This is a genomic window from Nonomuraea sp. NPDC049400 (genome assembly GCF_044466425.1).
GTDB lineage: Bacteria > Actinomycetota > Actinomycetes > Streptosporangiales > Streptosporangiaceae > Nonomuraea.
The window spans coordinates 1-56019 of sequence record NZ_JBITMP010000045.1; the positions used below are offsets into that span (position 1 = coordinate 1).

At 71.0% G+C, this 56019-nt stretch carries 55 protein-coding genes, 1 pseudogene and 1 riboswitch (1 of these 57 only partly in view); of the genes and pseudogenes, 27 read left to right on the plus strand and 29 right to left on the minus strand.

From position 1 onward, the window contains the following. The 5 genes from ACIBVN_RS45310 to ACIBVN_RS45330 all read left to right on the plus strand — a co-directional run. Positions 1-204 (plus strand): pyridoxamine 5'-phosphate oxidase family protein (locus tag ACIBVN_RS45310; RefSeq protein ID WP_397146490.1); only part of this gene is annotated, 204 nt, incomplete at its 5' end. Positions 205-335: 131 nt separating this feature from the next. Beyond that, positions 336-1175 carry a hypothetical protein gene (locus ACIBVN_RS45315; protein WP_397146491.1) on the plus strand — a complete coding sequence of 280 codons (840 nt, stop codon included), beginning with the start codon at positions 336-338 and terminating at the stop codon, positions 1173-1175. A 63-nt stretch (positions 1176-1238) separates the two neighbouring features. Continuing rightward, on the plus strand, positions 1239-1832 hold the full coding sequence (locus tag ACIBVN_RS45320; protein WP_397146492.1) for a TetR/AcrR family transcriptional regulator: 594 nt from the start codon (positions 1239-1241) through the stop codon (positions 1830-1832). Next, positions 1829-2722, plus strand: coding sequence for an ABC transporter permease (locus ACIBVN_RS45325; RefSeq protein WP_397146493.1), 894 nt, complete (start codon positions 1829-1831; stop codon positions 2720-2722). The genes ACIBVN_RS45320 and ACIBVN_RS45325 overlap by 4 nt, the downstream gene beginning before the upstream one ends. Before the next feature lie 103 nt (positions 2723-2825). Continuing rightward, complete coding sequence (locus tag ACIBVN_RS45330; RefSeq protein ID WP_397146494.1) at positions 2826-3302, plus strand: VOC family protein; 477 nt, start codon at positions 2826-2828, stop codon at positions 3300-3302. Between the two features lie 23 nt (positions 3303-3325). Here the strand turns inward: ACIBVN_RS45330 and ACIBVN_RS45335 are convergent, their stop codons facing one another. Further along, on the minus strand, positions 3326-4273 hold the full coding sequence (locus ACIBVN_RS45335) for a cupin domain-containing protein (protein ID WP_397146495.1): 948 nt from the start codon (positions 4271-4273) through the stop codon (positions 3326-3328). An 81-nt stretch (positions 4274-4354) separates the two neighbouring features. Between ACIBVN_RS45335 and ACIBVN_RS45340 the strand changes: the two genes are divergently transcribed. Further along, positions 4355-5245 carry an NAD(P)H-binding protein gene (locus ACIBVN_RS45340; RefSeq protein WP_397146496.1) on the plus strand — a complete coding sequence of 297 codons (891 nt, stop codon included), beginning with the start codon at positions 4355-4357 and terminating at the stop codon, positions 5243-5245. Between the two features lie 129 nt (positions 5246-5374). Here ACIBVN_RS45340 and ACIBVN_RS45345 read toward each other — a convergent pair whose 3' ends face one another. After that, positions 5375-5953: a helix-turn-helix domain-containing protein gene (locus ACIBVN_RS45345; RefSeq protein ID WP_397146497.1), complete on the minus strand. Its 579-nt coding sequence runs from the start codon at positions 5951-5953 to the stop codon at positions 5375-5377. Between the two features lie 94 nt (positions 5954-6047). Here ACIBVN_RS45345 and ACIBVN_RS45350 point away from each other — a divergent pair, with 94 nt between their 5' ends. Further along, on the plus strand, positions 6048-7646 hold the full coding sequence (locus ACIBVN_RS45350; RefSeq protein ID WP_397146498.1) for an FAD-dependent oxidoreductase: 1599 nt from the start codon (positions 6048-6050) through the stop codon (positions 7644-7646). A gap of 21 nt (positions 7647-7667) precedes the next feature. On the opposite strand, the gene ACIBVN_RS45355 is transcribed toward ACIBVN_RS45350, so the two are convergent. After that, entirely contained in the window at positions 7668-8294 is a 627-nt protein-coding gene (locus ACIBVN_RS45355) for a flavin reductase family protein (protein WP_397146499.1), read from the minus strand. Between the two features lie 55 nt (positions 8295-8349). After that, the gene (manA, locus tag ACIBVN_RS45360) at positions 8350-9522 is read right to left on the minus strand and encodes a mannose-6-phosphate isomerase, class I (protein WP_397146500.1); all 1173 of its coding nucleotides are present in this window, start codon (positions 9520-9522) and stop codon (positions 8350-8352) included. A gap of 224 nt (positions 9523-9746) precedes the next feature. On the opposite strand from manA, the gene ACIBVN_RS45365 reads away from it, so the two are divergent. The 3 genes and pseudogenes from ACIBVN_RS45365 to ACIBVN_RS45375 all read left to right on the plus strand — a co-directional run bounded on the left by ACIBVN_RS45365 (position 9747) and on the right by ACIBVN_RS45375 (position 11536). Next, positions 9747-10367: a TetR/AcrR family transcriptional regulator gene (locus ACIBVN_RS45365; protein WP_397146501.1), complete on the plus strand. Its 621-nt coding sequence runs from the start codon at positions 9747-9749 to the stop codon at positions 10365-10367. A 12-nt stretch (positions 10368-10379) separates the two neighbouring features. Further along, positions 10380-11259, plus strand: a pseudogene (locus ACIBVN_RS45370) (ATP-binding cassette domain-containing protein). 73 nt (positions 11260-11332) lie between these two features. Next, the gene (locus ACIBVN_RS45375) at positions 11333-11536 is read left to right on the plus strand and encodes a hypothetical protein (protein ID WP_397146502.1); all 204 of its coding nucleotides are present in this window, start codon (positions 11333-11335) and stop codon (positions 11534-11536) included. A 49-nt stretch (positions 11537-11585) separates the two neighbouring features. Here ACIBVN_RS45375 and ACIBVN_RS45380 read toward each other — a convergent pair whose 3' ends face one another. From ACIBVN_RS45380 to ACIBVN_RS45405, 6 genes are all read right to left on the minus strand, one after another. Further along, entirely contained in the window at positions 11586-11846 is a 261-nt protein-coding gene (locus ACIBVN_RS45380; protein WP_397146564.1) for a non-reducing end alpha-L-arabinofuranosidase family hydrolase, read from the minus strand. Next, positions 11732-12214, minus strand: a complete 483-nt coding sequence (locus ACIBVN_RS45385; protein ID WP_397146503.1) for a non-reducing end alpha-L-arabinofuranosidase family hydrolase — start codon at positions 12212-12214, stop codon at positions 11732-11734. The genes ACIBVN_RS45380 and ACIBVN_RS45385 overlap by 115 nt, the downstream gene beginning before the upstream one ends. 36 nt (positions 12215-12250) lie before the next feature. Continuing rightward, positions 12251-12481, minus strand: coding sequence for a cellulose binding domain-containing protein (locus ACIBVN_RS45390; protein ID WP_397146565.1), 231 nt, complete (start codon positions 12479-12481; stop codon positions 12251-12253). Next, positions 12463-12672 (minus strand): hypothetical protein, encoded by a 210-nt coding sequence (locus tag ACIBVN_RS45395; RefSeq protein ID WP_397146504.1) that lies wholly within the window; start codon positions 12670-12672, stop codon positions 12463-12465. Before ACIBVN_RS45395 ends, ACIBVN_RS45390 begins: the two co-directional genes overlap by 19 nt. A 32-nt stretch (positions 12673-12704) precedes the next feature. Next, positions 12705-13964, minus strand: coding sequence for an amidohydrolase (locus ACIBVN_RS45400; RefSeq protein WP_397146505.1), 1260 nt, complete (start codon positions 13962-13964; stop codon positions 12705-12707). A 71-nt stretch (positions 13965-14035) separates the two neighbouring features. Beyond that, positions 14036-14512: a MarR family winged helix-turn-helix transcriptional regulator gene (locus ACIBVN_RS45405; RefSeq protein ID WP_397146506.1), complete on the minus strand. Its 477-nt coding sequence runs from the start codon at positions 14510-14512 to the stop codon at positions 14036-14038. A gap of 137 nt (positions 14513-14649) precedes the next feature. Between ACIBVN_RS45405 and ACIBVN_RS45410 the strand changes: the two genes are divergently transcribed. After that, a complete protein-coding gene (locus tag ACIBVN_RS45410) occupies positions 14650-15897 on the plus strand; it encodes an MFS transporter (protein ID WP_397146507.1) in 1248 nt (415 codons plus the stop codon). Positions 15898-15948: 51 nt separating this feature from the next. After that, positions 15949-16044: riboswitch (TPP riboswitch) on the plus strand. Beyond that, positions 16036-16719: a thiaminase II gene (gene tenA, locus ACIBVN_RS45415; protein WP_397146508.1), complete on the plus strand. Its 684-nt coding sequence runs from the start codon at positions 16036-16038 to the stop codon at positions 16717-16719. Its footprint overlaps the riboswitch before it by 9 nt. Before the next feature lie 10 nt (positions 16720-16729). On the opposite strand, the gene ACIBVN_RS45420 is transcribed toward tenA, so the two are convergent. Then, entirely contained in the window at positions 16730-19585 is a 2856-nt protein-coding gene (locus ACIBVN_RS45420) for a BTAD domain-containing putative transcriptional regulator (RefSeq protein WP_397146509.1), read from the minus strand. A gap of 209 nt (positions 19586-19794) precedes the next feature. On the opposite strand from ACIBVN_RS45420, the gene ACIBVN_RS45425 reads away from it, so the two are divergent. Together ACIBVN_RS45425 and ACIBVN_RS45430 are read left to right on the plus strand one after the other, a co-directional pair. Beyond that, complete coding sequence (locus tag ACIBVN_RS45425; protein WP_397146510.1) at positions 19795-20790, plus strand: M23 family metallopeptidase; 996 nt, start codon at positions 19795-19797, stop codon at positions 20788-20790. Between the two features lie 6 nt (positions 20791-20796). Next, positions 20797-22224 (plus strand): N-acetylmuramoyl-L-alanine amidase, encoded by a 1428-nt coding sequence (locus tag ACIBVN_RS45430; RefSeq protein WP_397146511.1) that lies wholly within the window; start codon positions 20797-20799, stop codon positions 22222-22224. Positions 22225-22279: 55 nt separating this feature from the next. On the opposite strand, the gene ACIBVN_RS45435 is transcribed toward ACIBVN_RS45430, so the two are convergent. Next, entirely contained in the window at positions 22280-22642 is a 363-nt protein-coding gene (locus ACIBVN_RS45435) for a cupin domain-containing protein (RefSeq protein WP_397146512.1), read from the minus strand. A 179-nt stretch (positions 22643-22821) separates the two neighbouring features. On the opposite strand from ACIBVN_RS45435, the gene ACIBVN_RS45440 reads away from it, so the two are divergent. The 3 genes from ACIBVN_RS45440 (at position 22822) to ACIBVN_RS45450 (ending at position 29285) form a co-directional block, all read left to right on the plus strand. Then, positions 22822-26652, plus strand: a complete 3831-nt coding sequence (locus ACIBVN_RS45440; protein WP_397146513.1) for a S8 family serine peptidase — start codon at positions 22822-22824, stop codon at positions 26650-26652. 42 nt (positions 26653-26694) lie between these two features. Then, positions 26695-28014, plus strand: a complete 1320-nt coding sequence (locus tag ACIBVN_RS45445) for an FG-GAP repeat domain-containing protein (RefSeq protein ID WP_397146514.1) — start codon at positions 26695-26697, stop codon at positions 28012-28014. A 239-nt stretch (positions 28015-28253) separates the two neighbouring features. Further along, a complete protein-coding gene (locus ACIBVN_RS45450) occupies positions 28254-29285 on the plus strand; it encodes a hypothetical protein (RefSeq protein WP_397146515.1) in 1032 nt (343 codons plus the stop codon). Positions 29286-29418: 133 nt separating this feature from the next. On the opposite strand, the gene ACIBVN_RS45455 is transcribed toward ACIBVN_RS45450, so the two are convergent. Then, positions 29419-30777 carry an OFA family MFS transporter gene (locus ACIBVN_RS45455; RefSeq protein WP_397146516.1) on the minus strand — a complete coding sequence of 453 codons (1359 nt, stop codon included), beginning with the start codon at positions 30775-30777 and terminating at the stop codon, positions 29419-29421. A 189-nt stretch (positions 30778-30966) separates the two neighbouring features. On the opposite strand from ACIBVN_RS45455, the gene ACIBVN_RS45460 reads away from it, so the two are divergent. Further along, complete coding sequence (locus ACIBVN_RS45460; protein WP_397146517.1) at positions 30967-32151, plus strand: FAD-dependent monooxygenase; 1185 nt, start codon at positions 30967-30969, stop codon at positions 32149-32151. A gap of 11 nt (positions 32152-32162) precedes the next feature. Here ACIBVN_RS45460 and ACIBVN_RS45465 read toward each other — a convergent pair whose 3' ends face one another. Beyond that, complete coding sequence (locus ACIBVN_RS45465; protein ID WP_397146518.1) at positions 32163-32951, minus strand: SDR family NAD(P)-dependent oxidoreductase; 789 nt, start codon at positions 32949-32951, stop codon at positions 32163-32165. Between the two features lie 88 nt (positions 32952-33039). Between ACIBVN_RS45465 and ACIBVN_RS45470 the strand changes: the two genes are divergently transcribed. Continuing rightward, on the plus strand, positions 33040-33684 hold the full coding sequence (locus tag ACIBVN_RS45470; RefSeq protein WP_397146519.1) for a TetR family transcriptional regulator: 645 nt from the start codon (positions 33040-33042) through the stop codon (positions 33682-33684). Positions 33685-33687: 3 nt separating this feature from the next. Here the strand turns inward: ACIBVN_RS45470 and ACIBVN_RS45475 are convergent, their stop codons facing one another. The 14 genes from ACIBVN_RS45475 to ACIBVN_RS45540 form a co-directional block, all read right to left on the minus strand. Beyond that, positions 33688-35853: a hypothetical protein gene (locus ACIBVN_RS45475; RefSeq protein ID WP_397146520.1), complete on the minus strand. Its 2166-nt coding sequence runs from the start codon at positions 35851-35853 to the stop codon at positions 33688-33690. A gap of 62 nt (positions 35854-35915) precedes the next feature. Continuing rightward, on the minus strand, positions 35916-36218 hold the full coding sequence (locus tag ACIBVN_RS45480) for a hypothetical protein (RefSeq protein ID WP_397146521.1): 303 nt from the start codon (positions 36216-36218) through the stop codon (positions 35916-35918). Positions 36219-36522: 304 nt separating this feature from the next. Further along, positions 36523-36867: a hypothetical protein gene (locus ACIBVN_RS45485; RefSeq protein ID WP_397146522.1), complete on the minus strand. Its 345-nt coding sequence runs from the start codon at positions 36865-36867 to the stop codon at positions 36523-36525. Between the two features lie 14 nt (positions 36868-36881). Continuing rightward, positions 36882-37313, minus strand: a complete 432-nt coding sequence (locus ACIBVN_RS45490) for a PPOX class F420-dependent oxidoreductase (RefSeq protein ID WP_397146523.1) — start codon at positions 37311-37313, stop codon at positions 36882-36884. A gap of 101 nt (positions 37314-37414) precedes the next feature. Next, entirely contained in the window at positions 37415-38077 is a 663-nt protein-coding gene (locus tag ACIBVN_RS45495) for a hypothetical protein (protein WP_397146524.1), read from the minus strand. Positions 38078-38108: 31 nt separating this feature from the next. Further along, positions 38109-39188 (minus strand): MerR family transcriptional regulator, encoded by a 1080-nt coding sequence (locus ACIBVN_RS45500; RefSeq protein ID WP_397146525.1) that lies wholly within the window; start codon positions 39186-39188, stop codon positions 38109-38111. An 18-nt stretch (positions 39189-39206) separates the two neighbouring features. Continuing rightward, positions 39207-39869: a nucleotide exchange factor GrpE gene (gene grpE, locus ACIBVN_RS45505; protein ID WP_397146526.1), complete on the minus strand. Its 663-nt coding sequence runs from the start codon at positions 39867-39869 to the stop codon at positions 39207-39209. Then, the gene (gene dnaK / locus ACIBVN_RS45510) at positions 39866-41737 is read right to left on the minus strand and encodes a molecular chaperone DnaK (protein ID WP_397146527.1); all 1872 of its coding nucleotides are present in this window, start codon (positions 41735-41737) and stop codon (positions 39866-39868) included. Before dnaK ends, grpE begins: the two co-directional genes overlap by 4 nt. 82 nt (positions 41738-41819) lie before the next feature. After that, positions 41820-42095, minus strand: a complete 276-nt coding sequence (locus tag ACIBVN_RS45515; protein WP_397146528.1) for a hypothetical protein — start codon at positions 42093-42095, stop codon at positions 41820-41822. 142 nt (positions 42096-42237) lie between these two features. Beyond that, the gene (locus tag ACIBVN_RS45520) at positions 42238-43074 is read right to left on the minus strand and encodes a carbohydrate ABC transporter permease (protein WP_397146529.1); all 837 of its coding nucleotides are present in this window, start codon (positions 43072-43074) and stop codon (positions 42238-42240) included. Further along, positions 43071-43985: a carbohydrate ABC transporter permease gene (locus ACIBVN_RS45525; protein WP_397146530.1), complete on the minus strand. Its 915-nt coding sequence runs from the start codon at positions 43983-43985 to the stop codon at positions 43071-43073. The genes ACIBVN_RS45520 and ACIBVN_RS45525 overlap by 4 nt, the downstream gene beginning before the upstream one ends. A gap of 10 nt (positions 43986-43995) precedes the next feature. Next, a complete protein-coding gene (locus tag ACIBVN_RS45530) occupies positions 43996-45312 on the minus strand; it encodes an ABC transporter substrate-binding protein (RefSeq protein ID WP_397146531.1) in 1317 nt (438 codons plus the stop codon). A gap of 11 nt (positions 45313-45323) precedes the next feature. Next, the gene (locus tag ACIBVN_RS45535) at positions 45324-47417 is read right to left on the minus strand and encodes a glycoside hydrolase family 36 protein (protein WP_397146532.1); all 2094 of its coding nucleotides are present in this window, start codon (positions 47415-47417) and stop codon (positions 45324-45326) included. Between the two features lie 88 nt (positions 47418-47505). After that, positions 47506-49554, minus strand: a complete 2049-nt coding sequence (locus tag ACIBVN_RS45540) for a hypothetical protein (protein WP_397146533.1) — start codon at positions 49552-49554, stop codon at positions 47506-47508. Positions 49555-50522: 968 nt separating this feature from the next. Between ACIBVN_RS45540 and ACIBVN_RS45545 the strand changes: the two genes are divergently transcribed. From ACIBVN_RS45545 to ACIBVN_RS45570, 6 genes are all read left to right on the plus strand, one after another. Continuing rightward, positions 50523-50789 (plus strand): hypothetical protein, encoded by a 267-nt coding sequence (locus tag ACIBVN_RS45545; RefSeq protein WP_397146567.1) that lies wholly within the window; start codon positions 50523-50525, stop codon positions 50787-50789. Next, positions 50675-50962, plus strand: coding sequence for a helix-turn-helix domain-containing protein (locus ACIBVN_RS45550; RefSeq protein ID WP_397146534.1), 288 nt, complete (start codon positions 50675-50677; stop codon positions 50960-50962). The genes ACIBVN_RS45545 and ACIBVN_RS45550 overlap by 115 nt, the downstream gene beginning before the upstream one ends. Positions 50963-51398: 436 nt before the next feature. Beyond that, complete coding sequence (locus ACIBVN_RS45555; protein WP_397146535.1) at positions 51399-52457, plus strand: Glu/Leu/Phe/Val dehydrogenase dimerization domain-containing protein; 1059 nt, start codon at positions 51399-51401, stop codon at positions 52455-52457. A 19-nt stretch (positions 52458-52476) separates the two neighbouring features. Beyond that, on the plus strand, positions 52477-52890 hold the full coding sequence (locus tag ACIBVN_RS45560; protein ID WP_397146536.1) for a DUF2000 domain-containing protein: 414 nt from the start codon (positions 52477-52479) through the stop codon (positions 52888-52890). Further along, entirely contained in the window at positions 52887-53465 is a 579-nt protein-coding gene (locus tag ACIBVN_RS45565; RefSeq protein ID WP_397146537.1) for a DinB family protein, read from the plus strand. The genes ACIBVN_RS45560 and ACIBVN_RS45565 overlap by 4 nt, the downstream gene beginning before the upstream one ends. Positions 53466-53481: 16 nt before the next feature. Further along, positions 53482-53886 carry a hypothetical protein gene (locus tag ACIBVN_RS45570; protein WP_397146538.1) on the plus strand — a complete coding sequence of 135 codons (405 nt, stop codon included), beginning with the start codon at positions 53482-53484 and terminating at the stop codon, positions 53884-53886. 214 nt (positions 53887-54100) lie between these two features. On the opposite strand, the gene ACIBVN_RS45575 is transcribed toward ACIBVN_RS45570, so the two are convergent. Next, complete coding sequence (locus ACIBVN_RS45575) at positions 54101-54610, minus strand: MarR family winged helix-turn-helix transcriptional regulator (RefSeq protein ID WP_397146539.1); 510 nt, start codon at positions 54608-54610, stop codon at positions 54101-54103. 102 nt (positions 54611-54712) lie between these two features. Here ACIBVN_RS45575 and ACIBVN_RS45580 point away from each other — a divergent pair, with 102 nt between their 5' ends. Both ACIBVN_RS45580 and ACIBVN_RS45585 read left to right on the plus strand, forming a co-directional pair. Then, complete coding sequence (locus ACIBVN_RS45580) at positions 54713-55495, plus strand: alpha/beta fold hydrolase (RefSeq protein WP_397146540.1); 783 nt, start codon at positions 54713-54715, stop codon at positions 55493-55495. 35 nt (positions 55496-55530) lie between these two features. Next, positions 55531-56019, plus strand: partial view of a cupin domain-containing protein gene (locus tag ACIBVN_RS45585; protein WP_397146541.1) — the 5' portion only. It continues 21 nt past the right edge of the window; the window shows 489 of its 510 coding nt (coding positions 1-489); it begins with the start codon at positions 55531-55533; its stop codon lies off the right edge, out of view.

Genomic DNA, 56019 nt, shown 5'->3' on the forward strand with positions numbered 1-56019 from the left:
ATCGCCTTCGAGATCGACCAGATCGACGAGACCAACCGCGAGGGGTGGAGCGTCCTGGTGCAGGGGCCCGCCCACCATGTGGCGCCGGACGAGATGGGCGATGTGGCCGACGCGGACGTCACGCCGTGGGCGGGCGGCGAGCGCCACCTCTACATCCGGATCGTCCCGGCCCAGATCGCGGGCCACCGCATCCACTGCATCTAGCGGCCCGCCGTGGCGCTCCCGCCGGTCCTCTGCCGGAGATCGACCCCTGGCGAAAAGGCCATGTCAGAGAGGTGGCCGGGCGGGGTACTTCCTTCTGCAGTGGGCATGATCGCACCGCCAGGAGGCACCATATGAAACCCCTCGCCCGGCATGTCCTGCCGGTGCTGGTCGTGCTCGGGCTGGCCGCCGCCGGCTGCGGGGACGCCGGAGCACAGCGGGCCACGACCACCGCCACCGCCCCGACCGACGCCCCGACCAACGCCACGGTCTCCACCGGCACCGCCGTTTCGCCGCCCGCGCCCACCGTCTCGCCGACCGGGTCGACGGGCGCGTCCCGCCCCCGCGACGGCCTGGTCGCCGGTCGTTACCAGCCGCTGTGGCCGTTCTCCAACCCGGACGAGGTGGCGGCGTGGCGGCGCGCGTACCGCAAGGACGGCCGTCAGGCGTGGCACCTCGACGCGCGCCGTACCGCGCTCGCCTTCACCCGCGACTACCTCGGCTTCGCCGAGATCGACCGGGTCGCCAGGACCGTCGAACAGGGCGCCCACGCGCGGGTGCACGTCGCCTACCGCGGCGAGGAGGGGCCGCGACCGCTGGTCGCCGCCGTCGTGCACCTGGTCAGGTACGGCTCGGGCAGGGACGCCCCCTGGGAGGTGGTCGGCACGGACGACACCTCGCTCTCGCTCACCAGGCCCGCGTACGGCGCCGCCGTGCGATCCCCGCTGACCGTGGGAGGGCGGATCTCGGGCGTGGACGAGAGCATCAGGGTCCAGGTGCGCCGGCCGGGCTCGCCCGCGCCGGTGGGGGAGACGTGCTGCGTGAGCGCCGGAGGGAACAACTCGCCGTGGTCGGCCCGGGTCTCCTTCGCGGCGCCGCCGGGCCGGACGCTGACCATCGTGGCCTCCACCGGCGGGCACCTGGCGGCCGTCGAACGCTTCGCGGTGACCGGCGTGACCCTCGCAATGCCCTGAATGCGCGGCTCGCGACCCGCTAGTTTATGAACGAGCATTCGTTAACTGTCGGGAGGCACGAGCATGGGCAGGCCGCGTACGACCAGCGACGAGGCGATCCTCCAGGCCACCGCCCGCGCGCTGGGCCGTCACGGCCCTCAGGGGCTCACGCTGGCCGCCGTCGCCCAGGAGGCCGGGCTGTCCCCGGCCACGCTGGTGCAGCGGTTCGGGTCGAAGCGGGGGCTGCTGCTGGCGTTCGCGGCGCACTCCGCCGAGACCGCCGGCCTGCCGTTCCAGCGGGCCCGCCAGGAGCACGACTCGCCCCTGGAGGCGCTGCGGGCCGCCCTAGTCAGCCTCTCGGAAGGCGTGGCCACGCCCGAGGAGCTGGCCAACAGCCTCGGCTTCCTGCAACTCGACCTGACCGACCCCGAGTTCCGCGAGCACGCGGCCGCCCACGCCCGCCGCACGTGCGACGAGATCTCGAGCCTGCTGGCCGAGGCGGTGGCGGCGGGGGAGCTGGCGGGCCGGGCGGACGTCCCCAGGCTGGCCCGGGCGGTCCAGGTGACCTACAACGGCGTGCTCATCCTGTGGGCGCTGACCGGCGGCAGGCCGCTGTCCGACGCGATGCGCGACGCCCTCGACGAGACCCTGCGGCCCCACGAGACGAGGTGCTCATGAGCGAACTGGAGAACGCCTCGCCGGAGAGCGGGTCGCTGGCCGAGCTCGCCAGGAGGTACGGGCTGCGCCCCGCCATCGCGCGGCCCAGGCTCCCCGTGTACGCGCGCCAGTTGTGGGAGCGGCGGCATTTCGTCCTGACGTACGCGAGCTCGCGCAACGTCTCCAGATACTCGGGCTCGGCCCTGGGGCAGCTCTGGCAGGTCATCACCCCGTTGCTGAACGCGGCCATCTATTACGTGATGTTCGGTCTCATCCTGGGCGGCAGCAAGAACGTCGACAACTACCCGGCGTTCCTGCTCACCGGGATGTTCGTCTTCACGTACACGCAGCGGACCGTCACCGCGGGCGCCAAGTCGATCTCCGGGAACCTGTCGCTGATCCGAGCCCTGCACTTCCCGCGGGCGTCGCTGCCGCTGGCGTACACGATCCAGGAGCTGCAGCAGCTGGCCATCTCCATGGGCGTGCTGCTGCTGATCGTGCTGCTCACCGGGGAGCCGCTCACGTGGTTCTGGCTGATGATGCCGATCGTGCTGCTGCTGCAGACGTCGTTCAACATCGGAGCTGGGCTGGTGCTCGCCAGGGTGGGCGCCTCGCTGCGCGACCTGAACCAGCTGCTGCCGTTCATCATGCGCACGTGGCTGTACGCGTCCGGGGTGTTCTTCGCCATCCACGACAAAGTCGTCAACAGCGCCGGCCTGCCGGAATGGGTGGCCACGGTGATGTACCTGAACCCGGCGGCCTCCTACATCGAGTGGATGCGTGACCTCCTCATCGAGAGCCACGATCCGCCGCGGACGGTGTGGGTGTCGTGCGCGTTCTGGGCGATTTTCGCGCTGGTCGTCGGGTTCTGGTACTTCTGGCGGGCTGAAGACCGTTACGGGCGGGGCTGAGCGGACCGGGATTGCACGCTTGGAGACTGCTCGAAGGATGAACGGGCGGGGCCGGTGGGTTGGAGCAGAGGAACGAACGTCCCTGTTTCCCGGAGGAGATGCCATGACCACGCCCGACGAAGACCGCCCGGTCCGCCAGCTCCGGCTGGTGGTGGAGGCCGAGGACTACGAGGCCGCGGTCGCGTTCTACCGGGATGTGCTGGGACTGCCCGAGCAGGCCGCGTTCTCCGGCGGGGACGGTGCGCGGGTGGTGATCCTGGACGCCGGACGGGCCACGCTGGAGATCGCGAACCCGGCGCAGAAGAAGATGATCGACGACGTCGAGGTGGGACGTCAGGTGGCGCCGAAGATCCGGGTGGCGTTCGAGGTGGACGACGCGCGCGCCACCACCGGGCGGCTGGTGTCGGCGGGCGCGGCGGAGGTGGCGCCGCCCACGGTCACGCCGTGGGAGTCGCTGAACTCGCGGCTGGACGCGCCCGCGGGCCTGCACATCACGGTGTTCCAGGAACTGCGCACCCTCGAGGACCGCCGGACGCTCGACGGCTTCGGCACCGAAGCAGACCAGCTCCCGGACTCATGACCCCCGCCCAGGCGCCCCCGGACTCATAACCCCGGTCCGGGCGCCGCGGGCTCATGACCCCCTACAGGGCGCCCGCGCCGCTCCGTCGGCGTGATCCCGTGGATGCGCTTGAAGGCGACGCTGAGGGCGAACGCGTTGGCGTACCCGACCTTGCGCGCGATCGCCGCCACCGTGGCGTCGCTGTCGCGCAGCAGGTCGGCCGCCAGCGCGATGCGCAGGCCCGCCAGGTAGCGCATCGGCGGCTCGCCCGTCCGCGCCGTGAACCTCCGCGCGAACGCGGCCCGCGACGTCCCCGTCTTCGCCGCCAGAGCCGCGACGGTCCACGGGTGGGCGGGGTCGTCGTGGAGCAGCCGCACCGCGTGCTCGACCACAGGGTCGCCCACCGCGCGGTACCACGCGGGCGGTCGCGCCTCCGGCCGGTCGAACCAGCTCCGCAGCGTGGCGCCGAGCATGAGGTCCAGCAGCCGGTCGAGCACCACCTGCTGGCCCGGCACGTCCTGGGTGACCTCCGCGCTCACCAGGTCGAGCAGCTGCCCGCGGCGCTCGTCCTCGGCGAGCACCAGCACCTCGGGCAGCGCCCGCAGCAGCAGCTCGCCGACGCCGTCCCCGTCGTAGGCGGCGGCGAGCAGCAGCGCGGACCCGTCCGGGGTCTCGCCGCAGGTGCGCGCCGCGAGGGGCACGGCGCCGGGAGCGCAGTAGTCGGCCCCGGTGATCACGTGACGGGGCGGCGTGGCCGGATCGTCGGCGACGGTGAACGGAGCGGGACCGCGTACGACCGCGACGTCCCTCGTGGCGAGCCGCACCGGCGCGCCCGCGTCAGGGACGATCCATGCCCGCCGGTGGACCATGGTGAGGAGAGTCAGCGGGGCGCCCGCGGCGAACCGCAGCGACCATGGCGGCTCCAGCACGGCCTGGCCGAACAGGGCGCCCCGCGCCCGCACCCCGTCCATCAAGCGGGCGAACACGTCCATCCCTCTCACCATAGACGCTGAGAAATGCGCGCGAGCGGCACAGGTATGGTCCGTGACCTGGGCAGGCCGTTGACTTGGGGCATGTCTGGTTATGCGATTTCGGTATTGGGCGGCACCGGCAAGTCCGGCGGCCGCGTCGCCTCCCGCCTGCGCGGCCGCGACGTCCGCGTCGCCTCGCGCTCCGGCGAGTGGCGCTTCGACTGGAACGACCGCGCCACCTGGGACCCCGTCCTGGACGGGGCCGGGGCCGTGTACGTGGTGCCCTTCGATGGCGCGCTGCTCACCCGTCCCTTCGTGGAGCGGGCGGTGGAGGTGGGCGTGCGGCGGTTCGTGCTGCTGTCGGGGCGCGGGGTGGACGTGCCCGGGTACGCGTCCGGCTCCATGGACGGCTCGATCAACGGCCCGGTGGACGGCCCGGTGGATGGCCCGGTGGACGGCTCGGTGGGCGCGACCCACATCGACGGCGAGAGCGCGGTACGCGGCAGCGGCGTGTCGTGGACGATCGTCCGGCCCGGCTGGTTCGCCCAGAACTTCAGCGAGGGCTTCTTCCGCGACGCGGTGCTGGCGGGCGAGTTGCGGTTGCCCGCGGGGGACGGGGCAGCCAGTTTCGTGGACGCCGACGACATCGCCGACGTCGTGGTGGCGGCGCTGACCGAGGACGGGCACGAGGGGCGCACGTACGAGCTGTCCGGGCCGCGCGCCCTGACGATGGCCGAGGCCGCCGCGGAGATCTCGGCGGCGAGCGGCCGCGACGTCCGTTATGTGCCGCTGTCGCCGGAGGAGTTCGTGGCGGAGCTGGTGGGGGAGGGGTGGGCGGCGGCCGACGCCGAGGAGTACGCGGCGTCGGTGGCGCCGATCCGCCTGGGGCTGGACGCCCACCTCTCCGACGGCGTGCGGGAGGCACTCGGCAGGCAGGCCCGCGACTTCACCGACTTCGCCAAGGCCGCGGCCGCCGCCGGGGCGTGGCGGTAGCGCTCAGGGCCATGCGTGCATCCGGCGGTTCGGTCTCCGCGTTCGTGCACGCGCGCCAGCCGGGGAAGGACGGCAGGGCTGGGCGTGCCGTCCGCATGGGCCGTACGCCTTCCGGCGAAAGGAGCGGGTTCAGCGGGCGGCGGGGCGGGCACGGACGTGCATGCGCTCCCCTTGCGGCCCGAACAGCGCCAGGATCTCCGTGGGCTCCCCGTCGGGGTTGGTGAACGCGTGCGGCGTCCTCGTGTCGAACTCCGCCGCCTCGCCCGGCGTGAGGATCACATCGTGCTCCCCGAGCAGCAGCCGCAGCCGCCCCGACAGGACGTACAGCCACTCGTAACCCTCGTGGACCTGCTGCTGGGGCTCGTACCCCGGCCAGTGCGGCGGGTGGATCTGCTTGAACGCCTGCACCCCGCCGGGCCGGCGGCTCAGCGGGATGTACGTCATGCCGTGGCGTTTGATCGGGCGCATGTGCACCCGGGGGTCGCCGGTCACGGGCGCGTCGATCAGCTCGTCCAGCTGCACCTGATGAGCCCGGGCCAGCAGCAGGAGCAGCTCCAGGGTCGGTTTGCGCTGGCCGGACTCCAGGCGGGACAGGGTGCTGACGGAGATGCCGGTGCTGCTGGACAGTTGCGTCAGCGTCGCCCCGCGTTCCTGGCGCAGCGCCCGGAGCCGCGGGCCCACGGACTGGAGCACGTCGTCGAGGTCCATGGCAGCCACTTTGCCATTTCGGCAATGTTATTTGTCAACCTGGCGGTCGTTCGCGGACAGTGGCGCAGTCGCAACGAGCGAGAGGAGACGCGCGATGGACGCGAAGTACGACGTGGTGGTCGTCGGCGGTGGGGCCGCCGGGTTGAGCGGGGCGCTCACGTTGGGCCGGGCGCGGCGGAAGGTGCTGGTCGTCGACGCGGGGCGGCCGCGCAACGCGCCCGCCGAGGGCGTGCACATGTACCTGGCGCGCGAGGGGGTCTCGCCGCTGGAGCTGCTGGCCGCCGGTCGCGAGGAGGTGATCGGGTACGGCGGCGAGATCGTGACGGGCACCGTCGAGACCGCCGAGCGCCTGGACGGCGGGGGCTTCCGCGTCGTGCTGGACGACGGGTCCGCGGTCGAGGCGGACCGGCTGCTGGTGACCACCGGACTGGTGGACGAGCTGCCGGACGTGCCGGGCCTGGCCGAGCGGTGGGGGCGGGACGTGCTGCACTGCCCGTACTGCCACGGCTGGGAGGTGCGCGACCAGGCCATCGGGGTGCTGGGCACGGGTCCGCTCGCCGTTCACCAGGCGCTGCTGTGGCGGCAGTGGAGCGCGAACGTGACCCTCTTCCTGCACACCGCGCCCGAGCTCGACGCGGAACAGCGCGAGCAGCTCGCCGCCAGGGGCGTCACCGTGGTCGAGGGGAAGGTGACGGGCCTGGAGGTGACGGACGACCGGCTCGCCGGGGTGCGGCTCGCCGACGGCCGGGTGGTTCCGTGCCAGGCACTCGCCGCCGCCTCCCGGCTGACCGCCCGCGCGGGCCTGCTCGCGGGGCTGGGACTGGAGGCGGCGGAGCAGGAGATGTTCGGGCACGTGATCGGCACCCGCGTGCCCGCTGACCCCTCGGGCGCCACCAGCGTGCCGGGGGTGTGGGTGGCCGGGAACGTGACCAATCTGACCGAGCAGGTCATCGGCGCCGCGGCGGCGGCCGTACGGGCGGCGGCGGCGATCAACGCCGACCTGATCGCCGAGGAGACCCGCCGCGCCGTCGCCGCGCGGGCACACGGCTCCCACGAGTCGTACGAGTCCGATGCGGCGTTCTGGAACGCTCGCTACGCCCAGAGCGCGCAGATATGGAGCGGGAACCCCAACGTCATGCTGGTCCGCGAGGCGACGGACCTCGAGCCCGGCACGGCGCTGGACCTCGGGTGCGGCGAGGGCGCCGACGCCATCTGGCTGGCCGGGAGGGGATGGCGCGTCACCGCGGCCGACGTCTCTGACGTGGCGCTCGAACGCGCCGCCGGACACGCCGCGAGCGCGGGGGTCGCCGGCCGCATCGAGTGGCAGCGGCACGACCTCGCCGTGTCCTTCCCCGAGGGCGCGTTCGACCTCGTCTCCGCCTGCTTCCTGCACTCTCCCCGCGACCTGCCGCGCGAGCAGATCCTGCGCGCCGCCGCGGCGGCCGTCGCCCCCGGCGGGGTGCTGCTGGTGGTCGGGCACGCGGGATGGCCGTCCTGGGAGCACAATCCGCCCTTCGACGTGCACTTCCCCACGCCACGGGAGGTCCTCGACGCGCTCGAGCTGCCGGAGGGGGAGTGGGAGGTGCAGGTCAGCGAGGAGTACGAGCGCACCCTGAACGGCCCGGAGGGCCACCCCGGCACCCGGATGGACAACGTGCTGAAGATCAGGCGGCTGCCTCGCGAACCGCGCTGAGCAGTCCCCACCCGTGCGTCCCTACCGGGTACGGGGTGTCTGGCTGCGGTAGGAGTGGCCGAGTTCGGGGCCGAGGCCGAAGTAGTGGCGGAAGTTGTAGATGAGCGGGCTCCACGCACCCGGATCCACGTGCTGCGTGCCCGGCACGACGATGCGCGGGTCGGCGTGCACCTTACCGACGACGGCCTCGGCGATGACGAACGACCCCGAGACGTCATGCCCGACCCGCTCCGCCCGCGCCTCGAACTGGATCGGGCACTCGGCCACGCGCGGCGGCCGTACCGTCTCGGCGGGCTCGGGTCGCAGCCCCGCCACGCCGAACTTGTCGGGCTCGAAGCGGCAGCCGGCAGGCTTGCTCGCCGGCACCGGACTGCGGCCGGTGAGCGACGCCAGGCGTTCGACCGCCGTCCACTGGTGGGGGGCGGGCAGGCTGATCACCACCTCGGGGCGGCTCATGAGGTTGCGCGCGGTCTGCCCTTCGGCGCCCAGCCCGAGCACGATCACGTTGCCCAGCGCCCAGGCGGAGGACATCGGGGCGAGGTTGAAGGTCCCGTCCGGGTTCTCCGTGGAGAGCAGGACGACCGGCGTCCCGAAGTACAGGATGCTCGGCTCGATGGTCACATGAGTGGCGGCAGTCACGGCGTTCATGCCAGGGAGCCTAGGAACGGGACGTTCAAACCAGGGGCGAAACGTACCGGCAGATCTACTTTGTAAAGGCGCCCGGCAGGGCGCGATACGCCGTGCCCTTGCCGGAGAGCCGCACCGAGGCGACGGCCGCCGGGAGGAACGCCGACTCGCCCGGCCGCAAGGTCAGGTCGCCGAGGTGGGCCTCGCCGTCGATGCAGACGACGATCTGGGGGACGCCCCCGGGCACCGAATGGGGAGTCTCCAGGTCGTAGCGGGTGAGGGCGAACTCGGGGGCCGGCGGCCGGTAGTGGTGCTCGCCTCGTACGTCCTCCTCCGGCCGCACCAGGTGCGGCTGCGAGGGGGTGAAGTCCACGATGCGCATGAGCTCCGCTGCGTCGATGTGCTTGGTGGTGAGCCCGCACCGCAGCACGTTGTCGGAGTTGGCCATGATCTCGACGCCGATGCCGCCGAGGTAGGCGTGGGGGACCCCGGCGCCGAGGTAGAGGGCCTGGCCGGGGAGCAGGTTGACGTGGTGGAGCAGGAGCGCGGCGGTGACGCCGGGGTCGCCGGGGCAGGCGCGGGCGAGGTCACCGTAGACGGCCAGGTCGGGGTCGTCGTCAAGGGCGAGCAGGGCCTGCTCGACCTGGGCGCGGAGCGGCCGGTTGGCGTCGTCGAGCATCTGCGCGAACACCTCCCGGAGCTCGCCCGCCCGGAGCAGGTCGGTCCAGGGGCGAAGGTCCGGCAGGGCGAGGCGGTCGAGGAGGCCGGCCGTGGTGGCGGGGTCGCGGAAGCCGCACAGGCCGTGGAAGGGGGTGATCGCGCAGACCATCTCGGGTTTGTGCGAGGCGTCCTTGTACGTGCGGGCCGGGTCGTCGATGGGGATGCCGCGGGCGTTCTCGTCGGCGAACCCGGCCTCGGCCTGCGCGGTGGTGGGGTGGACCTGGAGGGAGAGCGGTCGTTCGACGGCCAGGACCTTGAGCAGGTAGGGGAGAGCGGGGCCGAAGCGGCCGGCGGTTTGCTCGCCGAGGGTGGCGGTGGGGTCGTGGGCGATGAGCTCGTTCAGCGGGGTGCCGGCGACGGTGGAGGGGTCGCCGGGGTGCGCGCCCATCCAGAGCTCGGCCTGCGGCCGGCCGGTGGGCTCGGTGCCGAACAGGTGGGGCAGGGCCGTGACCGAGCCCCAGTCGTAGGGGCGGATGGCGGTGGTCAGGCGCATGGGGGCGGCGGCCGGTGGGGTGTCGGGCTGTGGCACGGGGGTTGCTCCAATCGTCGTCATGGAGCGTAGAGCGGGACGGGCTGGTGTGCGTAGTCGGGGCGCGGAAACCGGCGACAACCGGACGCACGACGGCCGAGGCGCCACGCCGGTGACACGAGAGGAGGTGGCCGGACCGGCGGCGGTGACGGCACGTTGCAGCGCCGCTATACGTGGGTATAGTGTGCTTTTCGGATGAACAGTCGGCTATACAGAGGAATGGGATGACGACCGTACCGGACCCGGAGGACCTCACGGCGCGTGCGCGGATCAGGGACGCGGCGATGCGGCATATCGGCGAGCACGGCTTCGAACGGGCGACGATTCGCGAGATCGCCGAGGCCGCGGGCGTGTCGCTGGGCCTGGTGCGCCACCACTTCGGCTCGAAGCAGGCGCTGCGCGAGGCGTGTGACGAGCACCTGATCAAGGTGATCCGCAAGCTGCACGAGGAGGCCGCACGCGACCCCCGGGGCGGCCTGAACCCGGTCGCGGTGATGGGGCCCTACCAGCCCTATCTGGCGCGGGCGTTGACGGAGGGCTGGGCGGCGCCGCTGTTCGACGAGATGGTTGACATCGGCGAGCGGTGGATCGCGGAGGCCGACAAGAGCCGCCCCGAACCGCCTGACGTCGACGCGCGGTCGCGTTCGACGATGATCGCCGCGATGGCGCTGGCGCCCACGGTCCTTCGCCGGCACGTGGAGCGCGGTCTGGGCGTCGACCTGACCAGCCCGGAGGGGCAGGTCAAGCTCATGCGGGCGGTGCTGGACATCTACTCCCATTCCCTGCTCAGCCCCGAAGAGGCCGCGCAGGCCAGGAAGGCCCTCGACCGGGGCCAGACCACGTGAAGGAGCATCACCATGGCGGACGCCATCGCTGTGCAGGGGTTGGTGAAGTCGTTCGGGGCGACCAGGGCGCTGGACGGCCTCGATCTCACCGTGCGCACCGGCGAGGTGCACGGATTCCTGGGGCCGAACGGGGCGGGGAAGAGCACGACGATCCGGATCCTGCTGGGCATGGTGCGGGCCGACGCGGGCACCGCCCGGTTGCTGGGCGGCGATCCGTGGTCGGAGGCGAGCGGGCTGCACCGGCGCCTGGCGTACGTGCCGGGCGATGTGACCCCTGTGGCCCAACCTGTCGGGCGGCGAGGCGATCGACCTGCTCGGGCGGTTGCGCGGCGGCCTGAACGAGCGGCGCAAGGCCGACCTGCTGCGGCGCTTCGACCTGGACCCGCGCAAGAAGGCGCGCACGTACTCCAAGGGCAACCGGCAGAAGGTGGCCCTCGTGGCGGCGCTGGCCTCCGACGTCGAACTGCTGATCCTGGACGAGCCCACCTCCGGTCTCGACCCGTTGATGGAGGAGGTGTTCCGGGAGTGCGTCCGGGAGGAGCGGCGTACGGTGCTGCTGTCGAGCCACATCCTGGGCGAGGTCGAGGCGCTGTGCGACCGGCTGACGATCGTCCGTGACGGCCGGACGGTCGAGACGGGCACGCTGGCGGAGCTGCGGCACCTGACCCGCACCTCGATCGAGGCGGAGCTGGCGGGGCCGCCGGAGGGGCTGGCCGAGCTGCCCGGGGTGCACGACCTCAGCGCCGATGCCGGGCGGGTGCGGTTCACGGTCGACGGCCCGGCGCTGGACCTGGCGCTGCGGCGGCTCACGGAGTCGGGCGTGCGCAGCCTGGTCAGCCGGCCGCCGACGCTGGAGGAGCTGTTCCTGCGCCACTACGAGGCGGCGCGGTAACCGGCGTGATCTCCCCTCCGCTTCCGGCAGTCGGCTTATGCTCGAAGTGATTGCCTTCAGAAAGGAGATCACCATGACCGTGAGATCCTTCCCGCTCACCTTGCGCGTCACCGTGAGCGAAACAACTCCGGACGAGATCAGGAAGACGGCCGTGGCGCACGCCCTTGAGTTCTTCGGTTCGGGTACCGAGCTGGACGTGATCAGCGCTGAGGCTGAGCCGGATGAGGAGCGCGACGGCCACTACCGCGCGACCGTCGTCTTCCGGAAAGTCGCCTGATGGGCCTTGCCAGGAGGCAGGGCCTTCCGCGCCGCTCTGGCAGCAGGGACTAGCAGGTGGAGTTGGTCTGGGTGAGCAGGCCGAGCCTCCAGGGCAGGAGATTGTAGGGGTCGGTGGCGGCAGGGTCCTTGCCCTGGTAGAGGTGCCGGATGTCACAGGGGCTGATGGCCAGTGTCTGGTCGATGCCGCTGCGGATCATCTCGCCGTGGCTGATGTCCCGGGTCCACGCGGTGCCGCCGAAGGTGACGTTGGCCGCGCCGGCGAAGGGATTGGCCTCGGTGTCCGCGAGTGCCTGCCAGGGGCCGGTGATGGCCGGTGCGGTCCAGGAAAGTCCACACGGTACCCGTTGCCGATGTTGTCCCGGATGATCTGCGGCATGCCGCCCGCGTAGAAGCGCTGCGGCGCGCTCCACGAGCTCGGGTTGCTGATATCGGTGGTGGTGGAGAACGTCGCGTTGTCCCCGACCTCGTAGACCAGAAACCAGCGTTGCTGCGGCGCGAAGTAGAACACCTGCGGCGCGGCCTTGTACCCGGTGCCGATCGCCGTCTGGTCCAGGTAGTGGTGCTGCGCGGCACCCGCCTGCGCCCAGTCGGTGAAGTTCAGATACACCAGGCTGTAGGCGCCGTTGTTGTTCGTGGTGCTGGCGAACACATGCCATCGGCCGTTGTGGTGCACCACCGACGGGTCCTTGACCGCGCGGATGGCATGGGTGGACTACGTCACGGCGCAGGCGGTTCCGTTGAGGCTGAACTGTGCCGGCTTGCCGGTGTCGCCGGTGTGGGTGGCCTGGAAGCCGATGTCCACCGAGCCCTTGGCCGGGATCACCGCGTTGTGGGCGGCGTTGCGGGCGGTGATCTGGCCGCTCGCCGGGCTGTAGGTGGCGTTCCAGCCTGACGTGATGGTCTGCCCGGCGGGCAGGGTGAACGTCAGCGACCAGCCGTTGATCGGCTGCTGCCGGTGTTGGCGATGGTGACGCCCGCGGTCATGCTGTTCGAGCCGTTGGTCAGGTACGGTGTCGCCGTGCCGGTGGTGATCCCGGTGTTCTGCAGGGCGTACGACACCTCGGTGGCGCTGCCGGCCGCGTTGAGCACCACGGCCCGCTTGGCGCTCGCCCGGCGCTCCGCCGCTTCCTGCACGAATAGCTCCATGGCGCGGGTGGGGCCAGGGGTCAGCGCGCCGGCAGCCAGGCCAGGGCGGCGGCGGTCAGGGCCTCGACGCCCATCGGCAGGGTGGGGAAGAGCTGCGGGGCGAAGAAGGGCGAGTGGTTGCCCGGCACGTCCTCGCGAAGGCGGCCCTCGCGCTCGGCGCGGGCGTACAGGTCGGGGTCTGCGCTGCCCAGGCCCCAGAAGACGGAGGGCGCCCCCGCCGCGGCGCCGAACAGGCCGAAGTCCTCGCTGCCCATCAACGGCGCCAGGTCCGGCACCCGTTCGGAGCCGAACCGGCCGGCGAACGCCTCGCGCACCTTCGCGGTGGCGCCGTCGTCGTTGACGGTCAGCGGGAAAGCGTTGAGCGTGCGGAACCCCGGCGGGCGCGGCGCGCCGGACGCGGCCGCCTCGGCGTTGACGACGCGTTCGACCGCGGCCAGGAGCGAGCGGCGGACCTCGGGGTCGAACGAGCGCAGGTTGATCGTGATGGACGCCTCGTCGGGGATGATGTTCTCCTTGTGGCCCGCGTGGATCTGCGCGACCGTCAGCACCGCCTGCTCGAACGGCGACACCTCGCGCGAGACGACCGTCTGCAGCCGCATGACGGTCGAGGCGGCCAGCACCACCGGGTCGACCGTCCGCTCCGGCTGCGAGCCGTGCCCGCCCCTGCCGTACAGGCGGATCTCGATGCTGTCGGCGGCGGCCATGACCTCGCCGGGGCTGACGAGCACCGTCCCGGCAGGGGAGGGGAAGACGTGCTGGCCGAGCACCACGTCGGGCGTGCCGGTCCGCTCGAACAGCCCGTCGTCCACCATGGCCTGCGCCCCGGCGGCGATCTCCTCCGCCGGCTGGAACAGCGCCACGAGCGTGCCCCGCCACTGCTCCCTTCCTGCCGCCAGCAGCTGGGCGGCGCCGCTCAGGCACGTCACGTGCATGTCGTGGCCGCAGGCGTGCATGAGCGGCACGCCGTCGGGCGAGGTGGCGGTGCTCGCGTACGGCAGGCCGGTCGCCTCCAGCACCGGCAGCGCGTCCATGTCGGCCCGCAGCGCCACGGTCGGGCCGTCGCCGTTGCGCAGCACGCCCGCCACGCCCGTGCCGCCGATGCCCGTGCTCACCTCGAACCCGGCCGCGCGGAGCCGCTCGGCCGCGATGCCCGCGGTGCGCTCCTCCTTGAAGGAGAGCTCGGGGTGGCGGTGCAGGTCACGGTAGAGCTCGGCGAGGTCGTCGAGCGCCGGGCCGTCCAGCCCGGCCATGATCTTGTCGATGGGGTCCTGGTCGCTCATGCCGGCATCCGTCCCGTGCGGTGATCTCTTCGACGAAGAGTACGCCGGGCGGCCTCGCGCTGCCCGGCGGGTCAGCGGTTGTGGGAGGCGGCGTCGCCCGGCTCCATGAAGACCTGCGGGACCTGGTTGTCCTCGACCACGCGGCCCAGCAGCCCGGCCAGCGCGACGCGCTCGTCCGCCGCCAGGCCCGAGGGGAGCTCGTCGATCCGGCGGCAGGTCTCGGTGTAGAACGACTCGACCAGCTCGCTGCCCTGCTCGGTGAGCGCCACCCGCACGGCGCGCCCGTCGCGCGGGTCGGGCTCGCGGCGCACCAGGCCGCGCTGGGCGCTGCGGTCGACCAGCTCGGTGAGGCTGGACTTGGCCAGGTGCAGGATCCCGCCCAGCTCGCTCATCCCGTACGGCTGCGCCATCAGCACGCACAGCAGCTGCCCCTGCTGCGAGGTGATGCCGTACTCGCGCGCCGACTCGGCGTACACGGCGCTGACCAGGAAGGAGGCGCGCACCAGCGCGGAGACGACCCCCATGTGCTCACCCGTTGCCTTGACCATGTCGCCGACCCCCGGATTGATTCGGAACGCGAACGATCAGTCTAGCAAGGCTGGAGTTCGGGGTAGGCGGCCCGCGAAGAAGGCGCCGCGGATGAATCCGGTTGCAGCGGGACCGGTGAGCCTGCTGAGGTACCTGCATGGACAGTGCCACTGAGCAGGTGCGACGGGCGAGGACAGGAAGAGACCGTACGATCCCCCGGCAACCGGCTCCATGGCACAGGCTGGCGGTGCTCGGCGCCCTGATGCTGGCCGCCCTCACCTTCAACACCGCGGAGAACCTGCCGGTCGGCCTCCTGGAGCTCATTTCCGAAGACCTGCAGGTGTCCCTGCCGGCGGTCGGTCTCCTGGTCACCGGTTACGGCGTGACGGTGGCCGTCGCATCGGTGCCGATCGCCCACGTCGTGCGGGCCGTGCCCCGGCGTCATGTGCTCACGGGACTGCTGGCCGCGCTCGTGGTGTCCAGTCTTGTCGCGGCGCTGGCCCCCTCGTACTGGCTGCTCCTGGCGGCGCGGCTGCTGACCGCGCTCGCCCAGGCGCTGTTCTGGGCCGTGATGGGGCCGGTCGCGGTGGGCCTGTTCGCGCCGGAGATCCGGGGGCGGGTGGTCGGGGCGTTGTCCGTCGCTGGTTCGCTCGCTCTCGTGCTCGGCGTTCCCGCTGGGACCTGGCTGGGCCAGCAGAGCAACTGGCAGGTGCCCGTCGCCCTGCTGGCGGCTCTGGGGCTGGTCTCTCTGGTGACGATCGCCGTTCTGCTGCCGACTTCGCGTCCGGAGGAAGAGCCCGCCGCCTACGCGGCCAGTCCCGACGTGTGGCGGTTCTGGACGGTGCTGGCGGCCGGGACCTTGTCCGCCACCGGGGCGTTCACGGGATACACCTACATCGTGACGTTCCTGGGCGAGGTGAGCGGGTTCTCCCCGGGCACGGTCAGCGCCCTGTTCCTGGTTTTCGGTGTCGCGTGTCTGGCCGGGGTGAGCGTCACCGGGGCGTTCCTGGACCGCTTTCCGCAGTCCGCGCTGGCCACCGCCGTGGCCACGCAGGCGGTGGGGATGCTCGGCCTGTACGCGTTCGGCGCTCATCCCGTATTGGCGGTGGTGTTCCTGGTATTGATGGGCGGTGCACTCGGGCCGGTGTTCATGACCACGCAGAACGCGATGCTGCACTGCGCCCCGGGCCGCACGGACATCGCTCTCGCCGCGAACTCCGGTGCCTACAACGCCGGCATCGCGGCGGGTGCCGCGCTTGGGGGGCTGGTCCTGCCGCTCGCCGGTGTACGGGGCACCTTCCTCGCTGGTGGGCTGCTGACCGCCGGGTCGTGCGCGGCCCTGCTCGGCGGCGAACTGCTACGTGGGCGCCGTCGTCGACCAGGCGTCACCGCGATCATCGATTGAGCTGGAGTGCCGGTACGGCGAGCGCCGGTTGTCTCGCCGTCTGCTAGCGTTGCCCGCGACGCGGGGTGCCCGGCGCGCCGGGCTGAGATCACACCCGTCGAACCTGATCTAGTTCGCACTAGCGAAGGGACGTCATCGGTGACCTTCTCCGAGAAGATCTGGACGCGCACGGCCACGCTGCTCGAGGCGATCCACGACCACCCGTTCAACACCGCGCTGCGCGACGGCACCCTCGACCGGGACCGCTTCGCGTTCTACCTGGTCCAGGACGGGCGCTACCTGGTGGCGTACTCCAAGGTGCTCGCGACCGCCTCGGCCCGCGCCACCGACCCGGCCGACGCCGCGTTCTTCGCCCAGAGCGCGCACACGGCGCTGGTCGTCGAGCGCGGCCTGCACGCCGGCTACCTCCAGGAGTTCGGGCTGACGGCCGAGCAGACGGCGGGCATCGCCACCTCGCCGACCTGCCTGGCCTACTCCTCCTACCTCCAGGCCACGGCGCTCGCCGCCCCGCTGCCGGTGCTCGCCGCCGCCGTGCTGCCGTGCTTCTGGGTGTACCAGGACGTCGGCGCGGCGCTGCTCGAACGCACGGCGGGCGCCGCCGGGCACCCGTACCGGACCTGGATATCCACCTACTCCGACCCGTCCTTCGCGGCCTCGGTGGAGCAGGCCAAGGCGCTCGTGGACCGGCTGGCCGAGCTCGCCGACCCGGGGACGCGCCGGGCGATGGAGGAGGCGTTCTGCCGGGCCACCGAGTACGAGTGGATGTTCTGGGACAGCGCCTGGCGCCTCGAGACCTGGCCCACGGCGCGGTGGCTCGCCTGACACCCCGCCGTCACGCGAACGAGTCGCTGAGCTCCCTGCGCAGCTCGAGGGCCTGGTGCAGGTAGTGCCGGGCCAGCGCGGCACGCCCGGACGAGCGGTAGAGCTCGCCCAGTGTCTGGTACGTGTCGGCCTCCCCGCTCCGGTCACCGAGCTGCTGGAAGATCACCAGCGAGCGCTCCAGCTGGTCGGAGCCGTCCAGCCGGTCGCCCCTGGCCACCTGGAGCCCGCCGAGGTTCCGCATCGCGTACGCGCCGCAGTGCCGGTCCCCGAGCGACTCGAAGATGTCCAGCGCGTGCCCCTGGTAGCGCATGGCCCGCTCGGACTCGGCGACCAGGTCGTACAGGCGGCCGAGCTGTATCGACACGCAGCCCTCGCGGTGGGCGTCGCCGAGCTCCTCGGCCAGCCGCAGCGCGTCCCCGAGCCATCGGGAGGCCTGGCGCACGTCACGCAGCGACAGGTAGACGCGCCCGATCGCCTGCCGCGCGTACGCCTCGCCGCTTTTGTCGCCGATGGCCAGGAACATGGCCAGCGCGTGCCTGAAGGACCCCAGCGCCCTGAGATGCCGGTTGGAGAACTGGTTGACCGCCGCCAGCCCGCAGATCGAGATCGCCTCGCTCCGGGTGTCGCCCAGCTCGTGGAAGATGGCCCGCGCCCGCCGGAACATCGCGCCGGCCTCGGCGTAGCGGTCCTGGTAGACGCAGACCTGAGCCAGGCCGCGGAGCATTGCCGCCTCGCCGTGGCGGTCGCCGGCCGCGCGGGCGCTGTCCAGGGCGATCCGGTGCGTGGCCTGCCACTCGTCCAGGAGGCAGTGCAGGTCGAAGTACGGGACCAGCGTCGCGGCCAGCCCCCACGCGGACTGGGCCAGGCCCGCACCGGCGGCCAGCCGTACCGCCTCCACGAGGGACTCCCGCTCGGCGTCGAACCACGACATGGGCTCGGCGGTCAGGCGGCCGAGGGTCTCCCGCGCCAGGCTCCAGCGGGGCGCCCCGTGGGACGTCAGCCCGAACAGGGTCGTCGGCAGCCGCGTGGCGGCGTGCTCGGCGGCGGTGAGCCAGCCGCCGAGCACCCTGACGAGCGCGTGCCGCTCGGCCCCGTCGACGGCCGGGCCGCCCGACTTCTCCTTCGCGGCGCAGCGGATGAGGTCGTGCAGGCGGTAGCGGGGCTGGCCGACGGGGTCGGTGCCGGCCAGGCGCAGGAGGTTCGCGTCCACGAGGGTGTCGACCACCGTGTCCGCCCGGTGCCGGTCGAGCACGGCGTCGGCCACCCAGCCCGGCACGGACTGCGAGCCGAGCAGGCCGAGCGCGCGGAAGGCCAGGGCCGCGTCGCCGGGCAGCCGGCGGTAGCTGAGCTCGAACGAACCGCGTACCTCGAGGTCGCCGGCGCGCAGCTCGTCGAGGCGGCTCGTCTCGTCGTCCAGCCGCTGCCGCAGCACACTCAGCGGCCAGCCGGGCCGCCCGGCCAACCGGGCCCCCGCCACCCTGATGGCCAGCGGCAGGTGGCCGCAGGAGCGCAGGATCGCCTGGGCGGACTCGCGCTCCCCGGCCACGCGGTCGGCGCCGACGATCTTGCCGAGGAGCTGCTCGGCCTCCGCGGGCGGCAGCACGTCGAGCTCGAGCTGGAGGGCGCCGGGCAACTCCGCGATCCGCAGCCGGCTGGTGACGAGCACCGCGCAGCCGCTGCCGGGCAGCAGGGCGCGCACCTGCGCGGTGTCGGCGGCGTCGTCGAGGAAGATCAGCATGGGCCGCTCGGCCAGCATGGATCGATACAGTGAGGCCCGCTCGCGCAGCGTGGGCGGCAGGGCCGGCTCCGCGACGCCGAGCGCCCGCAGCGCCTCGGCCAGCAGGTCGAGGGGGTCGGCCGGGTCCGCGTCGGTGCCGCCCAGGCACAGATAGAGCTGCCCGGCGGGATACTCGGCCCGCAAGGCGTGCGCGCAGTGCACGGCCAGCGCCGACTTGCCGACGCCGGGCGGCCCGGTCACCACGGCAATCGACGGCGGCCCGTCCGGTCGCCGCTCCTCGGCCGACAGCGCGCGCGTCAGGGCCGCCACGTCCTCCGCTCTGCCGGTGAAGTCCGGCACGTCCGCGGGGAGCTGGTGCGGCGCCGGGGGCTGATCGCCCGGCAGCGCGGGCGCGGGCGGGGGGTCGCCCGCCAGCACGGAGGCGTGCACGTCGCGTAATTCCTGCCCCGGCTCGATGCCCAGCTCGTCCACGAGCTGCCGCCGGATCGTGGTGTAGGCGTGCAGCGCCTCGGCCCGCCGGCCGCTGTGGTGCAGGGCGAGGATCAGACGCTGCCACAGATCCTCCCGGTAGGGGTGCTCGCCGATCAGCTCGCGCAGGTCGTCGATGGCGCCGGCGTGCTCGCCGCGGGCCAGCCTCAGCTCGACCAGTTCCTCGGCCGCGGCCAGCCTGGCCTGGGTGAGGGCGCGCAGCCGTCCGTCCCAGAGCGGGCTGGCGGGCAGGTCGACGAGCGGTGTCCCGCGCCATAACGCCAGCGCCCCGCGTAAGTGCTCGAAGGCCTCCTCGGTACGGCCCGCCGCCCGCGCCCTGGCCACCAGGTCCTCGAACCGCAGGGCGTCCAGCCGGTCCGCGTCGAGCTCGATCGCGTAGCCGGAGGCCTGGGCCACGATCTGGACGCCGGCCGAGCGCAGCGAGCTCACGTACGTGCGCACGTTGGCCACGGCGGACGACGGCCGCGTCCGCGGCCACAACACCTCGACGAGCACGTCGGAGCTGACCACCTGATTGGCGTCCAGCAACAGCGAGGCGAGCAGGAGCCTGGGCTTCCTGCCCGCGATCCTGAGGGGCCCTTCCGGGACCCGGACCTGTAACGGCCCGAGAACACTGAATACGGGCTGTTCAACCACCATGACCGCGCGTTCTCCTGAGCTGGGCGCCGGGTGGGGCGCCCGATGGGTTGGGCGTTCAAGCTGGAAGGGCCTTTATACCGATTTTGGATGTTATTTGTATGCCCTATTCGCAATCTTGATCCCCAGCAAGAGCGCTTCGAGAGATCCAACGGACAGTTCGCGGCGCCGGCTGGGCATCGCCCCTCCGGCGCGCGCAGAAAGGTATCCGCATGAGACCCAGAGGGGTGCTTACAGCCGGGTTCGCCCTGCTCTTCAGCCTCGCGTCGGGCCCGATCGCATCGGCGGCATGGGCCGCCCCGACCCCGACTCCCACGCCGTCGTCCACGCACGAGCACGAGGGAGAGGGGGGCGACCCGGCGAACCAGGTGGACGTCCCGCCGGTGTCGACCCTGGCCGCGCCGAGCTTCCAGCTTCCGTTCCCCTGCGGCCAGACCTGGACGGGCAACAACAGCGCGAGCAGCGCTCACCGGGCGTACGAGATCGACTTCAACCGGGGCAGCACGGCCGAAGCCGACAGGGGTGACACCGTGGTCGCCGCCGCGGCCGGCACCGTGGTCATCTCCGCCCACCAGGGCTCGGCCAACGGCTACGGCAACCTGGTCAAGATCGACCACGGGGGCGGCTGGACCACGTTCTACGCCCACCTGAACTCCCGCACCGTCTCGGCCGGCGCCCAGGTCGCGCAGGGCCAGAAGATCGGCACGGTGGGCAGGACCAGCAAGCCGGGCAACAACATCAGCTCCCACCTGCACTACGAGGTGCGCCAGGGCGCCGGCTACCCGGGCAACATCAGGAAGGCCGTCTTCAACGGCGTCACCTTCGGCTACCCGATCGCCACGGTGACCTCGAAGAACAAGTGCGGTGGCGGCGGCTCCACCAACCCGCACACGGCGACGTCGGTGTGCGGCAGCGGCTACAAGGTGATCGACTCCGCGGCCCTCGGTTCGAACGGCACCGTCTACCTGACCTACAACTCCGCCAACAGCACCAACTGCGTGGCCACGATCAAGAAGACCTCGCTCGGCAAGGCCACCGCGACCACCGCCTATCTGGAGGTCGAGGGCAAGACCCGCGTCACCGACACCGGCAACTTCGAGTACTACGCAGGACCGGTCCGCGGCTCGGCCCCCGGCAAGTGCGTCAAGTGGGGCGGCAAGGTCGGCACCAACACGTACAACAGCCCGTCCGAACACTGCGGGAGCTGAACCCCTGTGAACCTTCGCATCCTCCTGGCCGGCGCCGTCATCCCCGCGGCGCTGGTCGCGGGGCAGCCCGCCACGGCCGCCTCCGCCGATCCGATGGCCGACGCGTTCGCCAAGGCAGCCGCCACGTACGAGGTGCCGCGCGACCTGCTGGTGTCGGTGGCGTACTCCGAGACCCACCTGGACGGGCACAAGGGCCAGCCCAGCGCGAGCGGCGGGTACGGCGTGATGCACCTGGTCGCCTCGAAGACCCTGGACCGGGCCGCCACGCTGGTCAAGAAGCCGTTATCGGCGCTGAAGTCGGACGACGCGGCCAACATCGCCGGCGGCGCGGCCGTGCTGCGCGCCTACGCCGACGAGCTCAAACTGGACGCCACCGCCCGAAAGGACGCGGGCAAGTGGTACCAGGCGGTGGCCAAGTACGCCGGCGCCTCCTCACCCGAGGTCGCCCGGCTCTACGCCGACACCGTCTACGACCTGCTGGGCCAGGGCATCCGCGCCACCACCCCCGGTGGCGAGACCGTGACCGTGCCGTCCCGCACCGTGACCCCCGACCGGGGTCCGTATGCCAAGGCGGACGACCTGAACCAGCCGAGCACGCTCGCGGCGGGCACGGACTACCCGTCGGCCGCCTGGGTGCCCGCGCACAGCAGCAACTACGCCGTCTCCAACCGGCCCACCAGCGACGCGATCGACCGCATCGTCATCCACGTGACGCAGGGCTCCTACGCCGGGACGATCTCCTGGTTCCAGACCGGTCCCCGGCCGAACCCCACTTCGGCCCACTACGTCGTGCGCTCATCCGACGGCGCCATCACCCAGATGGTCAGGGAGAAGGACCGCGCCTTCCACGCCGGCAGCTACAACCGGCGCTCGGTCGGCATCGAGCACGAGGGCTTCGTGGACAACGCGACGTGGTTCACCGACGCGATGTACCGCTCGTCGGCCGCGTTGACCCGCAACATCGCCGACCGGTACGGCATCCCCAAGGACCGCACCCACATCGTGGGCCACAACAACGTCCCCGGTGCCGACCACACCGACCCGGGCCGTTACTGGGACTGGACCAAGTACATGCAGTACGTCACCGGCAGCGGCGGAGGCGGCGGCACCAACCCGCACACGCCGGAGTCGGTGTGCGGCAGCGGCTACAAGGTGATCGACTCGGCCCCCCTCGCCACGGCGGGCACGGTCTTCCTGCTCTACAACTCGGCCAACGGCAACAACTGCGTGGCCACGATCAAGAAGACCTCGCTCGGCAAGGCCACCGCGACCACCGCCTACCTGGAGGTTGACGGCAAGGCCCGCGTCACCGACACCGGGAACTTCGAGTACTACGCCGGCCCCGTACGGGCCGCCGCCGCTGACAAGTGCGTCAAGTGGGGTGGCAAGGCGGGCACCGGCACGTACGACAGCCCTCTCGAACACTGCGGATGACAACCCACTGACCTGTGGCCGGATCGCGCGGGCTGGCGATCCGGCCACAGCCGTGTCAGCCGGTCGTCTCCTTGGCGTATTGTGCGGCTCCGCCCGCGAAGTCGTAGACCACGCACTGCTCGTCACCCACGACCCAGGCGTCGTGCCCTGGCGTGCAGACGAAGACGTCGCCTGGCCCCACCTCGGCCTCGCCGCCCTCGTCCGTCCGCAGGCGCAGCCGGCCCTGGACGACGAAGCAGTTGTGGTGGACCTGGCACGAGTCGGTGCCCACGATCGGCTTCACCGACTCCGACCACCGCCAGCCGGGCTCGAACGTGGCCACGCCGAAGCTCAGGCCTTCCAGGTTGCATACTTCGAGATGCCCCATGGGGAAGTCGCGACGCTCGTCCGGCTTGTCGATGCTCTTGACCTCGATCATGACGCCCCCCTTTCGTCACTTCCAGCTTACCGTCCGTGATCGCCGCGCCTGGTCCTGCGGACCCCGCCACGCCATGTCCTGTTTCCGTACATGGCGGGAATAGGACTCTCGATCGTCTTTCGCGGCTTTACTGCGATCTGTCATGGTTCCCGGGGACACGATGATCTCTGAGGAGACCCATGATCGGCCGCTCGCTTGTCGCGTTAGGCGTGCTGCTGTCCACCGGGATGGCCGCGCCGACCCCCCTTCCCACCCCCTCGGTACCGGCGCCGGTCGCCGGCGCGGCGGGGGAGTCCGCCAAGAAGATCACATTGATCACCGGTGACGTGGTGACCTACGACACCGCCCCCGACGGCAGCCCACAGGCCCGGGTCGAGCCGGCCCGCAGGCCCGGGGGCGCGCCGGTGTTCTTCCTGTCGGTACGCGAGGGCAAGGCGTACTACGTCTACCCCACGGACGTGATGAGCCAGGTGTCGGCGGGACGCCTGGACAAGGGCCTGTTCGACGTGGCGTACCTGGCGGGCAACGGCTACTCCGACGCGGAGAGCCCCACCCTGCCCGTGATCGTCCAGCACGGTCCGCAGCAGCGGATCGCCGGGGCACGCACCCTCCCCAGCATCGACGGCGTCGCCGTCAAGGTGGACAAGAAGGCCGCCGGGCAGTTCTGGGCCGGGGTCGGCACGGCCAGGGCCGCCTCCTCGAAGATCTGGCTCGACCGCAAGGTCCAGGTCACGCTCGACCGGAGCGTCAAGCAGATCGGCGCCCCCGAGGCGTGGGCGGCCGGGCTCAAGGGCACGGGCGTCAAGGTGGCCGTGCTCGACACCGGCGTCGACGCCACCCACCCCGACCTGGCCGGCCGGATCGCCGCCGCGGAGAACTTCAGCTCCGAGCAGAGCGCCCAGGACGGTCACGGCCACGGCACGCACGTCGCCTCCATCATCGGGGGCGACGGCGCCAAGTACCGCGGCGTCGCCCCCGAGGCGTCGCTGCTGGTCGGCAAGGTGCTGAACAACTACGGCAGCGGCTTCGAGTCCGACGTCATCGAAGGCATGCAGTGGGCGGTCGCCCAGCAGGCCCGCGTGGTCAGCATGAGTCTCGGCGGCTGCTGCCCCGGCCCGGACAACCCGCTCGACCAGGCCGTCGACAAGCTCTCCGCCGACTCAGGCGCGCTGTTCGTGATCGCCGCGGGCAACGACGGCGAGAACCGCACGATCGGCTCGCCGGGCACCGCCGCCTCGGCGCTGACCGTCGCCGCCGTGGACCACTCGGACGCGCTCGCGTCCTTCTCCAGCCGGGGTCCGACGGCGTTCGACTACAGCCTCAAGCCCGACATCAGCGCCCCTGGCGTGGACATCGTCGCCGCCCGCGCGCGCGGCACGTCCATGGGCCAGCCCGCCGAGGACGGCTACACCGCCGCGTCCGGCACGTCGATGGCCACCCCGCACGTCGCCGGCGCCGCCGCGATCCTCGCCCAGCAGCACCCCGGCTGGACCGGCACCCAGCTCAAGGCGGCGCTCACCAGCACCGCCCACGGCGACGGGCAGGACGCCTACGAGCAGGGCGCCGGCCGCCTCGACGTCGCCCGCGCCGTCAAGCAGCAGGTACGCGCCTCCGGCAGCATCGACTTCGGCTTCCTGCCCTCGCCCCAGAGCGGCCCGGTCACCAAGACCCTCACCTACGCCAACGACGGCGACCAGCCGGTGACCCTCACCCTGAGCACCGGCGTCAAGGCGCACCGGGGCGGCGGCGTGCCGGCCCGCACGCTCACCCTCGACCGCGACACGGTCACCGTCCCCGCACGCGGCACCGCGCCCGTCACGGTCACGTTCGACCCCCAGGGCCCCGACACCTGGTACGAGGGCTACGTGCGGGCCTCGAGCGGCGACGTGCAGGTGAACACGGCCGTCGGCGCGTTCGTCGAGCCGCGGAAGGTCACCGTGCGCGCCCGGCTGGTGCTGCCGGACGGGGCCACCGACAACACGGAGATCCCGTGGCTGCTCATGCGGACCGACGAGCGCGACGACCTCCAGTACTCCTACAGCCCCGCCACGGGCGCCGAGACCGAAGCGCAGGTCTACCCCGGCACCTACGCCGTGATGAGCGCGCTGGCCTGGCGCGGCGCTGACGGCGAATGGGTCCAGTCGCTGCCCGTCGAGCCGCAGATCGAGATCACCAAGGACACCACGGTCACGCTCGACCTGCGCAAGGCGCGCAAGGTCTCCGTGGAGACGCCGCGCGACTCGGAGGTCCATCTCTCCCAGTACACCTTCCGGCGCGAGGCGGCCAACGGCGTGGGCTCCGTCGACGCGGCGTCCCTGTATCCGCAGTACGGGTTCGACGACTACCTGATGCTGCCCACGCGCAAGGTCACCCAGGGCACGTTCCATCTCACCGGCCGCTTCCAGATGGGCGCCCCCGCCATCCGCATGAAGGTGCCCGGCGGTCCCGACCTCACCCCGCGCTACGCGAACCTGCAGCCGGCGACGCGCAAGCTCGACGGCCGCAGCAGCCTCGCGCTGGTCCACGCGGGCAAGGGCGCCGACTTCACCGGCCTGGACGTACGCGGCAAGCTCGTCCTGCTCAACCTCGAGGACCTGTGCCCGGCCACGACCTGCACGGGCAACGCCCTGGACCGGGTCAAGGCCGCCCAGCAGGAGGGCGCCGCCGCGGTGCTCGGCTACGGGGCCGCCGGCCGGGCCTTCCTCGACCCGGCCGCGAGCTGGCCCGCCTACCCGATCCCGACCATGAGCCTGCCCGCCGAGCAGGGGCGGGCGCTGGCCGCCCTGTCCGAGCGCCGCCCGGTGGCGGTCATGGCGGAGGGCGTCGCGACCACGCCGTACCTGTACTCGCTGATGCTCCCCGAGAAGGGCCGGGTCCCCGCCGACGTCCGCTACTCGGTCAAGTCGCGCGACCTGCAGCGGATCGACGACCGCTTCCACGCCGACCGGCCCGCCGGCGTGCAGCTGAGCACGGCGGCGTCGCTGCTGACCCGTCCGGGCGTGTACGCCGGGCCGTGGTCCATGGAGCACACAGTGCGCGCGCAGACGACCTTCACCGAGTACGTCGGTCCTGTCTCGCCGGACGTCGTCTGGACCCGGGTGAACACGACGACGTACGACGAGGGCGGCAACTGGCACGCCAAACGCGCGCTGAACGCGACCGCCGCGGACGTCTTCGCCAAGGCCGGGTCGCGCACCGAGGCGTGGGGGATCCAGCCCCGCGTGCCGGGCAACGTCGTCGTCTCCGACGCGGTGCTCGACGCCGGCGTCGCCCAGTGCTTCCCGTGCCGCACGCAGGACACCTTCCTCGCGGCCCTGCCCGTCATGGGGCCGGTGCCGAACCACCAGGAGGCGTACGCGTACAACGCGAACTTCCAGAGCGACGTCCACGGCGGCAAGGACGAGATGCACCTGTATCGCGACGGGCAGGAGATCCCGCTCGTCGAGACCAAGATCGTGCTCTGGATCGTCTCGTTCATCGTGCCGACCTTCACCCTGCCGGAGACGGAGACCACCTACCGGCTCACCGACAAGTTCCACAGCCCCAACCCGTCGCAGCTGTACGCCAAGGACGTCGAGACCGCGTGGACGTTCCGGTCCAAGCGGCCGACCGGCGGGATGTCCACGACGGGCGACGGGCTCTGCGTGGCCTGGTTCGCCACGGGCAAGCTGGCGCCGTGCGAGCCGGTCAGGCGGCTCAACCTCCGCTACGCCCTGCCCCTCGACCTGGACAACCGGCTCAAGGCGGGCACCTCCCACCGGATCACCGTCACCGGCTACCACGGGTCCTACAGCGTGCCGGACGCGAAGCTCACCTCGCTGAAGCTCTCGGTCACGTTCGACGACGGCGCCCACTGGACGCCGGTGCCTGTCTCCACCTCGGGCCGCGCCACCATCACGCCGCCCGAACTGGCCCGCACCACGGGCGCCGTGGGGCTCAAGGCGCAGGCCACGGACGCCGAGGGCAACACCGTGGAGCAGACCGTGCACCGGGCGTACGGGCTGAAGTGACGACCGGGCCGCGATCCCGGCGGCGGGCGTAGGCTCTGGCCCATGCCTCGAACGGTGATCACCTGGCTGGCGCTGGCGGCGCTGATGGCCGGATGCGGCGACCTGCCGCGTCCGGCCCGCCAGGCGCCCTCGTCGCCTCCCGCGCCGGCCACGTCCGCGCCGACGCCCGCGCCGCCCCCGGCGTCCACGTCCCGTGAGGGCAAGCACGGCAAGGACGCCTGGCCGGCCGACGACGTCAACGGCGACGGCCGGGCGGATCTGGTCGTCGAGTTCGGCGAAGTCGACGGGCCGTATCTGGCGGTGGTCCACGGCTCGTCCCGGGGGCTCGATCCGGGGAGACGGGCGGTCGTGTCATCAGACACGTTCGCCCCGTGGTTGCCCGGCACGGACGCGGGGAGCAGGGCCGATCTCGACGGCGACGGCTTCGGCGACGTCCTGGGTTACGGGAGCCCGCCCGGCCAGGACGGTCCGCGCCCGTACATCTTCTGGGGCGGCCCGCGCGGCATCAACGCCAGGATGCTCCCCACTCCCGTGCGAGTTCCGCAGGAGAGCGAGCTGAGCGATTTCCAGGCCGTCGCCGGTGACTTCAACGGCGACGGCGCCGCCGACGTGGCGATGTCCAGCCCGGACAGCACCGGGGAGGACACGAACCTGGCCGTGCTCAATGGCCCTTTCAGCCGCGAGGGGATCCCGAGCCGCCAGACCCTCCAGCCGTCGCCGACCGGAGAGGCGATCGGGCGGCTGGCCGTGGACGAGATCGACGGACGGCGCGCGACCGGGCTGATCGTGTACGAACCGGACGACGACGACCAGACGTCCGGCTGGCTGCTCGGCGCCGCCCCAGCCGGGCCGGCGAAGGAGGGGCGCAAGCTCAACGCGGGCATGGCCGCCGCGTTCGGCGACTTCGACGGCGACGGCACCAGGGACGTCGCGGTCGGCGACGAGGGCCACCGCAACGACGAGCCAGGCTACGAGACGGAGCCGCCCTCGGTCGACAGGACGCTGACCGTCTACTACGGCGACGGCCGGCAGAAGGTGTTCAAGGGCACGGCGGGCCGCGCGGTGTCCGGCGACTTCAACGGGGACGGCCGCGACGACCTCGCCTTCGGCGGGGCGATCGGCTTGCTGGACCTGGCGCCCTCACACACCGTGGCGCGGATCTTCTGGGGCGGCTCCGGCGGCCTGCGAGCCGGCGGACGCGTCGCCGGCGTGGGCCGCGCCGCCCCGCTGACGGCCGGGGACTATGACGCGGACGGGGACGACGACCTCGTCTTCGCCTCCGGTTACGCCGACTTCGAGCTCATGGTGACGGACGGGAGCAGAGTCCTGACCCGCTTCACCACGTCGAGCCTGAGGCCCTGAACCTCCGGTACGAAGACAGGAGGACGCAGCGGTCAGCCCAGCGAGATCCGGTCCAGGTCGGGCGCCGCGGCCGTGTCGTTGTGGAGCTTGACGGTGTTGACGCCGGCCTTCAGCGTGACGGGCACGGACGTGGTGCAGTCCTCACGGGCGGCGCGACCAAGGGCTGATGGCCGCCCATTCCCCTGGGTGTCAGCGTGTGTTCACAAACGGGTAGCAACCAGACCATAGATTCTAATCCCATGAAATTTGATGACAGATTGCCCAGGCTCTCCCGGCGTTCCCTGCTTGCCGGTGCGCTCTCCAGCGCCGGTCTCGCCGCCCTGAGCGGCACTGCCGCGTACGCCGACGTGCGAGCGCCCCGCGTGCTGATCGCCACGAACGAGCCGTGGGGCACCTACCACGTGGCACCCCTGCTGCCCGAGGCGCGGCGGCAGGGGTGGGAGGTCACGCAGCTGGTGCCCGACCTGTCCGGGATCAAGCCGGGCGATCCGGTGCCGGTGGTGACGCTGGACCGCGTTCAGGACGCCGATCTGCTCGTCGTGACGGGTGCCGGGGACTGGCCGGCGGAGTGCGCGGCGCGGTTCCGGCGGCTGCCGTTGATCGCGAGCTCGCTGGCGTACCAGCTGCCCGTCGAGGCGCCGCGGGCGAAGGAGTTCCGCGACCGGCTCAGGGCGATCACCGCGTCATCGCCCGCCGAGGCCAAGGTGTTCGACGACTACCTGGGCACGCGCCGCCCGATCACGGTCGTGGGCACCCCGCAGACCGACGACCTGCCCAGGCACGCCCCCGAGCCCGGCACGGTCCTGGTGCTGACCAGCGTCACCAGGTCCAGCAGCACCGGCGGCTCGGCGCCCGGCACCGAGCTGCTCCTGGCCGCGGCCGAACGGCTGGCGGCGGCGGGCAAGCACATCCTGGTCGGGCTGCACCCGCGCGAGGACCGCTCACTGTGGGAGCGGTACGAGATCAGCTCCGTGCCGTCGGTCCAGGCCTCCGCCCGCGCCGAGGCGGCCATCGGCATCCCGGGGACGGTGTTCCCCGTGGTCGCGGCCGTGGGCGTCCCGCTGGTGGGGTGTACGGACCCGCGCCTGCAGATCCCGGAGTACCTGCTGAGCGTCTGCTCTCACACGATCACCGCCGCGGACCAGGCCCTACAGGCCGTGACGGAGGCCAAGCCGGTGTCGCGAGAGGTGCTCTACGAGGCGGTCGGGCCCGTCGGCGGCTCGGCCCGCCGCCTGCTCAAGGTGTGGCGGAAGGCGGGCGTCCGCGTCTGAGCAGCGGTCGTGGTCGGCGGAGCCGGTCAACCCACCAGCTGGGTGAGCTTCAGCACCAGCTCGTACACGCCGAAGGCGAAGGGCAGGCCGACCCAGGCCCAGGCCAGCACCATCAGGGCGGTCCGCCTCGAGGTCATGTCGCCTGCCCTTCCAGCGCCGGCTCCGCCGGCTTCTCGTGGTACTTGTCGCTCACCGGCCGGATCAGCTCATTGGCGAGCAGGCCCACCGCCAGCAGCCCGATCATGATGTAGAGGGAGGCCGTGTAGAGCGCGGGCCCCGACCTGCCCGCCGCCTTCTGCGCGTCGGCGATGGCGTTCACGATGAGCGGGCCGAGCACGCCCGCGGTGGACCACGCGGTCAGCAGGCGGCCGTGGATCGCGCCGACCTGGAAGGTGCCGAACAGGTCCTTCAGGTACGCCGGGATCGTCGCGAAGCCGCCGCCGTAGAAGGACAGGATGCCCAGCGCGCACACGATGAACAGCGGCTTCGAGGAGTTCCCCGCCAGCGCGATCACCAGGTAGAGCAGCGCGCCGACGCCCAGGTAGACGCGGTACATGTTCTTGCGCCCGATGAGGTCCGAGGTGGACGACCAGACGAACCGGCCGGTCATGTTCGCCAGCGACAGCAGCGCCACGAACCCGGCGGCGGCGCCCAGGGCGACCGGCGTGGCCGTGCCGGTGAAGAAGTCCCTGATCATGGGCGCGGCCTTCTCCAGGATCCCGATGCCCGCGGTGACGTTGCAGCACAGCACGACCCACAGGCAGTAGAACTGTGGCGTGCGGATCGCGTTGCAGGCCGAGACGTCCGCGTCGGTGATCAGCGGCCTGGCCGCGACCGCGGGCCGCGTCCACCCGGGCGGCGACCAGCCCTCCGCCGGTACGCGCACCAGCAGCACGCCCATCGACATGAAGACCGCGTAGACCACGCCGTGCACGAGGAACGTGGTGGCGATCCCGCCGGTGTCCGTGCCGAACGACTCCAGCATCTGCGCCGACCACGGAGAGGCGATGAGCGCCCCGCCGCCGAACCCCATGATCGCGATTCCGGTGGCCATGCCGGGCCGGTCCGGGAACCACTTGATCAGTGTGGAGACGGGGGAGATGTAGCCGATGCCGAGCCCGATCCCGCCCACGACCCCGTAGCCGAGCACCACCAGCCAGTACTGCCGGGTGGCCACGCCCAGCGCGGACAGCAGGAACCCGGAGGAGAAGCAGGCCATCGAGACGAACATCGCCCACCGCGGCCCGTTGCGCTCCACCAGCGTGCCGCCGAAGGCCGCCGACAGGCCGAGCATGACGATGCCCAGCTGGAACGGCAGGGCGCTCTGCGTGCCCGACAGCTGGAGCGCGGACTCCAGCGGGGGTTTGAACACGCTCCACGCGTACGCCTGCCCGATCGCCAGGTGGACGGAGAGTGCCGCGGGCGGCACCAGCCACCGGCTCCACCCCGGGGCCGCCACGATACGGGAACGGTCAAGGAAACTTGTCGCCACGTGTCACGCCTACCACATACCGTATGCAATGTCGGAGATCTTTACGGCGAGCGGTCAGAAATCAGCGACGAACGGCGGCGCCGCCTGCCCGGAGGTACGCGGTGGACAAGACCGGAGTGATGATGGTCGAGCGGGGATAGTTACCCTATGTAACAGCTCAACTGCTTTTCGTCACAACAGGGGGCTAATGTGAAGATCGCCTGCGTGGGCGGCGGACCCGCCAGCCTGTACTTGTCCATTCTGGTGAAACGGGCCAACCCGGCCATTGACGTCGCCGTCTACGAACGCAACCCAGCCGGGTCAACCTACGGCTGGGGCGTGACGTACTGGGACGAACTCCTCGAAAACCTGTACGTCGCCGACCCCGAATCCGCCCGGGCCATCAGCGAGAGCTCCGTTCGCTGGGACAGCTGGGTCGCATACATCCGCCACCGCGCCACGGTGACGGTGAAGGATTCGGACGTCGGCTACGGCATCGGCCGGCACGAGCTGCTGGCCATCCTCGCCGAGCGGGCCCGCGCCCTCGGCGTACGGATCGAGTACGAGCACGAGATCACCGACGAGCGCGAGCTGGCCGGCGCCGACCTCATCGTCGCCGGCGACGGCGTCAACAGTGTGCTGCGCGAACGCCACGCCACCCACTTCGGCACCGAGGTGACAGCCGGGCGGGACAAGTACATGTGGCTCGGCACCACCAAGGTCTTCGACGCCTTCACCTTCGCCTTCACCGAAACCGAACACGGCTGGATCTGGTGCTACGGCTACCGCTACAGCAACGACCACAGCACCTGCGTCATCGAATGCTCCCCGGAAACCTGGAAAGGCCTCGGCCTCCACCAGACCAGCGAAGCCGACAGCCTGGCCCTGCTGGAGAAGCTCTTCGCCGACGTCCTGGACGGGCACCCGCTGATCGGCCGCGGGCAGGCCGACGGCAGCGCGCACTGGCTCAACTTCCGCACCGTGACCAACCGCACGTGGCACCGCGGCAACCTCGTCCTGCTCGGAGACGCCGCCCACACCACGCACTACTCCATCGGCGCGGGCACCGCCCTCGCCCTGGGAGACGCCGCCTACCTGGTCCAGGCCCTGTACCGGGAATCCCGGCTCGAGTCCGCCCTCGCCCGCTACGACCGGAAACGCAGATCCGCGATCAGGCCCCTCCAGCGGGCGGCCCGCTACAGCGCCCGGTGGTACGAGAACCTCCCGCGCTACATGGAGCTTTCACCGCTGGAGATGTTCACGCTGCTGGGCCAGCGGCAGTCCCGGCTGCTCCCGCACGTCCCGCCGCGGCTGTACTACCGGGTGGGACATGCGATCGAGCAGATCCCGTCGCTGCTCACCTTCAAGCGCCGGGCGGGCTCGAAGGCCACATGAGCCGGTCGGTCTCACGCCAGGCTCTGCCCGCCGTCCACGGTGATCACCTGGCCGGTGACGTAGTTGTTGGCCATCAGGAAGAGGGCGGACGCGGCGGCCTCCTCGGCGGTGCCGAACCGGCCGAGCGGGGTGTGCTCGCCGGCCTTGGCGATCGCCGCGTCGCTGCCGAGCCCGGACACCGTGCGGAGCAGCGGCGTGTCGAAGCTGCCGAACCGGACGGCGTTCACCCGCAGCCGCCTCGGCGCGAGCTCGACGGCGAGTGCCTTGGTGAAGGTCTCGACCGCGCCGATGGCCGCCAGGGGGCCGGTCATCCCGGGGATCGGGCGGATCGCGTAGGTGCCTGAGGTGAACGTGATCGAGCCGCCCGCGGGCAGCCGGGTCGCCGCCACCCGGGCGGCGGCGAAGGCGCCCCAGACCCGGGAGTCGAGGACCGAGCGGAGGTCGCCGGCCGAGAGCTCGGCCAGTGGCCCGGCGCCGCCGATGCCGCCGGCCGTCACCAGCACATGGCCGACCTGTCCGGCCTGGTCGAAGATCTCCGCCAGGGCGTCCTCGTCCGCGCCGTCGGCGGGCACGCCGAGCACCGAGTCCGCCTGCGCCGCGTCGCGTACGCGGTCCACGGCGGCCGTCAGCCTGCCCTGATCGCGCCCGACCAGCACGACGCGGGCGCCCACACCGGCGAGCAGCACGCCGGCCGCCAGGCCGATGCCCGAGCTGCCGCCGATGACGATGACGGTGGAATCGGCGAGGCCGGCGGGCAGCGGGGAACGGACCGGCACGGGGGCGGTGGAAGTGGTGGACATGCTTGTCTCCTCAGAAATAAACCATCTGGTTGGTTTAGATCAAAGCGGGCATCTGCGAAAAAGTCAACTGGATGGTTTAATTCAGTCCATGAGCTATGACGCGGAGGCCACCCGCCGGCGGATCTTCGAGGCCGCCGCCGCCGAGTTCGCCGCGCACGGCCTGGCCGGGGCCAGGGTCGAGCGCGTCGCCGCCGCGGCCAAGGCCAACAAGCAGGCGATCTACCTGTACTTCGGCGGCAAGGAGAAGCTGTTCGGGGCCGTGGTGCGGGCCAAGGTCGACGAGGTCTGCCACTCCAATGTCCTCGACCCCTGCGCGGTGGCCGAGTCCGTCGGGCAGCTGTTCGACTGGTACCAGGACCACCCGGAGCTGATCAGGCTGCTGCTGTGGGAGGCACTGGAGACCGGCGCGGGTCCCGTCCAGGGCGAGGACGAACGCCGTGCGGCCTACCGGGACAACGTACGGGACCTCGTCGACGGGGGCGTCGGCGCCGGACTGGACGAACCCCGGCGCACTCGCGCGGCCCAGGACTGGATGTTCACCGTGCTCGGGCTGGTCGCCTGGAACTTCGCCGTCCCGCAGTTGTGCCGCCTCGTACTCGACGAACAGGACGACAAGGCAGCCCTCGCCCGGCGCCGCGACGCCGTGGTGTCGACCGTCCGCACCCTGGCCGCCGGCCGGAGCGGCGACGCTCAATCCTCCGTCCCGGCGCCAGAAGAAGCCCCCGACCACTAACGGTTACGGGCGCGTCATCCAGACGTCGATCGACAGGGACCAGGTGCCGTTCGGAGGGTCCGTGAGCGAGCGCTCGTCCTGCAAGGTCCGCAGCCGCATCACCCGCACCGGGGCGCCGTACGGGGAGACCTGGTCCTCCTCCGCGGCGAGCAGGACCGGGACGCGGCCCGCCCGTCTGACGCGCTCGGCCAGCCGGGTGACGTTCGCGGGCGAGGGCAGGTCGGCGCCCGAGCGCACCACCCGGGCCGTGGGCAGGCCGCACATGCCGCGGACGAGCTGGGTGAACCGGTCTCCGGTGACCCGCTCGACGATCAGCACCGAGGCGTCGCGGGGCAGCGCCGCGCACAACCCCGCCACGGCGGCCGACTCGCCCCGCTCGACCGGGGTGAAGGCGGTCCCGATCGAGGTCACCGCAGCCGGGGCCACCAGCAGCAGGCACCCCGCCGAGAGCAGGGCCCGCTGCGCCCGGCGGCCGTACCCCATGCGCCGCGCCCGCCCCCGGACCCAGCGCAGGCCCCAGACGGCGAGCAGGATCAGACCCGGGATGACGACCGGGACGAGCCGGCGGGAGGCCCAGGGGTGGTCCGGGGTGATCGACGGCAGCCACAAGGTGGTGACCGTGGTCCAGCCGATGACGGCCAGGGGGAGCAGCCAGACGAAGGCGCGCCCCCGGACGAGGCGGTGCGCCAGCACGGCGGCGGCCAGGGTGGCGAGCACCGCGACCGGGATGCCCACGTACCAGAACACCCAGTACAGCGAGTCCTCGTAGTACAGCCGGCCGGGGTCGGCGCGCAGGTGGTTGGCGGCCTGCGTCTTGGCGATGAAGTCGGCGGTGAGGACGTCCTCCGGGGTGAGCGGGACGCGGCGCACGGTCTGCACCCACGGGCGCGCGGCGAACCCCGCCATCACCAGCACGACCAGCCCCGCGACCAGGGCGGGCAGCAGCCGCGCGGCCCGCCCCGGCGGGCGGCGTACCAGGCGGGCGATCTCCGGTCCGAGGCGCGGCGCGAGGACGGTGCCCGCCACCGTCAATGCCAGAACGGCCGCGCAGACGGCGAGCAGCGGTCTCAGCGACCCCGACAGGTACGCCAGGTAGGGCCGGGCCAGCAGGTACGCCGCCAGGAAGCCGAGCCCCGCGCCCACCGCGAGCCCAGCGAGCAGCGGCCGCCCGAGCCGCCCGTCGGACACGCCGTCCCCGGCCCCGTGCCGGACCTGGTGGCGGCGCAGCGCGATCAGCAGCCCCCCGTACGCGAGCACCGGCAGCAGATCGCGCAGCCCGTCGATCCTGACCGTCAACGCCAGCCCGAACACCAGCCCCGCCGACGCCGCCGCGCCGCCCGGTTGCACCGCCCGGACCCATCCCAGAGCCCGCACGACCGGGCTCCCCACCGGGGCGTGTCCTGAGGCCGGGCCGACACCCGAGCGGAGCCGGAAGCGGGCGTCCAGGAGCAGGCTCACGCCGCCGAACAGGAGGATCACCGCCACAGGCTCGCTGAAGGCGCTGCGCGAGGTGTAGATCAGAGGCAGGCTCACCGCGAACACCAGCGCGGCGAGGACCGCCCACCGGGCGCCGGCCAGGCGGGCGACGACGCCCGCGAAGGCCAGGACCGCCAGGCCGCCCAGCACCGGCGGCATCAGCAGCAGGCCCGTCAGCCCGCCCAGCCAGTGGCCGAAGGCGCCGATGAGCGGCATGCCCGGCATGAACTGCGGCACGACGGCGCCGCCGTACGGGTAGAACCCGACGCTGTCGAAGTGGAGGGCGGGGTCGGGGCCGCCGAACGCGGCGAGGTCGAACGGGATGGGCAGCGAACCGTGCTCGGCCAGCCACACGGCGTACTGCGCGTAGGTCGCCGGGTCCCGCCGCACGATCAACTGCTCGGTGTGGAAGATCCCGTTGAACACGGCCGAGGCGACGGCGACGCCCACCACGGCCGCCGTGTGCCAGCCGGACGCCTCCACCGTCTCCGGCAGCCGCCGCAGGGCGTACCGGCCGAGCAGGAAGGCCAGACCGACCCCGAGCAGAACGGCCGGCACCGGGCGGAACCAGCCGAGCAGCAGCAGCGGCACCCCGGCCAGCAACCACCCGGCCACCGCGACCACCGGCGCCATCGACACCACGGCGAGGACCCGGCCCGCCGAGGGCCACCGCGCGCGATCGACCCACCTCATCCCCGAGAGCCTAGTGGGCACGCCCCCGCCCGCCGACCAGCCGTGAGCGCCCGGAAGCGGGGTCAGGCGCAGGAGTAGGCGTCGACCGCCTTTTTGGCAGCTCTCGTGCGCTTGTTGTACATGGGATCTATGGCCTCTATGGGTGCGTGACGGGTGGTCAGCCTGCTCGATGAGGTGCGGACCGCTTTCAACACCGTGTGAAAGTCGGTGGCGATGTCGGAGGGTGCGCTGTCCCGCATTTCCTTGCCGAGCCGGGAGATCATGGCGGCGAGTCTGCGTGCCTCTTTCCGGTCCACCGGTTTGCCGTCGAGAGGCTGCGCCACGGTGACGCTGTAACGCAGGACCGCGACGGTGAACGTGCTCAAGTCAAGGCAGAAGGCGGACTGAGCCGCGGGGGTGGCGGGCGTCGCCGGGCTTGCGCTGGACGGGACCGGGGTGGTGGGCGTCACCGGGCCTGTGCTGGACGGGACCGGGACGGCGCTCGATGACAGCCGGGCAGGCGGGCTGCCGGCAGCGCACGACGCCAGCGCGGTCAAGGTGGCCGGGATCAGCAGGACGCGCCCTGCCCAGCATCGCCGCACGTTGGCCTCCAGTGTGGTCGTCTGCCGCGACCTTAGGACGCCGACTCCGGGACCGGTCCCGTGGCGCGGCCCGAGGGGCACTGAAGGTCTATTTCCACAGGTAGTCGTAGCGTGGCGGGGCCGGGTTGATGACGACCGCGCCGTCGCGGACCTGCCATTCGCTTTGCCCGTCCACTTCGTGGAAGGCGAGGAACAGGCCGCAGACGCGGTCGTTGTCGTCATCGACGGCGGGGAGCGCGGCGATCTGGCGGACCTGGTCCAGTACCTCATGGACTACAGAGGCGCGGATGGCGCGGGCGTAGCAGGCGGCGTCCAGCCAGCCTCCCTCGGGAAAGGCCCAGCCTTGAGCTTCGCCTTGGCGGATGATGCGTTCGGCTGCCGGTCGCTGTCCGTGGAACTCCAGCCAGCCGCGGATGTGAACCCAGGTGCCCATGATTCGATGATGGATCAGCCGATCCTGGCGCCGTACACGTGGTCGACCTTCATCGTCATGAGGACCCTCCGGTCGGCCACCATCACCGACCGGTACTCGTCCCAGTCCGGGTGCTCCCCGGCGGCGACGCGGTAGTAGTGCACCAGCGCCTCGACCTCGGGCCCGTGGGGGTCGGTCCCCGGCCCGGTGAGTGTCGCCGTGCCCTCGGCGGTGGCCCACGCCCAGCCGTCGGGGCTGGTGACCTCCAGCGCGGCTCGTGGGTCCCGGCGCAGATTGGCCGTCTTGGCGCTCCCCTCGTTCATCGAGACGTAGATGACGTCGGCGTCCTGGTCGTAGTAGGGCTGGACGGGGGAGAGCTGCGGGCGGCCGTCCGACTTGATGGTTGCGAGGACACCGAGCCGGCTTTCCGCGAGCAGCGTGCGTGGGTTGAACGGTGTGGCGGTCATAGGACAATCCTCAACGTTCATACCGGTATGAAGGTCAAGGGGGAGCTGCGCCTAGCCGGCCAGCCGCACCCGCCCACGTCGACGGCGGTCCCCGCGATCGGTCAGGCGGCCGTGACGGTGCTGGTCAGCGCACTGATGGCCGCGCTGAGGGTCTGTTGTTCGTCTTCCGGCAACCATCGGGCGGCATGGACCATGTGCAAGGCCGTGGCAAGCCGTACTCGGTCGTCCTCTGTCCCGAGATCTGTGAGATAGGCCGGCAGCACCAGCCCCAGGGCCTTGAGGTCGCCGCGCTCGCAGAATCTGGTGAACAGAGACGTCAAGAGAGCGTCGGCGTCCCCCCGCCGCGGCGCCTCGGTGGAGCGCAGTCCCTCGGCGACCGCTACCCGGGTCCAGTCGGCGTACTGTCCCGGCGGGACCTCATCGATGCGGGTGGCGGCCAGTTCGAAGTGCTCGCGTGCCTTGCCGGGCTCGCCGAGATCCCCGTACGCCTTGGCCATGTTCACATGCAGGGAGGCGTGGAAACCCTTGACCCGGTCGTCGCCGACCAGGTTCGCGCGGTTCAGGCACTCCTGGTTCCAGTGCAACGTCTGCTGGGGCGTGGACTGGTGCCGCGCGAGGTAATGGGCGGCGACACACGCCTCGTAGTCGTCGCCGGCGATCTCCCATGCCTGCTGGAAGAGGTTCCTCGCGTCGGTGTCCCGGCCTTCGGCCTCGGCCTGCATGCCCTGAGCGCACAGCCTGACGACGGGGTTGTCGGGGTTCATGGTCTCGCTTTCTTGATGGATGGGTGAGGCGTCACTCGTCAGCCGGTTCGTCGCGGATCGGCATGACCAAGGTGGTGAAACTGCCCTGGTCGGCGGAGCGGACGATCACGGGCTGAGTGGGCGACGAGATTTCCAGCAGCACATCCGGGCCGACGCCTGCATCGAGCGCCGGAAGAAGGACTCCCGGGTCGAATGCGATGCGTACCGGCGGCCCTGTGCAGATGGCGGCCGGCGAGGAGGTGGCCTGGCCGCGGGAGGCGAGGGTGAAATGCTGCTCGTCGGCATCCAGGGTGAGTGGCCCGTCGTGTCCGGCAGCGGCGATCGCCTGCCGAAGAGCGGTCCTGTCCGTGATGATCCGGTGCCGGGCGGCCGGCAGGTGGTCCAGGATCATCCGGTATTCCGGGAACGTCTCGTCGACGGTCGGGAGGTCACGTGAGGCACCGGCGCCGTGAAACCGCGCGCCTTGCCGGTTCACCTCGATACTGATGTCCGGTAGGCGGATGGCCTGGGACGCGATGTTCTTCAGCTCCGAGACTCCGACCAGGAAGCGGCACGGGTCGCCCTCGACGGAGAAGGGCCGTAGCGCGCGGAGCGCCAAACGGTAGCGATCCGTGGCGACAAGCCGCACTTCCTCGCGTTCCACTTCGATCAGGACACAACCGAGTACCGGGAACTCCTCCCGCACCGAAGCGGACGCCACTGCCGGGGCGACCTGGCGTACGGCGCTGGCCAGCTCGGCTCCACCGAGCCGTACGGCGGCCCGGGTCGCACCGCCCGGCAGATCGCGCAGGAGCTCCTCGATCGCCGACTGGGCCGATGCCGCGGTCTCCCGAGCCCTTCTGGCGTGTTCTTCCAGGATGGCGAGGGCTTCCGCGCGGGTGCCGTCGAGCACCGCCAAGGCGTCGGTGAGCGGCATCCCGGCTTCGCGTAGCCGCCGCACCAGGACCGCGCGGGCCTCCTGGCCGGGGGTGTAATACCGGTAGCCGGTCGCGTCATCCACGTAGGCGGGATGCAGCACGTCGCAGTCGTCGTAGAACCGCAAGGCGCTCGGAGCCAGCCCCACCCTGCGTGCGAAGGCGCCGATGCTCATCAACGCGTCGGTGTCATCCATGCGTGCCATTGTTGGCCTTCAAGCAGCTTGAAGGTCAAACGGCGCCGCGTGCTCCGATAGGTGTAAGCCCCCGCGCTGCGCAGGCGGCCCGGTCACCGTGACCCGAGCCGGGCGCAGCAGGCGGTCGCCGACGCGATAGCCGCGGAGCAGGATTTCGCTGCAGGTCGCGCGGCGGGTCTGAGCCGAGGGTACGTAGCCCACCGCCTCGTGGCGCGTAGGGTCGAAGGTCTCGCCCGGCATGCCGAAGGCTTCCAGGCCGAGAGCCCCGAGTTCCGCTTCCAGTGTCTCGGCGACCAGCTCGAAGCCGCCGTAGACGTCGCCGAGCTCGCGGGCCCGGGTGATGGCGTCGAGAACGGGCAGCAGGCTGCGGAGCGCATGCGCCACCCCGATGTCGTACATGGCCGACTGGTCGCGCTGGACTCGCTTGCGGTAGTTGTCGTACTCCGCTTTGAGCCGCTGCACGTCGGCGGTGCGCTCGGCGAGCTCGGCCTGCAGCCGGGCCGTCCGTGACCGTGTCCGTCCGGCGGTCCCGCCTGTGGCGGCCCGTGGCTGTGACGTCAGCGCGTCACGGGCCGGCGACGGCGTGCCGGCCGGGTCCGTCCTGTCGCCTGCGGTCTGGGCGGGCAGCGCAAGCCCGGCGGGCGGCCGCCCTTGCCGTGCGGGATCGGGCGGGCGGCTCATCTCTCGCCCTCCTGGCGTTTGTCCTCATCGACGATCTCCGCGTCCACGACCTCCTCTTCGCCGGCCCGCTGCTGATCAGCCGCGCCGGTGCCCGCGCTCCCGCCGGGAGCGGTGCTCTGTGCCTGCGCGTAGATCGCCTGGCCGATCTTCTGGGCAGTGGCCGAGGCTTTCTCCGTGGCCTGCTTGATGGCGCCTGTGTCCTCGCCCTTCAGCTTCTCCTTCAGGTCGGCGAGCGCGGCCTCCACCTCGGACTTGACGTCTGCGGGCACCTTGTCCGGGTTGTCGCGCAGCAGCCGTTCGGTGGAGTAGACGAGCGTCTCGGCGTTGTTGCGGGTCTCGGCGGCCTCGCGCCTGCGGCGGTCCTCCTCGGCGTGCTGCTCGGCTTCGCGCACCATCCGGTCGATGTCGCCCTTCGGCAGTGCCGAACCGCCGGTGATCACGATGGACTGTTCCCGGCCCGTGCCGAGATCCTTGGCGGAGACGTTCATGATGCCGTTGGCGTCGATGTCGAAGGCCACCTCGATCTGCGGGACCCCTCGCGGCGCGGGCGGCAGGCCGGTCAGCTCGAACATGCCGAGCCGCTTGTTGTAGGCGGCGATCTCGCGTTCGCCCTGGTACACCTGGATGGCCACGGACGGCTGGTTGTCCTCCGCCGTGGTGAACACCTCCGAGCGCTTGGTCGGGATCGTGGTGTTGCGCTCGATGAGCCGGGTCATGATGCCGCCCTTGGTCTCGATGCCCAGCGACAGCGGGGTGACGTCCAGCAGCAGGACGTCCTTGACCTCGCCTTTGAGCACCCCGGCCTGCAGGGCGGCGCCGATCGCCACCACCTCGTCCGGGTTGACGCCCTTGTGCGGCTCCTTGCCGCCGGTCAGCTCCCGTACCAGGTTGACCACGGCCGGCATGCGCGTGGAGCCGCCGACGAGGATCACGTGGTCGATGTCGGACACCTGGAGCCGGGCATCCGTCACCGCCTGGTGGAAGGGGCCCTTGCAGCGCTCCAGCAGGTCCTGGGTGATCCGCTGGAACTGCACGCGGGTCAGCTTCTCGTCCATGTGCAGCGGGCCCTGGTCGGAGGCGGTGATGTAGGGCAGGCTGATCGAGGTCTCACTGGTCGAGGACAGCTCGATCTTGGCCCGCTCGGCTGCCTCACGCATCCGCTGCATCGCCATCTTGTCCTTGGACAGATCCACCCCATGGGCGTTCTTGAACTGGGTGACCAGGTGATCGACGATCCGCTGGTCCCAGTCGTCACCACCCAGGTGGGTGTCGCCGGCGGTGGCCTTCACCTCGACCACGCCCTCGCCGATGGACAGCAGCGACACATCGAACGTGCCACCGCCCAGGTCGAAGACCAGGATGGTCTGGTCGTTCTCCTTGTCCAGGCCGTAGGCCAGCGCGGCCGCCGTGGGCTCGTTGATGATCCGCAACACCCTCAGGCCGGCGATCTCCCCCGCTTCCTTGGTCGCGGTGCGCTGCGCGTCGTCGAAGTACGCCGGCACGGTGATGACGGCCTCCGTGACACGCTCTCCGAGGTAGGCCTCGGCGTCACGCTTGAGCTTCTGCAACACCCGGGCCGAGATCTCCTGCGCGGTATACCGTTTGTCATCTATGCTCCCCGTTTCGGGGAAGCGCCACGTCGCCTCGCCCATGTGGCGTTTCACGGAGCGGGCGGTGCGCTCGACGTTGGTGACCGCCTGACGCTTGGCGATCTCGCCGATCAGCACCTCGCCGCTCTTGGCGAACGCCACCACCGAAGGGGTCGTCCGCGATCCCTCGGTGTTGGTGACAACGGTCGGCTCGCCGGCTTCCAGCACGCAGACGACCGAGTTGGTCGTGCCGAGGTCGATACCGACGGGTCTGGTCATCGCCGGCCTCCTTCCTCACGCCCTCCTCGTCCTGACACGAACACCGCCTTCGGGTTCACGGCCACCACAGGCGTGCGGTGGGTCAGCCGAGGAAAGGCATGTCGCGCGCATTCCCGGCGATCACCGCGGCCAGGTGAGCCGGTGCACTCCGGCGGACGGCTCGCGCGCACACGTTGAGATCGGGATCCGGCGTGTGCGTGACCCTGACGGGAACTGGCCGCCCTCCGAGCGGAGCGTCGTGTCCGCTGCCGGAGTCGTAGACGGCCGACGTGATCTGCGCCGCGGACGCCGCCTTTTCCACCCCGAGCACCGTGTAGTGGTCCCGCCGGGGCTGCTCGCCGCCGTATCGCACAGTCACCGTAGTCACCTCCTGCGCCACAGACAATCGCCAGCCGGATGCGCTGCGACCTGCAGGTATGAAACGGAATCTCGATATGGATGCTACCGCAACACCTGGAAAGATGCCCGATTTATACCTTTTCTCAAGGTGTAGCGCCCTACTACTTGACGGCGCCGCTGGTGATACCCGAGATGATCTTGCGTTGGGCCACGGCGAAGACCACGACCAGCGGCAGGCTCATCAGGATCACGTACGCGAAGATCAGGTGCCAGTTGTTGAGGTAGAGCCCGGCACTGGCCACGCGGAAGAGGTTGAGCGGGAGCGTGTCCAGCCGCCCGCCGACCACGAAGAAGGCGTAGAAGACGTCGTTCCACACGTACAGGCAGACCAGGATGGTGGCCGTGGCCAGCACCGGGCGCAGCAGGGGGAGCACGACCAGCCAGAAGACCCTGAGCGGGCTCGCGCCGTCGAGCTGCGCCGCCTCCTCGAGAGAGTCGGGGATGGTACGGACGAAGCCGGTGACGAAGAAGATCACCGTGGACATGTAGATGCCCATGTAGACGCCGATCATCCCGACCGCGGTCCCGGCCAGGCCGAGCTGGCGCAGCAGCAGGACGACGGTGACGACGGCGGGCGGGAGCACGATGCCGCTGATCGCCAGCGCGTACAGGACGGCGTTGAGCCGGCTGGCGCGCCGGGCCAGGATCCATGCCGCCATCGACCCGAACAGCAGCACCCCCACCACCGACGGCACGACGACGAGCAGGCTGCCCAGCGTGGCCTGTAGCACCTTGCCGTCGCCCCACACCTGGCCGAGGTTCTCCAGGAGCTGCCACTTGGACGGCAGCGACAGGTCCGGCTGGAGCGCCTCGCCCTGGGACTTGGCGGCCGTCACCAGCACCAGCCAGAGCGGGATGCCGATGGACGCCGCCACGAGGACGAGCGCGACGCCGGGCTGCAGCCGCCTCCAGAAAAGCGCGTCACTGAGCCGGTTCACAGGACCTCCTCCCGCTTACGCAGGATGTAGATGACCGGGAAGGCCATGAGGGCCACCAGCAGGAACAGCACCAGGCTCATCGTCGTGGCCTGCGCGAACAGCCCCTGCCCGAAGGTGCGGTAGATGAAGATGTTCAGGATCTCCGTGGTGCGGGCGGGCCCGCCGCCGGTGGTGGCCTGGGCGACGTCGAACCCGTTCATCGAGCCCAGCAGCGCCGTGGCGACGTTGAACGTGATCGCGGGCGCCAGCAGCGGGAAGCGGACCGTCCAGAACGTACGCCACCGCGACGCCCCGTCGATGTGGGCCGCCTCCACGATGTCCTCCGGGATGGTCTTCAGCCCCGCCAGGTAGATGAGCATCGACAGCCCCATCCACTTCCACGCGTGGATCAGCGCGACCACCACGATCGTCCAGGTGGTGTCGCCGAGCCAGGCGTAGTCGATCCCGAGGAGCCGGTTCAGGCCGCCGGTGGGCTTGAGCAGGGCCTGGAAGATGTAGCCGACGGCCAGCGCGGACATCAGCACGGGGATCAGGAAGAACACCCTGGCCACCCGGTTGACCAGGGTGTCGCGTTCGAGCAGCACGGCCAGGCCGAAGCCGAACGCGTTCTGGAAGACCGCCACCAGCACCGCGTACACCACCGTGACCCGCAGCGACCGGAACAGCGTGCCGTTGGAGGCCAGGTCGGTGAAGTTCTCCAGCCCGACCGGACGGATTGTGCTCTTGAAGCCCGACCAGTCGGTGAAGGCGTAGACGAAGTTGAACAGCGTCGGCAGGAAGAAGAACACCAGCAGGATGGCGAACGCCGGAGCCATGAACCACATGGGGTGCGTTCTCCGCCGGACGACCGGGCGTCCGCGGGTCGTGGTGCGCCTGGGCACGGTCTGCCGCGCGGGGGTGGTGGTCAGCACGTGGGACTCCTCAGAAACCGCTCGCCCCGGCTGCCTTGGCCAGCTGGGCGAACTGGTCCTGCGTGGCCGAGGCGACCTTCTCCGGTGTCAAGGTCCCGTTGATCATGTCGGCCAGGTTCAGGTACAGGTCGGGGTTGGCCACCGCCAGCGCCTGCATGGACCCGACGGCGGTGGGCAGTGAGGCGTGCACGTCGAGCAGCGCCTGCGGCACGCCCGCCGGGCTGGGCACCGACGGCTCCAGGGAGACGGTGTTGCGGTCGGCGACGAAGTCCTTGTAGCCGGGCCCCATCCAGTACGCCAGGAGCTGCCGCGCCGCCGCCTCGCGCTTGGCGTCACCGGTCTTGAACGCCACGAGCGCGTTGGACTGGTCGGGGATGAACGTGCCGACGTTCCCCGACGGCGAGATCGGGAAGAAGCCGATCTTCTTGTTCAGCGTCGCGGTGTCCGCCGAGGCCTGGAGCTGGCCGAAGAACGAGTTCACCTGCACGACCATGGCAGCCTTGCCGGACAGCAGCGCCGCGCCCTGGTCCTCGAACTTCGCCGTCTTGATGTCGGAGTTGAACAGCCCCTCGTCGATCAGCGACTTGTACTTCTTGATCGCCCCGACCACGGTCGGGTCGGTGAACTTCTCCTTGCCGGTGTTGATCCGCTCCCACAGGCCGTCCTTGGCCGCGTCGGCGAGCTGCACCTGCACCCACCACTGCGTCGCCCACTTGTCGCCGGCCATCTCGAAGAACGGGGTGACGCCCTTGCCCTTGAGCGTGCGCGCCAGCTTCACCATCTCGTCGAAGTTCTTCGGCGTACTGGTGATCTTGTTGGCGGCGAAGACCTCCTTGTTGTAGTAGACGCCTTCGACCGCGGGGCTCGTGATGAGGGCCGCGTACCGGGTGCCGTCCAGGATGCCGGTGATGTCCTTCAGGTCCGGCGACAGCTGCGACAGCCACGGCGCGTCGTTCAGCGGCTGGAGGTTGGCCTTGGCGTTGATCGCGGTCAGCATGGACGCGGTCGGCTGCCAGAACGCCAGGTCGGGCTTGTCGCCGGTGGCGACCTTGGTCTGGATGCCCTGCTCGTACGGGTCAGGGATCGTCACGACCTCGACCGTCGCGCCCGTCGCCTTCTGGAACCCGGCGATGACCGCCTTGGGCACGGTGTTGCTGTTCTGGGCGGCCCAGATCGTCAGCTTGACGCCGTCGAGCTTCGCGGTCGGGTCGGCCCAGGTCGCGGGTGCGGCGGAGGTGGAGGAGCTCTCGACGGAAGGGTCGCTGCACGCGGTGAGCCCGAGCGCGAGGGTGGCCGCGGCGGCGGCGGCCGTCCATTTCGTCTTCATGGTGGTCTCTTTCATGAGGCGGTGCGGATGCGGAAGATCCGGGCGGAGAGTGGCTCCTCGCCACGGGACGTGAGCGTCAACACGCCAGGGCCGGGCTCCCAGTCGCGATCCCAGTCCGGCAGGTGCCGGGGGTAAAGGAGGTCGATCTCGACCGCACGGCCCGCCAGGTGGGGCAGGTCGAGCCGTACGGACCACGCGTCGTCCCGCCGCCAGACGCCAGCGTATGTGGTGTCGCCGGCACGTAGCCCCAGCGCGAGGGAGCCGTCGTCCCAGCGCGGCAGCCCGAGCGGCCACAGCGGCGTCGCGCGGGCCAGGTCCGCGCGGATCTCCTTGTGGACGCGTACGGCGTCGCGGACGGAGTCGAGCTGCGCGGCGCTCATCCCGTCCAGGTGGCCGGACAGGTAGAGCCGCCCCAGCATGCCGGTGCACAGCGCGAAGGCGATCTCCTCGTCCGACATGTCGGGTTGCGGGTACGCCCAGCTCGCCGACTGCTCGGGCAGCACCGACATCGGCGCCGCCACCGCGATCGGCGGGTAGAGCCGGAAGTCCTGCTGGTCGCTGGTGGACTGCAGGTGCAGCCTGGACAACATCGCGTAGTCCATGCGCATGGCGCCCGACGCGCAGTTCTCCAGGGTGAGCCCGGGGTGGCGCTCGAGCACGCCCTCCAGCCAGGCCAGGTGGGCCCGGTTGCAGGCCAGCAGCCCGTCCCCGGCGCTGTCGGCGTCCAGGTCGGTGCCCGCGCCCGGGTCGATGTTGTAGTCGAGCTTGAAGTAGCCGACGCCCAGCTCCGCCACCAGCCGGTCCACGACCTGGTCCAGGTGCGCGACCGCGCGGGGATGGCGCAGGTCGAGGTGGTAGCGGCCGTTCTCGACCAGGCGCACACCGCCGCGCTGCAGGAACGCCTCCGGCGGCAGCTTGTCCGCCATGGGGCTGCGTACCCCGATCACCTCGGGCTCCAGCCACAGGCCCGGCACCATGCCGTGCTCACGGATGCGGCCGAGCACCTCCTCGATGCCGCGCGGGAAGCGCGTCTGCGACGGCTGCCACTCGCCGACGCTGTCCCACCAGAAGCCGTCCTCGTCGTACCAGCCGGCGTCCACGCAGAACACCTCGGCTCCCGCGGCCGCGGCAGCGTCGATCAGCGGCAGCAGCTTGGCCGTGGTCGGGTCGCCCAACAGCGTGTTCATGTAGTCGTTGAACACCACCGGCAGCCGCTCCCGGTCGGGATGCGGCCGGACGATCGCCCGCCGGTGCGCGGTCAGCGCCGCGGCCGCCCCTTCCAGTCCCTCGCCGGACATCGCGACCGACACCGGCACCGTGGTGAACGACTCCCCGGGCGCGAGCCGATGCTGCCACTGGTGGTCGATGTCGGTCGGGCCGAGCAGCGCGACGTACGGGCCGTCGAGCCGCTCGCCGACCTCCCAGCGCCAGGGGCCGTTGTGCTCGATCTGCCACAGCCACGCCTGCCCGCTGTCGCGGTCGATCAGCCCGCCCGTGGGCAGGTGGCCGCCGGTCGACCAGGTGCCCTTCCCGACGACCGCGAGCCGGCCGCGCCCGTCCTGCCCGTGCGAAGGCAGATGCAGATCGGGTACGGCTTGCGCGCGGAGGGCCTCGCGGACCCAGCGGCTCTCACCCAGCCACTCGCTGTCGGCCCGCACCACGTCGGTGGAGTCCACCGAGCCCGCGAAGGCGGCGGCGAACGACGTGACGCCCAGCAGCAGCACGGGCTCCTGGCCGCGGTTGGTCACCCGCGTCCACGCCTGGAACGCGGCCACCCCGTCCGCCGAACGGAGGAACACTTCGGCGTCCAGCCCGCTCTCCGCGTCGTGCAGGTGCACCCGCAGGACGTGCCACGCCCCGTCCGTGCGCTGGTCGCAGCCCAGATAGGCGAGGCGCCGGCCGACGGCCGTCTGGGAGAAGCGGTGCGAGGAGTGCGCCCGTCCGGTGCCCGGGAGCAGCAGCTCCACCAGCGGTTGCGTCGCCCGGGGCCGGTGCGCGGTGGCGGCGTCGCCGCGCGACAGCGACCGCACGCCGACCGGGCCGTCGGGTGAGACGTCGAGCACGACCCGAAGGCTCGGGTGGCCCCAGACGACGCTGGTGTTCATGGATCTCCCTTGCTTGTTCTGGCGTTCCGGCCGAGCGGTGCTTGCTCTGGCCGAGCCGTCCTTGCTCTCTGGCCGAGCGATGCTTGCTCTAGCCGAGTGGTGCGGCGATCTGGATGCGGTCTATGTCGGGTGCGTAGCGGCTGGAGGCGTTGCCGAACGTGATCGTGTTCTGGCCGGCGGCCAGCGTGACGTCCACGACCGTGGTGCGGTAGTTCGACCAGCCCAGCGTGTTGCGGAAGTAGTGCCGGACGGCTGAGCCGCCGTTGACGGAGACGTCGGCGTAGCGGTCGACGATGTTGGTGTTGTAGTTGGTCGCGCCCTCGCCCAGCTCACCGTTGGCGTACGTGACGACCATGCGGTAGCGGCCGGCCGATGGGACGGTGACGTTGTTGAAGCGCAGGGTGTTGGCCGCGCCGGCGCCGATGAAGCCGACGTAGCCACCGCCCGAGGCGGCCGAGTTGGACGCCACCCTGGCGGCGCCGCCCAGCGTGTTCGCGCCGGACTCGGCCTCGTACGCGGAGATCGTGCCGGCGGACGAGGTCACGTCGACGTGGTCCAGCTGGGCCGAGCCCACGTCGAGGCGGTTGATCCCCGCTGTCAGGAACACCTTGGCGGTGACGTTGTTCCAGCTCGTGGCGGCGGGCAGGGTCACGTCGGTCAGGTCGGAGCCGTTGAGCCGCAGCCTGACCACGCGGGCGGCCTGAGCCGAGTAGCGCAGGCCGATGGTGTAGTAGCCGTCCGCGGGCGCCGTGACCACGAACTTGGTGCTTCCGTCCACGTAGGAGACCGGCCCGTACGTGATCGAGCCGGACAGGGCCGCGTACTCGGCCTCGTAGCGGGAGCCGTTGGCCGCGGCCCTGGCCGGGGTCACGATCACGTGGTACGCAGAGGAGCCCTTGAGCCCGGTGAGCGGAATCGTGATCTGGCCGCCGCTCGCGGTGAATTCCGCGTCGGTGAGCTGGTACGGGCCGGGGGAGGGGTTCAGCCCGGTGCTGTCCACGCCCCAGACGGTGGCGCGGACCGTGGTGCCCAGGGCGCTGGGGATGCCCTTGACGACCAGGTTCGTGTCGTACGTGCCGCTGGCCGGGTTGTTGCCGCCGAAGATCACCCTGGCCTGCTTCTTGGCCTGGTCGAACGCGGCCAGACCCTGCAGCGAGCCGCCCACGGCGGGCGGGGTGACGGCCACGGTGTTGCCGGTCAGCTCGCCATACCACTTGTACAGCCACCAGCCACCGGTCGCCTGGTTGTTCCTGGTGACCAGGTCGTTCAGCCCGCCGGCCGTCGTCCAGTACGCCAGGCACCCGTCGACCTTGCTGTTCTCGAACTTGGCCACGAACTGCACCAGATTGCCCGGCACGCCCAGATCGCCCGACGACCGGCCGTACTCGTTGATCGTGATGCTTCTGGGCGAGATGCCGAGGCTCGACTCGATCGCCCGGTAGTCGGAGTAGTGCGTGTGCCAGCTCGTGAAGAAGTCGTTGCCCAGCTCGTGCCAGGTGGTGACGTCGGGCAGCACGCCGTTGTCCCGCGCGAACTGCATGAACGTGCGCATGTCGGCCGAGCGGTAGCTCGCGAAGTTGGGGCCGGCGATGCGGGCGCCGGGGTCGAGTGAGCGGATCCGGCGGTAGACGGTCCGGTAGTCGTTCATGAAGCCGGTCAGGTTGCCGCCGTACCAGATCTGGTCGGGCTCGTTGAAGGGGACGTACACGTACGAGGTGCGGTACGGGTCGGCGACGACCTTCCTGACCATCGTGTTCACCTTGGCCAGGTAGTCGTCGATGCCGAGGTTCTCGTACGGCCACTGCTTGTAGATGTCCTGCATGTAGATCTGGATCTCGCGGCCGCCGGCGCGCTTGACCATGGGGGCGACCTTGAGCGCGTCACCGTTCGGGTGCTGCAGGCCGTCGGGGGCCTTCTGGGCGGTGACCTGGGGCTTGAGGGCGGCCAGCATGGTCTCGTTCGGGATGCCCTCGTCGCCGAGCCCGTACAGGAAGCCGGTGGCGCCGTACCGCAGCGCGCCGGTCTGGGTGGCGAGGTCGACGACGAGCTGGGACGCGGCCTGGGCTGGGGCGGCATGCACGGCAGCGGTCACCATGACCACCGCCAGCACCGCTGACCAGGCATTTTTCCTCCTCATGACAGGACAACCTCCTTGCGTGCTTGGGCGGTTTTCGCGCCCGTGGGGGGACGCGGAGGTGCTGGATGTGACCGGTCACATCGCCTTGAAGCATGAGTGTGACCGCTCACATTGGCCAGGAAAAGACCCTGTTACCAGGTTGTTACCGCCAAATGTCGACCGAGGGGCCGAGGGGTAAGTGGGCCGAGCGCGCCCACCCGTTGCCCCGCTGGATGGTGGGCCTGCTGGAGCCCGCCCCGAACAAAGGTCTTCGTTGTGGCGGCGCTTCGCGCCGAGAGGCTCAGGCGCTCTTGTTCCAGGCGCCTTCGGCGCCGTCGAGGCCCGCCCGTTGACCGGCGAGGCGGTGGGCCGACTGACGCCCGCCCCGGACCGGCATCGCTTCGGGCGTTGGTGGGCCGATTGGCGATGGGGGCGGTTCCTCTGGAGGGAGGGCCTGGGCTGGGAGAGCATTGATCGGGGCAGGGCGGGACTGGCTCAATGCACGGTCGACGAGGACGGCGGACCCGCGTTTGACCTTGACGCGACGGCAGGTGAAAGCGGCCTGACCAAGCTGCGGGAGTCGGGCTGAGAGCCCTTTCACCTGCATGGGCACCTCACACCATCGATAGCCGTCGCCCTTGGTCCGGGGATGTCGGCCGGCGCTCATTGTGTTCGCGGGGCGCGGCGCAGCAATCACCCCACAAACTCGCCGGGCGCGGAGTGGCTTGCTGCTGACGCCACCGGTTTGTCAGTGCGATGATCTCAACCTGTCGACAAGGCACGCATGTTGTCGTGAGGGGTGTCGTCCTTGGAACCGCTGAGGCAGAAGGATTCGGCCCGGACGGCGGACGGACGGGTACTGGCAGCGGGCCGCCACATCTCCCGATTCCATCCCTCGGGACAGGTACTCCACCGCGAGATGATCCTGCGCGCGGCCGTCGCTGCTCGGCCGGGAGCTGGAGCGGCCCGGTCCGGTCTCGGACGCGATCTTGCCCGCGCTGCTCGACACCCTGCTGCTCTACGTCATGCGGGCGTGCCTGAGCGATCAGGCCAAGACCGCGGCCAGCGGCTGGGCGGCCGCCCTCGCCGATCCGGCGATCAGTGCCGCCCTGCACGCCATCCACGACCGACCTGCACATCCGTGGACCGTGGAGGCGCTCGGAGCGGAAGCCGGCCTCTCACGCGCGGCCTTCGCGCAGCGATTTACCGCAACCGGGGGCCAGCCGCCGCTGGCCTACCTGACTGGTGGCGCATGACCCTCGCCGGCCAGTTGCTCACGCAAAGCGACGCCAACCTTCGCACGATCGCCCGGAAATGCGGTTACGCCTCGGAGTTCACGTTCGTCAGGGCCTTCACCCGGGAGTACCGGACTTCTCCCGGCCGCTATCGCAGAGCGCTCGGAACGCCTGAGACCTCAGACATCTACTGATGACCGGTTCGGAACCTCGCCTCCACCCGGCGCGCTAACAACCAACTCACCTGTGAGCGGGTGTCCGACGCCAGGGCCGGGGAGCTCAGGCGCGACCCGGGACCTGTCGTCGACCGACAGGACGGGAGTGGCTTGGCTCAGCACCTCGGGGCGCAGCCGGTAGCAGATCCACGGCCCGCGGCGCTCGCCCTCGATGAGCCCGGCCTCGCACGGCCACGAAGATCGACTCATACACCACGTCCTGGACGTGACCCCAGCGGCGATCGACTACGCGAACTGGGCGAACCGATCGGCAGAATTGCCGTATCACCGAACGACATTCATCCCGTTCGCCGTTCACCGCGGGCATTCCGACCATTCGTTCGGTTCTGTTGGCACACATGGTCCATATGGCCAATTCTTGGCAGTGATACCGGTCAACCGGAAGGACAACACAGTGTCCGCGCAATTCGATCACGAGCAGGTCGTCATACGCACCGGCCTCCGCTCCGGTCTCCCGGTGATCGTCGCTGTGCACTCGACGAAGCTCGGCCAGGCGGTCGGCGGATGCCGCATCTGGCGTTACGCCGACTGGCGCGATGGGCTCGCCGACGCCCTGCGCCTGTCAGCCGGCATGACCGCCAAGTGCGCCGTCGCCGGCCTGGCGAATGGCGGCGGTAAGACCGTCGTCGCGGTGCCCGAGAGCACTGGCCTGGATGCGACGCTGCGCCGCAGGGCGCTGGAAGACGTGGCGGACGCCGTGGCGTCCCTGGACGGGGCGTACGCGACCGGTCCGGACGTCGGAACCACACCGCAGGACATGGCGGTCATCGGCGAACGCACCGCGCACGTCTTCTGCAAGCCGGAGGAATGGGGCGGCAGCGGCGACTCCTCACCGGCCACCGCGCTCGGCACGCTGGCCGCCCTGCGCGCAGTCAGGCAACGCCTCCACGGCGCCTCCACACTCACCGGCGCACACCTTTCGGTGGTGGGGCTCGGCAGTGTCGGCCTGCGGCTGGCCCGCCTGCTCGCCGCCGAGGGAGCCGACCTCCTGGTCAGCGACATCGACCCCGCCAAGCGCAAACGCGCCGGCGAACTCGGCGCCACCTGGGTCGCGCCCGACGAAGGCCTCACCGCGGACGTGGACATCCTCGTTCCCGCCGCGCTCGGCGGAGTCCTCACCGAGCAGGTCGTGCCCGAGCTACTCTGTTCCGCCATCGCCGGACCCGCCAACAACCAGCTCGCCACCCCGGACGTCGCCGACCTCCTGCACCGGCGCGGCATCGTCTGGGTGCCGGACTACGTCGCCGGCGCGGGCGGCGTCATCAACGCGCTCACCGTGGAACTGCATCATGGCACCGCCCAGGAGGCACGCAAGCGCGTCGAGGCCATCGAGCACACCGTCGCCGACCTCCTCCACGCGGCGGACCATCAGCAGGTGACACCCGCCGAGGCCGCATCCCAACTGGCTCAGCGCCGCCTCGACACCGTCCTCTCAGTCCCCGCCGCTCCGTGATCCGAATGGAAGACCCACCATGCCCCTGGCCACCAAGCTCGTCCTCGTGGTCCGCGACAACCTCGAGCCCGCGCTGGCGGTGAACGCGGCCGCGGTGGTCGGGCTCAGCCTGGGCGCCCGTCTGAGCGACCCCCTGGGCGGCGACGGCGTGGACGGCGGCGGCGGATGGCACGCGGGCCTGAACCTTCACCCGGTTCCCGTCTTGACCGCTCCCACTGACGAACTACGAGAGCTGCACCACCGCGCCCTGGCCCGGGAGGACCTGATCGCCGTGGGCTTCAACGAGGTGGCCCGGCGCGCCCGTGACTATGACGACTACCTCGCCACGTTGACGACCACCCCGTCGGAGGACGTCGAGTTCGTGGCCGTCGCCGTATTCGGTCCGCGCAACCGCGTGACCGCCCTCACCAAACGACTCCCCCTGCTCGGGTGACCCAGAAAGGCCGAAGAAACCTGAACGACACGAGCCGCCGGAGAAGAAGCGAGATCTTCGGTGAAGAGGAAGACAACCGGTTCGCCTTCCCCGCGATCGGAGACGAACGCACGATGCTCGCCGACGTCCTCGCCGCGCAGCGGGCGACGCTCGAGCTGAAGTGCAGGGGTCTGAACGCCGAGTTGGCCCGGCGAGCCGCGGAGCCCTCCACGCTGTCACTGCTGGGGCTGATCCGGCACCTCGCCGACGTGGAGCGCCGCTGGTTCAGGACGGTGCTGGCCGGCCAGGACGCGCCGCCCCGCTTCTCTTGCGCCCAGGACCCCGACGGCGACTTCGACGGCGCCGTGCCGGACGCTGCGGTGATCGCCGGCGCCTGGCAGGCCTGGCGGGAGGAGGTGGCCTTCGCCGACGCCTACGTCGCCGAGGCACCTCACCTCGATGTCGAAGGCCATGACGCCTGGCGCGGGCGGGTCTCGCTGCGCTGGGTACTCATCCACATGGTCGAGGAGTACGCCCGGCACAACGGCCACGCCGACCTGCTCCGCGAACGCATCGACGGGGCGAGGGGCTTGTGAGCGAGGAGCCGCACCTTTGGTGGGGCAGCGCCGGATCGGTGCCGAAGTCGCCGCCAGGATCGAAGCGCGCCTGGGTGCTCTGCGGCATCTCGATGACCAGATCGGGTCGGCCGAGGTATACGACACGGCTGCAGCCGAGATCAGGTTGACCCGGCGCCTCCTGCAGGAGACCACGCACAGTGAGCAGGTGGGCCGCCGACTCTATGGGGCAGCGGCGGAGGCGTGCCGCCTGGCGGGCTGGTGTGCTTATGACAGCGGACACGACGCCGACGCCGAGCGGCGCTTCATCGCCGCGCTCCGTGCCACAGCCAGCGCTGGCGACGACACGGTCCGCGTGCTCGCGCCGACCTCCGCTGCACCGGTGGCGACCCCCGCGGCGCCCTCGATCTGCTCGACGGCGCGCTTGCAGCCCGCCGCGTAACGTCTCCGCGCGTGCAGGCGCTGCTGCATGCACGCGCCCGCGTTGTACTGGCTGAACTTGGGCGAGTTTCACCAGTTCGCCGGCGGCGCGGCCCTCAGTCTGGGGGCGCCTCGCCGGGCGTTGGAGCACTTCGACGCGGCTGTTCAGGGCGACGACCCGTACGACGGCAGCAGGAGGCGCGCGGTGCCGCCATCTACGTTCATCACATGCCCTCTCAGCGGGCGGTGTGGGGGGCGGTGTCGCCGTGGGATTCCAGCATGGTGGCGAGTGTGGTGGCGAGGTGCCGGCGTTCGTCGGCGTCAAGACTGTGCAGCAAGCGGGCCTCGTTGGCCAGGTGGAGGGGAAGGACCCGGTCGATCACTTCGAGCCCTCGCGGAGTGAGGCGGATCTTGACAGAGCGGCGGTCGGAGGGGTCTGGTTCGCGGGTGACCAGATCTTTCTCAGCCATGCGATCGACGCGCAGGGTGACCGCCCCGGTGGTCACGAGGGACGCCTTGAGGAAGGTTTTCGCGGTCAGCTCGTAGGGCTCTCCGGAGCGGCGCAGCGTGGACAGGATGTCGAACTCGCCCGGTTCGAGGCCGTGGTCGGCGAGGAAGTCCTTGATCTCCTTGTCCCACAGCCGGGACAGCCGCATGATCCGGCCGACGACGCCGATCGGCGAGACGTCGAGGCCGGGGCATTCGCGGCGCCACTGCTCCAGCACCGCCGCCACCGCATCCGCCATGATTCCTCCCACAGAAGATAGATGAGCGCTCGTTTAATTAACACTCGCGCAACTGCTGATTATCTTAGCACTCACTTAATGACCTCTCGCCTAAGGAGTGACATGCCGTTCACCCGTGCCTCCAACACCCGCGTCCACTACGAAGCCGACGGCCAGGGGCCCGGCCTTGTCCTGGTCCACGGCATCGGCGGCGACGCCGAGAAGGTCTTCGGCAACGTCGTCGACCACTTCGCCGACACCCGCACCGTCATCCGCCCCAACTTCAGCGGCAGCGGCCAGACCGAAGACGACGGCGGAGAACTGAGCGTCGACCTCATCGCCGACCAGATCACGGCAGCGATACGTGACGCGTCCGACGACCCCGTGGACCTGCTGGGCTTCTCCCTCGGCGCGGTCGGCGCGGCCGCGGTGGCCGCCGCCAACCCCGACCTGGTGCGCCGGCTCGTCCTCGTCGGCGGCTGGGCACACTCCACCGGCCCGCGCGACCGCTACTACTTCCAGACCGCGCGCAAGCTGCTGGACACCGACCGCGAGCTGTTCAAGCGGTTCTCCGCCCTGACCGGCTTCAGCGCCGCCGCCCTGGACCGGTTCGGTCACGACGGACTGGCCCAGTCGCTGGCCGACGCCTGGCCCCCGGCCGGCATCAGCCGCCAGATCGACCTCGGCCTGCGGGTGGACATCAGGCCGCTGCTGCCCGCGATCACCGCGCCCACGCTGGTCGTCGGCTTCGCCGACGACGCCATGATCCCCCTGGAGGGCTCCCGGCAGCTGCACGAGGCGATCGCCGGCAGCCATCTGGTGGAGATCGCGGGTGAAGGCCATATGGACTGGTTCGCCGACCCCTCCGACCTCGTCGAACTCGCCCGCGACTTCCTGAACGCCTGACCCTCGGCCCCCCCTTCTTCGTCCAAGGAGTAACCGTGTCCTACCCCGACCCCCGCTACTTCGGTGAGCAGGGTGAGATCAGCGCCAGCTTCCGGCCCGCGACCGCCGCGCCCGACTTCGTCTCCAAGCCGGTTGCCACCGACGGCCCCAACGTCTCCCAGGGCACCGCCTACCACTACCTGTCCACCACCGTCTCCACCGGCGGTGAGTACGGCCTGTACCGGGTGGACATGGGCCCCGAGGCCGCCGGGCCCAGCACGCACTTCCACAAGGCGATGTCGGAATCGTTCTTCATCCTGTCCGGAACCATGCGGCTGTTCGACGGCCGGCGCTGGATCAACGCCACATCCGGCGACTACCTGTACGTACCGGTGGGCGGGCTGCACGCCTTCCGCAACGAATCGGGCGAGCCCGCCTCCATGCTGATGCTCTTCGCCCCCGGCGCACCCCGCGAGGAGTACTTCGAAGGCGTCACCGAGTTGGCCCGCCTCAGCGAAGAGGAGCGTGCCGAGTTCTTTCTCCGC

Bases quoted from the DNA above. Each gene is read 5' to 3' on its own strand.
- ACIBVN_RS45315 (WP_397146491.1), top strand. From the start codon at position 336: ATGAAACCCCTCGCCCGGCATGTCCTGCCGGTGCTGGTCGTGCTCGGG.
- ACIBVN_RS45320 (WP_397146492.1), top strand. From the start codon at position 1,239: ATGGGCAGGCCGCGTACGACCAGCGACGAGGCGATCCTCCAGGCCACC.
- ACIBVN_RS45325 (WP_397146493.1), top strand. From the start codon at position 1,829: ATGAGCGAACTGGAGAACGCCTCGCCGGAGAGCGGGTCGCTGGCCGAG.
- ACIBVN_RS45330 (WP_397146494.1), top strand. From the start codon at position 2,826: ATGACCACGCCCGACGAAGACCGCCCGGTCCGCCAGCTCCGGCTGGTG.
- ACIBVN_RS45335 (WP_397146495.1), bottom strand. From the start codon at position 4,273: ATGGACGTGTTCGCCCGCTTGATGGACGGGGTGCGGGCGCGGGGCGCC.
- ACIBVN_RS45340 (WP_397146496.1), top strand. From the start codon at position 4,355: ATGTCTGGTTATGCGATTTCGGTATTGGGCGGCACCGGCAAGTCCGGC.
- ACIBVN_RS45345 (WP_397146497.1), bottom strand. From the start codon at position 5,953: ATGGACCTCGACGACGTGCTCCAGTCCGTGGGCCCGCGGCTCCGGGCG.
- ACIBVN_RS45350 (WP_397146498.1), top strand. From the start codon at position 6,048: ATGGACGCGAAGTACGACGTGGTGGTCGTCGGCGGTGGGGCCGCCGGG.
- ACIBVN_RS45355 (WP_397146499.1), bottom strand. From the start codon at position 8,294: ATGAACGCCGTGACTGCCGCCACTCATGTGACCATCGAGCCGAGCATC.
- ACIBVN_RS45365 (WP_397146501.1), top strand. From the start codon at position 9,747: ATGACGACCGTACCGGACCCGGAGGACCTCACGGCGCGTGCGCGGATC.
- ACIBVN_RS45375 (WP_397146502.1), top strand. From the start codon at position 11,333: ATGACCGTGAGATCCTTCCCGCTCACCTTGCGCGTCACCGTGAGCGAA.
- ACIBVN_RS45400 (WP_397146505.1), bottom strand. From the start codon at position 13,964: ATGAGCGACCAGGACCCCATCGACAAGATCATGGCCGGGCTGGACGGC.
- ACIBVN_RS45405 (WP_397146506.1), bottom strand. From the start codon at position 14,512: ATGGTCAAGGCAACGGGTGAGCACATGGGGGTCGTCTCCGCGCTGGTG.
- ACIBVN_RS45410 (WP_397146507.1), top strand. From the start codon at position 14,650: ATGGACAGTGCCACTGAGCAGGTGCGACGGGCGAGGACAGGAAGAGAC.
- ACIBVN_RS45420 (WP_397146509.1), bottom strand. From the start codon at position 19,585: ATGGTGGTTGAACAGCCCGTATTCAGTGTTCTCGGGCCGTTACAGGTC.
- ACIBVN_RS45425 (WP_397146510.1), top strand. From the start codon at position 19,795: ATGAGACCCAGAGGGGTGCTTACAGCCGGGTTCGCCCTGCTCTTCAGC.
- ACIBVN_RS45435 (WP_397146512.1), bottom strand. From the start codon at position 22,642: ATGATCGAGGTCAAGAGCATCGACAAGCCGGACGAGCGTCGCGACTTC.
- ACIBVN_RS45440 (WP_397146513.1), top strand. From the start codon at position 22,822: ATGATCGGCCGCTCGCTTGTCGCGTTAGGCGTGCTGCTGTCCACCGGG.
- ACIBVN_RS45445 (WP_397146514.1), top strand. From the start codon at position 26,695: ATGCCTCGAACGGTGATCACCTGGCTGGCGCTGGCGGCGCTGATGGCC.
- ACIBVN_RS45450 (WP_397146515.1), top strand. From the start codon at position 28,254: ATGAAATTTGATGACAGATTGCCCAGGCTCTCCCGGCGTTCCCTGCTT.
- ACIBVN_RS45465 (WP_397146518.1), bottom strand. From the start codon at position 32,951: ATGTCCACCACTTCCACCGCCCCCGTGCCGGTCCGTTCCCCGCTGCCC.
- ACIBVN_RS45470 (WP_397146519.1), top strand. From the start codon at position 33,040: ATGAGCTATGACGCGGAGGCCACCCGCCGGCGGATCTTCGAGGCCGCC.
- ACIBVN_RS45475 (WP_397146520.1), bottom strand. From the start codon at position 35,853: ATGAGGTGGGTCGATCGCGCGCGGTGGCCCTCGGCGGGCCGGGTCCTC.
- ACIBVN_RS45485 (WP_397146522.1), bottom strand. From the start codon at position 36,867: ATGGGCACCTGGGTTCACATCCGCGGCTGGCTGGAGTTCCACGGACAG.
- ACIBVN_RS45490 (WP_397146523.1), bottom strand. From the start codon at position 37,313: ATGACCGCCACACCGTTCAACCCACGCACGCTGCTCGCGGAAAGCCGG.
- ACIBVN_RS45495 (WP_397146524.1), bottom strand. From the start codon at position 38,077: ATGAACCCCGACAACCCCGTCGTCAGGCTGTGCGCTCAGGGCATGCAG.
- ACIBVN_RS45500 (WP_397146525.1), bottom strand. From the start codon at position 39,188: ATGGATGACACCGACGCGTTGATGAGCATCGGCGCCTTCGCACGCAGG.
- grpE (WP_397146526.1), bottom strand. From the start codon at position 39,869: ATGAGCCGCCCGCCCGATCCCGCACGGCAAGGGCGGCCGCCCGCCGGG.
- dnaK (WP_397146527.1), bottom strand. From the start codon at position 41,737: ATGACCAGACCCGTCGGTATCGACCTCGGCACGACCAACTCGGTCGTC.
- ACIBVN_RS45530 (WP_397146531.1), bottom strand. From the start codon at position 45,312: ATGAAGACGAAATGGACGGCCGCCGCCGCCGCGGCCACCCTCGCGCTC.
- ACIBVN_RS45535 (WP_397146532.1), bottom strand. From the start codon at position 47,417: ATGAACACCAGCGTCGTCTGGGGCCACCCGAGCCTTCGGGTCGTGCTC.
- ACIBVN_RS45540 (WP_397146533.1), bottom strand. From the start codon at position 49,554: ATGAGGAGGAAAAATGCCTGGTCAGCGGTGCTGGCGGTGGTCATGGTG.
- ACIBVN_RS45560 (WP_397146536.1), top strand. From the start codon at position 52,477: ATGCCCCTGGCCACCAAGCTCGTCCTCGTGGTCCGCGACAACCTCGAG.
- ACIBVN_RS45575 (WP_397146539.1), bottom strand. From the start codon at position 54,610: ATGGCGGATGCGGTGGCGGCGGTGCTGGAGCAGTGGCGCCGCGAATGC.
- ACIBVN_RS45580 (WP_397146540.1), top strand. From the start codon at position 54,713: ATGCCGTTCACCCGTGCCTCCAACACCCGCGTCCACTACGAAGCCGAC.